Source organism: Paracoccus sp. JM45, assembly GCF_003590715.1.
GTDB lineage: Bacteria > Pseudomonadota > Alphaproteobacteria > Rhodobacterales > Rhodobacteraceae > Paracoccus.
Genome location: NZ_QQVY01000001.1, coordinates 393,964 through 449,876, shown reverse-complemented (window position 1 = coordinate 449,876; position 55,913 = coordinate 393,964). Strand labels below are relative to the sequence as shown.

Here is a 55,913-nt window from a genome sequence, read left to right as displayed (position 1 = left end):
GTGACGCCGGTGGTCGGCGATGCGTTCGATCCGGTCATGTGGAAACAGATCGCGACCGAAAACGGTCCGGTCAAGGTTCTGGCATGCGACAGCACCAATATCTTCTCGACCCATCCGGGCCGGTCCGAGGCTGTTCTGGCCACGCCCATTCTGGAATGGGTGATGGCGCAGAAGAATATGGTCGTTGCAACCACCTTCGCCAGCAACATCGCGCGTCTTAAAACGCTGGCCGATGCTGCCATCGCGTCTGGTCGCAAGGTCTGCCTGTTGGGTCGTGCGATGCGTCGCATGGTCAGCGTCGGTTTCGACAGTGGCATCCTGACGGATTTCCCCGCGACCATTGGTCCGGAAGAGGCGTCAAAGCTGCCGCGTGACAAGGTTATGCTGATGGTAACGGGCAGTCAGGGCGAACGCCGCGCTGCCAGCGCCCAGCTGTCGCGGGGCCGCTATCTGGGTCTGTCCTTAAAAGAGGGCGACAGCTTCCTTTTCAGCTCGAAAACCATTCCGGGCAATGAAAAGTCGGTTGGCCGTATCATGAACGCGCTGTCGGAATCCGGCGTCGAGGTTTATGACGCCGATGACGGACTGTTCCACGTTTCGGGTCACGCGAACCGCCCCGACATCGAGGTGATGCACGACATCCTGAAGCCGCAGACCGTGATCCCGATGCATGGCGAACACCTGCATCTGCGCGAACATATGATGCTGGCGCGGTCCAAGGGCATGACCTCCGAGGTGGTGACCAACGGGTCGATGATGGATCTGACCGGCAAGATGCCGCGCGTGGTCGACCAGATCCAGACCGGACGTCTGTATCTGGACGGCAATATCCTGATCGGCGCGATGGATGGTGTCGTGCGCGACCGTATCCGGATGGCCCTGAACGGTCATGCCATGGTCAGCGTCATTGTGGATGAGGATGAAAAAGCCCTTCCCGATGCATGGGTCGAACTGATGGGCCTGAACCAGACCACCCGCAACGGTGCCGATCTGGCCCGCCATATCGAAGGCGAAATCGCCGAGTTTCTGGAACGTGCCGATGCACGCACCGTGAAAAACGACGACAAGATGGACGAGGCGATCCGCAAGATCGCGCGTCAGGTCTCGATGGAGGAAATCGGCAAGAAGCCCGAGGTCACCGTCATCATCAGCCGCCTGATGGCCGACTGATCAAAAGACAGGGCGCGCGGGTAACTGCGCGCCTTTTTCCGCAAGGTCCCATCGCGGCGGGGCTTGACCGGAACGCAGGCTTGCGGCACTTGCCCCTGCATGAGCGATAAACCCACATCCGATTTTGATCCGAATCCGCCGCGCCGCAACTTCTATGGTCGCCGGAACGGTAAGACGTTGCGCCACAGCCAGAAGGGCTATCTGTCCGAGGATCTGGGCGATCTGCGTCCCCGCAATGTCACGTTCGAGGAAAACCCCGAACGCACGACCATCGACCCCAAGGCGATTTTCGGCGACGCCCGCCCGATCTGGCTGGAGGTCGGCTTTGGCGGTGGCGAACATATGGTCCATATGGCCAAGACCTATCCCGATATCGGGGTGATTGGCTGTGAACCTTATATTAACGGCGTTGCGATGCTGCTGGGCAAAATCCGCGCGGCGGGCGTGGAAAACGTCAGTGTCCATCCCGGTGATGCGCGCGATCTGATGGATGTGCTGCCCGACGCCTGCATCGATCGTGCTTTCCTGATGTATCCCGACCCGTGGCCCAAATTGCGCCACCATCGCCGCCGCTTTGTGACGCCGGAACATATGCAGCCCCTGGCCCGCGTCATGCGTCAGGGCGCGATTTTCCGCGTGGCCAGCGATATACCCGATTATATCCGCCAGACCCGCGAGGAAGTGCCGCCCGCAGGGTTCGAGATGATCGCCGATACCGATCAGGCGTGGGATGACTGGATCAGCACGCGGTATGAACAAAAGGCGCTGCGCGAGGGCCGTCCCCCGCATTACGTCACCTTCCGCCGGACATAAAAAAAGGCCCGCCAATCCGGCGGGCCTTTCGTATTACCGGATAAGGTTCAGGCCTTATCAGCGGGCTTCCAGTCGAATTTCTGGAAGGGCTTGTCCACGGGTGTTTTTGCCAAGTGGTTGGTATAGTTCGACATAATCTTCTGGCTATAGCCCAGAACCACTTCAAGGATCTGGCGCTTGGTAAAGCCTGCGTCCAGAAATGCCTGCGTATCTTCATCCGACACAAAGCCACGGTCGCGGACCAGTTTCAGCGTGAAATCGCGCAAAGCTTCCAGATGGTCATTCGGCAGCGGCGTTTCATTCCGCAGCGCATCGGTGATCGCGTCATCGACGCCCATGCTTTTCGCGATGCCGGTATGGGCGGGGACGCAGTAATGGCACTGGTTTTCAACGTTGATGGTCTGCCAGACGACGGTCAATTCGTCCTTATCAAAGCTGGAATTCACGAACAGCTCGTGCACGCGCTGATAGGCGTCCAGCAGGCCGGGGGCTTCGGCCATGACGGCGTGCAGGCCCGGCAGCATGCCAAAACCGGCTTTCGATTTTTCGATCAGCGGCTGCGATTCAGCGGGGGCGGTGGTTTCGTCGTGGAATGTAAAATCAACCATGTCAGGCTCCTTCAAGGATATTGCGTCTGTCTGGTATGAAGATAGGTGCTTTGAGCTATCACTCAATAGGTAATTTGAACGATCACTCAAACGTGAGGATGGTCGTAAAACTGGGGCAAGACAAACCGGCAGCGACTTCCTATATCTGGGTTATGACACGCGCAGCCCCATATAACCGTGACGTCGCTTTGGATGCGGCGCTATCCCTGTTCTGGCAGAAGGGATATCACGCCACTTCTCTCAAGGATCTTGAGGGGGCGTTGCAGATGAAGCCCGGCAGCATCTATGCCGCCTTCAAAAGCAAAGAGGCGCTCTATCTGGCCGCCCTCGACCGCTATTTCGATCGCAACCTGTCGGTCTTGGCGCATCTGCAGGACAATGCCGCATCGCCGCTGACCGCGCTGGCCGATTTCCTGCGCGGTTTTGCGGGGCAAGCGGTGGATGATCCGAACCGACAGGCCTGCATGCTGGTGCGGACCATGCTGGACATGTCACAGGAAGAAGGCGTGATCGGTGCCCGTGCGCGCGACCATCTGGACGTGATGCTGGATAAAATCACGCAGATCTTCGCAACGGCGCAGCAGGCGGGCGAACTGCCAGCCAATGCCGACCTGCCGCGTCTTGCCCGCCGGTTTCAGGCAGAAGTCACCGCCCTGCGGATCGAGGCGCATCGCGGCGGCAATCCGGAAAATCTTGTCGATCTGGCCGAGGATATGGCGCAGGACGTCGAGGCCCTGCGCGTTTGACAAAGCCCACCCCGACGGGACGGGCTGATCCGGTTATTCGACCGTGACCGATTTCGCCAGATTGCGCGGCTGGTCCACATCGGTGCCTTTGGCGACCGCCGTGTGATAGGCCAGATATTGCATCGGCACCGCATAGAGAATGGGCTGGAAGATACCACCGCCTGACGGCAGGGTCAGCGATGCCGTGACACCTTCGCCCGCCGCCTCGATCCCTTTGGCATCCGACACCAGCAGGATCTGGCCGTGGCGGGCCATGACTTCCTGCATGTTGGAAATGGTCTTGTCGAACAGCGCGTCATATGGTGCCAGAACCACCACCGGCACATCGCCGTCGATCAGCGCGATCGGGCCATGCTTTAATTCGCCCGAGGCATAGCCTTCGGCGTGGATATAGCTAAGCTCCTTTAGCTTCAGCGCGCCTTCCAGCGCCACGGGATACAGCGACCCGCGCCCCAGATACAGGACGTCACGGGCCTGCGACAGCCATTCCGATTGCAGCCGACAGTCATCGGAAATCTGCAAAGCCTGACTCAGCAGACCCGGAATGGCCCGCAGGTCACGCAGATGGACCGCCAGTTCCGCATCATTGATGCGGCCACGGTCATGGGCCGCCTTCAGGGCCAGCACGCCCAGAACGGCCAGCTGGCAGGTAAAGGCTTTGGAGGAAGCGACACTGACCTCGATCCCTGCAAGGGTGGGCAGGGCGACGTCGCTGTCGCGGGCAATGGCTGATGTGCCGACATTCACCAGACCGATGGTCTTGGCGACATGCTGCTTGGCGTAATGCAGCGCGGCCAGCGTATCGGCGGTTTCACCCGACTGGCTGACAGCAATGAACCAGCTTCTGGAGGAAAGGGGCGGTTCACGATAGCGGAATTCCGAGGCGACATCGATATCGACAGGCAGGCCCGCCAGCTGTTCGAACCAGTATTTCGCCACATGACCCGCCAGATGCGCTGTACCGCAGCCGACCAGCGAAATGCGGTCGATGTCGCTGAAATCCAGACCCTCGGGCAGGATAATGTGGTCGCCATGGATATAGTAGTTCAGCACATCACCGATGACGACGGGCTGTTCGGCGACCTCTTTGGCCATAAAGTGGCGATAGCCGCCCTTGTCGATGGCCGTTGCACCCACGTCGATCCGCGACTGCTGGCGCTGTGTCTGGTTGCCGTCCAGATCGAAGATCTGCACACCGGCGCGTGTCAGGATCGCATGGTCGCCATCCTCAAGATAGGTGATGCGGTCGGTATAGGGGGCAAGCGCAACGGCATCGGACCCGACAAACATCTGGCCGTCACCGTGGCCGATGGCCAAGGGGCTGCCCTTGCGGGCGGCGACCATCAGATCACCTTCGCCTTGAAACAGGAATGCCAGCGCAAAGGCGCCCTGCAAGCGATCCAGCGTCGCACGGGCGGCATTCACCGGCGACATGCCCTGATCCATGCAATGTGCCGTCCACAGCGCGACGGTTTCCGTATCGGTCTGCGATTGCGGCTGGATGCCATGTTTGGCCAGTTCGGCCCGCAGATCACGAAAGTTTTCGATGATGCCGTTATGGACAACGGCCACGCGGCCCGACTGATGGGGGTGGGCGTTTTCTTCGGTGGCGGCACCATGGGTGGCCCAACGGGTGTGGCCGATGCCGGAATGGCCGGTCAGCGGTTCATGCACCAGCTTGTCGGACAGGTTCACCAGTTTGCCAACCGCCCGACGCCGCGCCAAGCGTCCTTGGGCATCGACAGTCGCCACGCCCGCACTGTCATAGCCGCGATATTCCAGACGGCGCAGACCGTCGACCAGCTGGGGCGAAACCTCGTTCAGGCCAAGGATACCGATGATGCCGCACATCTTATTTCGCCTCTTTCTTCAGCCGCAGGGCCGCCATCAGGCGGGTTGCAAGGCCGGGTTTGGTGGCTTGGCGGGCGCGACCGATAGCCAGCGCGCCGTCGGGCACGTCTTCGGTAATCACCGACCCCGAACCTGTCATGGCGTCATCACCGATGCGAACGGGGGCGACCAGCATCGTGTCGCTGCCGATAAAGGCCCGCGCACCGATTTCGGTGCGATGCTTCATCACGCCGTCATAGTTGCAGGTGATGGTGCCCGCGCCGATATTCGTCGCTTCACCGATATGGGCGTCGCCAAGATAGGTCAGATGGCCGACCTTGACGCCTTCGTCCAAGACCGCGTTCTTGATTTCGACAAAATTGCCGACATGCACATCGCCGCCCAGTTCCGCACCCGGACGCAGGCGGGCAAAGGGGCCGACGGTGGCACCCGATGAGACATGACAGCCCTCAAGGTGGCAGAAGGGCAGGATTTCAGCTTCGGATTCGACGGTCACACCGGGGCCGAAGACAACGTTCGGGCCGATAATCGCATCGCGCCCGATAAAGGTGTCCAGCGCGAACCAGACGCTGTCAGGGTCGGTCAGGGTGACGCCGTCTTCCAACGCGCAGGCGCGGGCGTTGGTCTGGAAGCTGCGTTCGGCATGTGCCAGTTCCGCGCGGGTGTTGATGCCAAGGGTTTCGTCTTCGTCGCAGATGACGACATCGGCGCGACGGCCAGCGGCGCGGGCCAGTTCCACCAGATCGGTCAGGTAATATTCGCCCGAGGCGTTCTCATTCGACAGCTGACCGATCAATTCGCGCAGCAAACCGGCATCCAGCGCCATGACGCCGGAATTGCAAAGGGTGATCTGGCGGGTGGCATCATCGGCATCCTTGAATTCGACAATGCGCTCCAGACCCTGATCGGTGACGACCAAGCGGCCATATCGGCCCGGATCGGCCGCGTTAAAGCCCAGCACCACAAGATCGCTGGTGTGGCTGGTGATGGCGGCCAAGGTGTCTTCGCCGATAAAGGGGGTGTCGCCGTAAAGAATGACGATTTTACCCTCGAACCCTTCCAGTTCCGGCAGGGCCTGACGGACGGCGTGGCCGGTGCCTAGCTGTTCCGCCTGCAACACTGTGCGGGCATCGGGGTCCAGCTTGGCCAGCGCTTTGGTAACCTGCGCGCTGCCATGTCCGGTGACAACGATGACCTGTTCGGGTTCCAGACTGCGCGCTGCTGCCAATGCATGCCCGAACAGGGGAACGCCGCCCAGACGGTGCAAGACTTTGGGCAGATCCGATTGCATACGGCTGCCCTGACCTGCTGCCAGAATCACCACCGCAACTGCATTTTCCGCCATACCGCCCTCATCAACCTGTTTGCATTTATTCACTGGCGTTCTAATCGGGTGGGGGCGCGCTGGAAAGGGCTGGCGCATTCACCTTTGTTTTCGGAACGTTTCGTAAGGGATAGGCATGACAGGCACAGTGGTCTTCGATCTGGACGGGACTTTGGCGGATACCTCGGGGGATTTGATTGCGGCGGCGAATGCGTGTTTTCGCGCGCGCGGGCTTGCGGATCTGCTGGATCCGGTCGGTGATGCGCTGATCGCCTTTCACGGTGGCAAGGCGATGCTGCGGGCGGGCTATGCGCGGATGCCTGCGGACACGCTGCTGCCACCAGGGGCCGAGGATGAGGATTACCACAGCCTGCTGGGCCATTACGGCGACAGTATCGCGGTGCATACCAAACTGTATCCCGGTGTGCTGGATGCACTGGACCGGCTGGACGATCTTGGTTTCCGGCTGGCGATCTGCACCAATAAACCGGGTGCATTGGCTGAAACACTGCTGCGGGAATTGGGCATCCGCGACCGCTTTGCATCGATGGTTGCCGCTGACACGCTGCCGGTCAGGAAGCCCGATCCGCGTCCCTATCAGGCGGCGGTTGAGCGGGCAGGGGGAACGGTCGCCGCATCATTCCTGATTGGCGACACGGAAACGGACCGCAAAACGGCGGCGGCAGCAGGCGTCAAAGTGGCATTGGTGTCCTTCGGACCCGAGGGCGAGGCGATTTCCCGTCTGGCCCCCGAGGCGTTGCTGCACCATTTCGACGATCTGCCCGATCTGGCGCGCGACTGGCTGGCATGAAAAGGGGGGCTTCGCGCCCCCCGATCAATTATTCCGCCTCGGATGCGGGCAGGGCGTTCAGATGGCCGAAGTTTTGTGCGCCGATGGTGTCGTAAAGCGCCAGCTGGGTTTCAAGGAAGTCGATATGGCCTTCCTCATCCGCGATCAGTTCTTCGAACAGCACCTTGCTGACGTAATCGCCGACGCTGTCGCAATGGTCGCGGGCCTCGATATACAGATTGCGGGCATCATGTTCGCCGGCAAGATCCGCTTCCATCGTTTCTTTCAGGTTCTGGCCGATCCGCAGCGAATCAAGTTTTTGCAGATTCGGATGGCCTTCAAGGAAGATGATGCGCTGGATCAGACGATCGGCGTGGTTCATTTCCTCGATTGATTCGGCGCGCGATTTTGCCGCGATGCGGCCAAAGCCCCAGTCTTCCTGCAAGCGATAGTGCAACCAGTACTGGCTAACCGCCGTCAGTTCAGACCGCAGCGCGGCGTTCAGAAATTCGATGACCTTGGCGTCGCCCTTCATGGGGGGAATCCTTCTTGCTATCTGTTCTGGCCCGCAAAATTGGCGGTGCGACCCCTACCTTATCGCAGGCGCGCATGGTGTCCAGAAACAGTGGCATACAGCCGCCGCAATCAGCACGTTTTCCAAGGGCATGATAGATCTTGCCGGGGGTGATAATCGTTTGCGGATCAGAAGTGCGCATCCAGTCGATGGCCGCCGTGATGTCGCGATCTGAGATTCCGGTGCAATGACAAACGATCATAGGGCCTCCTGACTGCGGATAATCTGACCGAATTGGTTGGTTATGTAAAGTCCGACATTTTTACTTGGACATCACGGGTGCTTGACGGATTGCAACCGACGGCGCAGAAGCCGCTTCATGAAACTCTCTGATTTCGATTTCGACCTGCCCGAAACGCTGATTGCCACGCGTCCTGCCAAGCCGCGCAGCTCGGCCCGACTGTTGCTGGCGCAGGGGGATGACATTGCCGACCGCCATGTCAGTGACCTGCCCGATATCCTGAAGGCGGGGGATGTTCTGGTGTTGAATGACACCAAGGTCATCCCTGCGCGCCTGACAGGACAGCGGCATCGTGCCTCGGCGCAGGGGGATGTCACCGCCAAGATCGAGGTGACCTTGCTGGAACCCGCAGCCGAGGGCTGGCGTGCACTTGCCAAACCCCTGCGTAAACTGCGCGAGGGCGAGGTGATCCATTTCGGTGATGCCCTGTCCGCCACGGTGGCCGAAATTGCCGACGGCGGTTTGCGGCTGGTCTTCGACGCGACGGGCGATGCCTTTGACGAGGCGCTGGCGCAGGTCGGTGCGATGCCCTTGCCGCCCTATATTGCCACGCTGCGGGCCCCTGACGAGCAGGATCATCAGGATTACCAGACGGTCTGGGCCGCCAACAGCGGCGCAGTTGCCGCCCCGACCGCCAGTCTGCATTTCGACGCGCCGCTGTTGCAGGCATTGAAAGACAAGGGTGTGGAATTCGTCCATGTGACCCTGCACGTCGGTGCAGGCACCTTCCTGCCCGTCAAGGTCGAGGATGTCACAACCCACCGCATGCATGCCGAATGGGGCGAGGTCTGCGCCGATGCCGCCGCTGCAATCACCCGCGCCAAATCGGAAGGCCGCCGCGTGATTCCCGTCGGCACCACGGCGCTGCGCCTGATCGAATCAGCTGCGACCGAGGACGGAATTGTCGCGCCGTTTCAGGGAACGACAGATATCTTCATCTATCCGGGCCATCACTTCCGGGTGACCGATGCCCTGATGACGAATTTCCACCTGCCCAAATCCACCCTGATGATGCTGGTTTCAGCCGTCATGGGGCAGGAAAAAATCAAATCGATCTATGCACATGCGCTGGCAAGGCAGTATCGCTTCTTCAGTTACGGCGATGCGTCGCTGCTGATCCCTTAAGGTCGTTTTCCGACTGGCATCGCGGGCTTTGGGCGAATAGGGCAGCACGATAGCCCTATTTATAACCTCTGACGAAACGAGACCCGCGATGATTTCGGTGTTGCGCACAACTTGGCCATTGCTGCTTGGCATTATGCTGCTGATGGTCGGCAACGGTATGCAAGGGACATTGCTGGGTATCCGCGGCGGGATCGAGGATATCCCGACCTTCCTGATGTCGGTGGTTATGGCCGGTTACTATGGCGGCTTCCTGTTCGGTAGCCTGACCGTGCCGGGGCTGATCAAGAATGTGGGTCACGTCCGGGTCTTTGCGGCGCTGGGCTCTTTGATTTCGGCGGCATTGATCCTGTTTGCGGTTGAGCCGCACTGGATCGCTTGGACCCTGCTGCGCGTCCTGTTGGGCTATTGTTTCTGCGGTGTGTATATTACGGCAGAAAGCTGGCTGAACGCGGGTTCGACCAACGCCAATCGCGGGACGTCGCTGTCGCTGTATATGATTGTCCAGCTGTTGGGCATTGTTGTGGCGCAGGCTTTGCTGAACGTCGGCGACCCTGCGGGTTACCTGCTGTTCGTCATTCCGTCAGTGCTGGTGTCGCTGGCCTTTACGCCCATTCTGCTGTCTGCCACGCCTGCACCCCCGTTCGAGACGATCAAGCGGATGTCATTCGGTGATCTCTACCGCGCGTCGCCGCTGGGCTGCGTGGGGATTTTCCTGATGGGGGGCGTGCTGGCCTCGCTGTCGGGGATGTCGTCGGTCTGGGGCGCGGTGATCGGGCTGTCGGTGGCGCAAATTTCGATCTTTGTGGCGGCAATCTATGCGGGCGGGTTGATCCTACAATATCCGATCGGCTGGATTTCCGACCGTTACGACCGTCGTCGCCTTGTGCTGTTTCTGGCAGCCGGTGGTGGTATCCTGTCGCTGGTGGTGGTGGCGTTGCAGCCCGGAACCCTTGGTCTGATCATCGCAGGCGGGATCATGGGCGGCATGGCCAACCCGATCTACGCGCTGCTGCTGGCCTATACCAACGACTATCTGGACCAGTCGGATATGGCCTCTGCCTCGGCAGGGTTGATGTTCATCTATGGTCTGGGGTCGATGGGCGGTCCGATCATCACCGGTTGGCTGATGGGGCTGCTGGGGCCGGATGGTTACTGGATCTATATGGGCGTGCTGTTGCTGGCCCTGACGGTCTATGCCGGATGGCGTTCGACACAGCGTCGTGCCCTGACGCCCGACGAACAGGGCAGTTATGCCGTCATCAACCCGACCGCGACACCCATCGCGGTCGAGGCTGTGCTGGACGAGGCGCAATCCGATGATCCCGAACCCGAAGCACTGGCCAGCTGACGCATCTGTCCCTCGACTTGCCGCCCTGCGGCAAATCGTTTAACGCTGAACTATTCTTTGTCAGCGGGGGACATGATGGCCCAGAATTTCGACATGGTGGTGATTGGTGCCGGACCTGGCGGTTACGTCGCCGCGATCCGGGGCGCGCAGCTTGGCCTGAAAGTGGCCTGCATCGAGCGTGAGCATCTGGGGGGCATTTGCCTCAACTGGGGCTGTATTCCCACGAAAGCATTGCTACGCAGCGCCGAGGTGTTTCACCTGATGGAGCGTGCGAAAGATTTTGGTCTGTCTGCGGATAAGATCGGCTATGACCTGCCAGCCGTCGTTGCGCGGTCGCGCGGCGTGGCCAAACAACTGTCCGGTGGCATCGGGCACCTGTTCAAAAAGAACAAGGTGACGACCATCATGGGCGAGGCGACGCTTGCCGGTAAAGGCAAGGTCACCGTCAAAACCGACAAAGGCACCGAGGAAATCACCGCCAAGTCGATCATTCTGGCCACCGGCGCGCGCGCCCGCGAACTGCCCGGGCTGGAACCGGATGGCAAGCTGGTCTGGAACTACAAGCACGCGCTGAACCCGCCACATATGCCCAAGAAGCTGTTGGTGATCGGTTCGGGTGCAATCGGCATCGAATTCGCTAGCTTCTTCAATACGCTGGGTGCAGATACCACCGTGGTCGAGGTTATGGACCGCGTGCTGCCGGTCGAAGATGCCGAAATCAGCGCCTTCGCCAAGAAGCAATTCGTCAAACAAGGCATGACGATCCGCGAAAAGGCGACCGTCAAGAAGCTGGACCGCAAGGGTGACAAGGTCACCGCCCATATCGAGGCAGGCGGCAAGACCGAAACGATGGAATTCGACACCGTCATCTCGGCTGTCGGCATCGTCGGCAATACCGAAGGTCTGGGTCTGGAAGCGGCTGGCATCAAGGTCGACCGCACCCATGTCGTCACCGACGAATATTGCCGCACCGGCGTCGAGGGCGTCTATGCCATCGGCGATCTGGCAGGCGCGCCTTGGTTGGCCCATAAAGCCAGCCACGAAGGCATGATGGTGGCCGAACTGGTCGCGGGCGGCAAACCGCATCCGATCAAGCCAGGCAGCATCGCCGGTTGCACCTATTGCAACCCGCAGGTCGCATCCGTCGGCATGACCGAGGCGAAGGCCAAGGAAGCCGGTCTGGACATCAAGGTCGGCAAATTCCCCTTTGTCGGCAACGGCAAGGCCATTGCGCTTGGCGAACCCGAAGGCATGGTAAAAACCATCTTTGACGCAAAAACCGGCGAATTGCTGGGCGCACATATGGTCGGTGCCGAGGTGACGGAACTGATTCAGGGCTATGTCATCGGACGCCAGCTGGAAACGACCGAAGCAGACCTGATGGAAACTGTTTTCCCGCACCCGACCCTGTCAGAAATGATGCATGAATCGGTGCTGGACGCTTATGGGCGCGCCATCCACTTCTGATCCTTTACGGATTGCGGAATTGAAAACGGGGGCCAAAGGCCCCCGTTTTTGCATTCAGGGGATCGGGTTCAGATGAGTGATCCCCGCCGCCGCCGCCCGCGCAAGGTCGGGGTCCAGCGACATGCCGACATATTCACCGCGACGCCACAGCCCCGCCATATCGTCATAATGACGCGACAGCGGGTGCCCCGACTGACCGGTCGAGACGATAAAGACCGAGCTGTCGGGATCGGCCAAATCATAGACCCCCCGATACCCCGCACCGGACAGCGCACGGAGGGGGTCCGGATCTGTGCCCAGCAGACCGCTGGCCGCGACAGTGAAATCTCCGCCCGAGATGTTCTGCGTGATATTTGTGATCCAGCCCAAGGCGCGCGTATCGCCCAGGCCCGGATGCTGATGGGTGGCGGAATGCAGATCGCCCCACCGCCAGCTTGTCACATCGGGTCCGAATTCCGCCGTCAGATCAAGGATGGCGCGGTCCAGCGCCTGACGGGCGATGGTGGTGCAATCCTCGGTCGCGGCGCTCTGGACGATATCGCACCAGCGGCCAGCACCGTTGCGGTTACGGAACACCGATTCGATGAACTGCGGCTGAAGGCGGGTGATGTCATCGGACAACGGGCCGATCTCGTCGCGGATCAAACGGTCCTGAAGGGCCGCCATCCATGCGGTGTAGATGACGGGTTCGGGCAGATGCTCGCTCATGGCGCCATCCCATTCGGCCAGCAGGGACAGGGCGTCCTGACGCTGGCGTTGGGTGGTGCCGGGGGCTGCGGGTTCGCCGGTGAACCACAGATCGGCCCCCACCAGTGGCAACAGACTGCGTGCGGCAGGGCTGACAATATCCAACTGTGCGGCAATAAAGCTGTCGCGGGAATGGACCTCTCGGTCGTCCAGCAGGCGTTTCAGGCGTCCGATCCGGACCGCGCTGGCCTGCGGTTCCTCGGTCGTGAAGGACACGCCGCTTTCGGGTTCCTGCGCGGTGCTGGTCAGCGATGTCGCGCCCTGCCATGCGGTTTCTGCCAGCCATCCGGGGCTGGGCAAAAGGCCCTTGGTCGGATGGTCGGGGCTGCGTGTCGGCAACGCCCCCGCCATCACGTGCGAGACATTCTTCTGGTCGGCCAGTGTGACATTGATGGCAGGTGCCACGACACCGGACAGGGCGCGGGTGGCCTCTTGCGGGTCTTGGGACCGCATCATCGACATCAGCGCCGACATGGTGCCGTCCTGACGTGACAATCCGGTCCAGCGCAGGGCCGCCACATGGCCGATGGGGGTCACATCGCGCAGACCTTCGTCCAGCGCCGGCACCACAGGGCCGTTCAATGTGTCGCGCAGCGTGATTGTGCGGGGCGGGGCATCAAGAACGCGGATCACCTCTTTGCGGGTTTGGAACGCCGTCCAGCCCTGAGGGCCACGATAGCGGTCGGGGTTGCCCGGCTGCACTTCCTCGATTGCGATATCGGCGTCGTCGATGGCCGTGGGGGTCATCGCCCATGACAGGCTGGCCGACCGTCCCGACAGCACCAGCGGAATGCCCGGAATGGTCGCGCCGATCACGCCGCCCGTGCCCAGTTCCAGCCGCGCCAGATAATAAAGCGACGGTGCCGTCAGACCCGCATGCAGGTCGTTGGCCACCAAGGTGCCACCCGCGGCAGTGCGTTCGGGGGCCGCGGCAAAGGCATTCCCGCCCAGGAGCATTCCGGGCCGCAAAAACCCGAGCGGCTGATCCGCGCCGTCATTGCGCTGGCGGCGTTCGGGCGTGCCCAAGCGCGCACCCGGAAAAAGCGAGGCATAGGTGGGGGTATTGGAACCCGATACCACCTCGGGGCCGTGTTCGGGCCATGCCAGCGACAGGCGGGCGCGCAATATTTCGGATTTGGCGGCATCGGAACTGGCCGCCGCGATCAGTTTCAGGATGGCCAGCGAATCGGCGGGCTGCCAATAGGCGATGACATCGGGAAACAGGAAGAACTCGGGCGCACCACGGCCCTTGGCGCCTTCGTTGACGATGCTGATCCATTGGTTCACGCCCGCCGCATAGGCGGTCAGCGCGGCACGGGTCTGCGGGTTCTGCACCTGAAGCGAGGCTTGGGCATTGCGGTACAGTCCCAGCCTGCGGACCAGATCATCGGCCGGCAGGGCGCGGGTGCCGTGCACCTCGGCCAGACGGCCTTGGGCGGCACGACGCAGCAGCGTCATCTGGAACAGTCTGTCCTGCGCATGCGCAAGGCCAAGGGCGAAGAAGACATCCTCATCCGACTGGCCGAAGATATGGGGCACATCCTCGGTCGAGCGGACAATCTCGACGGGGGCGGTGATCCCTTTGACGTCATAGGTGGCATCGTAATCGGGCAGCGACCGGACCGCGAAATACCAGATCAACACGACGGTCAGAACCAGCAGGACGATCAGCGCGACGGTCAGACGAAGAAGCCAGCGGAACATAGTCAGCATGCGGGGGCAGTTCCTTGGGCAGAGGGCGCGGCACGGGTTGACCCGAATGCGCGCGGGTGATGGTGTTGCATAAGACAGGTCTGCGGCCAGTTCAACGCGCCGGGGACATCTGACAGATCAAGCATGCAGGAGAAGAGCGTGGCGAAGACGGCGTTTCTGGGGTTGGGCGTGATGGGTTTTCCGATGGCGGGGCATCTTGTCCAGGCCGGACATGAGGTGACAGTCTTTAACCGCACCGACACAAAAGCACAGGCTTGGGTCGACCGGTATCAGGGCAACCACATGCCGACACCACGTCAGGCAGCGCAAGGTATGGATTTCGTGATGGCCTGCGTGGGCAATGACGACGATCTGCGCGAAATCTGTCTTGGCCCTGATGGAGCATTCGCCGGAATGTCCCAAGGCGCGGTTTTTGTCGATCACACCACCGTTTCCGCGCAGGTAACGCGCGAATTGGCGCAGGCAGCGGCGAAGGCGGGCATCGGCTATGTCGATGCGCCGGTCTCGGGCGGGCAGGCGGGGGCCGAAAACGGCCAGCTGTCGGTGATGTGCGGCGGGGCGCAGGCAGATTTCGACCGCGCGGCCCCGGTAATTGATGCCTATGCCAAGATATGCCGGCTGATGGGCGATGTCGGCGCGGGCCAGATGACGAAGATGTGCAACCAGATCGCCATTGCCGGATTGGTGCAGGGGTTGTCGGAATCGCTGGCCTTTGCGGAAAAGGCCGGATTGGACATCGCCGATGTGGTCGAGGTGATCAGTCAGGGTGCCGCAGGCAGCTGGCAGATGGTCAACCGCCATAAAACCATGGCTCAGGGACATTTCGAGCATGGGTTCGCCGTTGACTGGATGCGTAAGGATCTGGCCATCTGTCTGGCCACCGGTGACCAGATCAATGCGGCCCTGCCGGTCACGGCACTGGTCGATCAATTCTACAAGGATGTGCAGAAAATGGGCGGGGGGCGCTGGGACACCTCGGCGCTGATTGCACGTTTGACGTAAGTTACACCGAATTCGCGTGATGCGGGTGGACCGGATGCCGGTCTGCCTGCGTTACTGTCCTGAATTTACAAAGATGAAAAGGGGGCCTTCTTATGGCAGAACGCAGCCTTTCGGGACAGATCGCGTTCGATATCACCGGCGTCAGCGAGGCCGAGGCCGAAGGAGAGATGCAGGTCGATGCAGGCGTGGTGAATCCTTTCGGTGCAATCCATGCGGGTGCGCTTGTCTGGTTTGCCGATGTGGTGGCCGCAAATCTGGTCCTTGGCGGTGAACAGATCAGGGAAGGCAAGGACAGCTTTCCCGTCGCAATTACCCTGAACGGGCAGATGCTGGCCAACCGGTGCACAGGTCCGCTGACCGCGGTTGCCCGCTGGGTCCAGCGTGGCCACCCTGTGGCCACAACCCGCACCGAAGTCCGTGATCAGGATGGTACCTTGCTGCTGGAGCTGACCTCGACCCATACCAGCACGATCTAACCTTGCGGCACGGGCGATCCCTCTTTTCGTTGGCGGGTTGTATCCCGCCACGTTCCGGCCATCATGCGCCGAGGATTGAAGGAGGAGATACCCATGGATGGCCTGATGATGAATCGCCCGCTGCTGCAAAGCGGAGTGCTGGATTTCGCTGCTGAAAGCTTTCCAGCCGCTGAAATCGTGTCGCGTCGGGTCGAGGGGGATCTGCATCGTCAAAGCTGGGCACAGACGCGCGAACGTGCCGTGCAACTGTCTTTTGCCCTGCAGGATATGGGTGTCGGCATGGGCGACCGTGTGGCAACGCTGGCGTGGAACGGCCACCGCCATCTGGAAATTTATCACGCGGTTCCGGGCATCGGCGCTATTTGTCATACGATCAACCCGCGCCTGTCGCCTGAACAGATGGCCTTTATCACCCATCACGCCGGTGACGGTCTGCTGTTCACCGATCTGACATTCGTGCCCTTGCTGGAAAAACTGAAAGACCAGCTGCCGCCGATGCGCTTTGTCATTCTGACCGATCGCGCACATATGCCCGAAAACACCCTTGATGCCCTTTGTTATGAGGAGCTGCTGCAAGGCCGCGCCACGGACCGCGACTGGCCCGAGTTTCCGGAGACCACCGCCTCGGGGTTGTGCTATACTTCGGGGACGACGGGTGATCCCAAGGGGACGCTTTATACCCATCGTTCGAACATGCTGCATTCGCTGGCCACGGCTGCGGTGCTGGGGGCCGATCTGGGGGTGCAGCCGCGTATTCTACCTGTGGTGCCGTTGTTCCATGTCAACGCATGGGGGCTGCCTTTCACCTGTCCGTTGATCGGTGCCAGCATGGTGATGCCCGGCCCGCATCTGGACGGTGCCAGCCTGTGGGATCTGTGCCAGACGGAAGGCGTGCAAAGTGCATGGGGCGTGCCGACCATCTGGCAGGGGCTGCACAGTGAAATGCTGGCCCGCGGTGGCAAACCCGAGGCCCTGCGCCATATCGTTGTCGGTGGCAGCGCCATGCCGCGCAGCCTGATCGAGGGGTTCGAGAAACTGGGCATCGACGTCAATCACGCATGGGGTATGACCGAAACCTCGCCCTTGGGCAGTCAGGGGTCGTTGACGGCAGACAAGCGTGCATTGCCGTTAGATCAGCGCATGGCGTTGAAGCAGACCCAAGGCCGCCGCGTTTTCGGCGTCGATATGAAGATCATCGGTGATGACGGCCAGCGGCAGTCGCATGATGGCGTGGCGATGGGCGAATTATTCGTGCGCGGCAATACCGTTGCCAGCGGCTATTACAATAACGCTGACGCCAGCGCCAAGGCCGTTGATAAGGAGGGCTGGTTCGGGACAGGCGATATCGCCTCGATCAGTCCTGACAGCACGCTGACCCTGCGTGATCGGGCCAAGGATCTGATCAAATCGGGCGGCGAATGGATCAGTTCGATCGATGTGGAAAATCTGGCGGTGTCGCATCCCGATGTCGCGCAATGTGCGGTGATCGCGATGCCGCATCCGAAATGGGACGAACGTCCGTTGCTGGTTGTCAAATGCGCGGGCACGGCGCGTCCGACACTGGAAGATATCTGCACCACGATGGACCAGCATCTGGCGAAATGGCAGTTCCCCGATGATGTTGTCTATGTCGATGAAATGCCGATGACCGCGACCGGCAAGATCAGCAAATTGCGCCTGCGCGAACAGTTCAAGGACCATGTCCTGCCCGATCTGCGCTAAAGGTCAGACGTCTTGCGTCACCTGATGCAGGACGAACAACCGCAGGGCCGTCGCCAGCCCGACATCGGGCGGGCGGCCATGGTCGATCTGGCCGATCAGTGCTGCGCGGGTAATATCACGCGCGGCGGCATGGGCACCCAGCAATTTCCAGAATGCATCCTCCAGCGATACCGAGGTGCGGTGACCGTCGATCGTGACTGACCGCTTGGCCGGTTGCGACATGGGGGGCAGGTCAATCATCTTTGCGATGCCCGTCCAGCTTGCGGGCGTCCTGTTCGGCCTGTGCTTTTCGCTGGTCGCGCAGGGGCTTTGCCTCGCCATGTTTGGCGGCGCTGACATCGCCAGCGGCGCGCTTGGTGTCGCGGTCGCGTTGTTTGCGGGCCGTGCGCAGATTGACGATCTGAACCATGATGGACCTTCGTGACAAGGGCAGGGCGCTGACGCCCCGCCCGACGGTTACAATCAGCCTTTTGGGCTGATCATGTCTTCGGGGCGCACAACGCGGTCGAAGGTTTCACCATCGACAAAGCCAAGGGCGATGGCTTCCTCGCGCAGGGTGGTGCCGTTCTTATGCGCGGTCTTGGCGACCTTGGTGGCGTTGTCATAACCGATGGTCGGGGCCAATGCCGTCACCAGCATCAGCGATTCCTTCATCAGCTTTTCAATACGCGGCAGGTTGGCCTGCGTGCCGACAACCATGTTATCGGTAAAGCTGCCCGCAGCATCGCCCAACAGCTGCATCGACTGCATCAGATTATACGACATCATCGGGTTATAGACGTTAAGTTCGAAATGACCCTGCGAACCGGCAAAGCCGATGGCCGCATCATTGCCCATCACATGCGCGCAAACCATGGTCAGCGCCTCGGCCTGTGTCGGGTTCACCTTGCCCGGCATGATCGACGATCCGGGTTCGTTCTCCGGCAGGATCAATTCGCCCAGACCCGAACGCGGGCCGGATCCCAGCAAACGCATGTCATTGGCAATCTTGAACAGCGATGCCGCAACCGTTTTCAGCGCACCCGAGAACATGACCATGGCATCATGGGCAGCCAACGCCTCGAACTTGTTAGGGGCGGTGACGAAGGGCAGGTCGGTGATTTTGGCGATTTCTGCCGCGATCGAGGTATCCCAGCCCTTTTTCGTGTTCAGACCGGTGCCGACAGCCGTGCCGCCCTGCGCCAGTTCATAGATGTCGGGCAGGCAGGCTTTGACGCGCTGGATGCCTTTGGCGACCTGATGGGCATAGCCACCGAATTCCTGACCAAGCGTCAGTGGCGTCGCATCCTGCGTATGGGTGCGGCCGATTTTGATAATATCCTTGAATTCTTCGGATTTGGCGACCAGTGCTGCATGCAGCTTTTCCAGACCGGGCAGCAGCACGTCGCGGGCCATCATGCCGATGCCGACATGCATCGCCGTCGGGAAGGTATCGTTCGAGGATTGACCCATGTTGCAATGGTCATTGGGGTGGACGGGCTTCTTCGATCCCATCTCTCCGCCCATGATCTCGATTGCGCGGTTGCTGATGACTTCATTGGCGTTCATGTTCGACTGGGTGCCGGAACCGGTCTGCCAGACGACCAGCGGGAAGTTGTCGTCGAACTTGCCCTGAAACACCTCGGTCGCGGCCTGTTCCATCGCCTCGGCCAGATCGGCAGGCAGATCGCCATTGGCGCGGTTCACGCGGGCGGCGGCCAGCTTGATGGCACCAAGCGCGCGGATGATGGCGACGGGCTGGCGTTCCCAGCCGATGGGGAAGTTGATGATGGAACGCTGGGTTTGCGCGCCCCAATATTTGGATGCGTCAACATCCAGCGGGCCAAAGCTGTCAGTCTCGATACGGGTGGTGGTCATCGGGTCGCTCCCTCACGGTTTTCAGGCGTGTTCTAGCCGCGATGGGCCGGATTCGCAATTCGTATACAACGGTATGCTAACGCCAACATGGTGGTTTCACGCCGTCAGTGCGTCAATCGCGGCCTTGATGCGCGGGGTCAGCGCGTCAGGCAGCGGCATCACGGGGCGGGGCGGTTGTGCGCGGGTCAGCCCCATCAGATGCGCTGCGGCATAGATCACGCGCAGGCTGCCGTAGGTTTTGAACAGATCCCACAGGGGTTGGAACCGCGCCTGCCATTGCGTCGCATCACCGGCTTGCGCGGCGTGGGCCAGTTCTGATGATTGTTCAGGCCACAGTCCTGCCGCGACGCTGAACCAGCTGTCGGCCCCGTTTTGCAATGCAGCGGCACAGCCCCAGTCGCCGCTGTATCCGATGGTAAAGCCTTTCGGCAGATCGGCCCGCAATCGGGCAATCTCTGTGGCAAAATCGTTATCAGCGGGCAGGGGCATTTTGATCGCCGTCACCTGCGGCAGCGCTGCAAGCCGTGCCAACAATGCGATGCTAAAGGTGAAATGCGTGGTCGAGGGGTTGTTATAGACGCAGATCGGCAGGTCCGATGCCCCCGCAACGGTCTGGAAGTGGTAGAACACTTCATCCTCGGTCAGTGGGGTGTATGAGACGGGCGCCAGCAGCAGGCCGGCAGCGCCGCTGTCGGCGGCATGACGGGCAAGGCTGGCCGAGACATCGCTGCGCAGCGCGCCGACCCCGATGATGACCGGCAGGCTGGTGGCCGCAATGGCCACCAGCGCCACATGACGGCGCTGGTCCGGCGTCAGATAGGCATAACCGCCGGTTGATCCCAGCACGCCGATGCTGTCGACGCCCGTGATCCGGCTGACCAGACGGGTCATATCATCGGCACGCAATGTGCCGTCATCTTCGGTGGGGGTGATCGGAAAGGCGGATAATCCTTGCATGACAGTCATGATCCGTCCTTTCCAGATGTGTCTTACTTGCGCCAGCGATCAAGGCTGACAACTTCGCCGCCGCCTGACGGGGGCTTGTCATCACCATCATCCTTGGCGTCCAGATCGAATTCCGCATCGACGGGTTCGTCGTCGTCACCCTCGTCATCCTCATCGCCGTCCTGCGTGTCGAATCGCAGGCCGAATTCCACCGAAGGGTCCACGAAGGTCCGCAGCGCGTCGAAGGGGATCACCAGCGGTTCGGGCTGGTTGCCGAAGTTCAGCGTGATGGTGAAATGATCGTCGGTGACAGTCAGATTGTCGAACCAGTGCTGGACGACGATCGTCATTTCTTCGGGATAGCGTTCGCGCAGCCAATCGGCCATTTCGACGCCATCATCGCGCGTATCGAAGGTAATGAAAAAATGGTGGTCTTCGGGCAGGCCGTCGCGACCCACTTTGCGCAGCACCTCGGCAATCAGACCCTGCATCGCACGATGCATCAGTTTGCCATAATCAAGTTCGGATCGCGCCATGGGGACACCTTTCATCTTGCGCGCCAAGCATAGGGATATGGGCGTCGATGAAAAGGGGGCACTGCGGAAATGATGGGGGATAAGGTGCAGGATTCTGTTGCCAGGCTCCTGCGGGCCCCGCCTTACGCTGCTAGGCGCAAGGGCTTAGGTTTCGGTCTTTCGGACTGCTTACGCAGCCAGAGCGACCGGAGCACGGTTGTCATTTGCAACTGTACGTTTTGCACCGATAACGGTAGTGGCTCACCGAGACAAAGCTTACCCCTTTAGACGTTCGTCGATCCTGTTTCGGCCCCAATCGTCCCCAAATGAGGGAGGTGTTGGTGGAGCCGCCGGGTACCGCCCCCGGGTCCGATCCGCGTATTACGAGCGCGTTTATGTCCATAGTCCGAATTGCTTCGAACAGAACCGATATAGGCGGTCGATCCGTGATCCGCAAGGGACAGCACGACCAGTTTTTCCGAAGGTAGGCATGCAAAAAGGCGACCCTTTCACGGGCCGCCTTTTTCATTTCAGTCAGCTGCCTTTCAGGCGGCCTTGCGAAGCGACTGCGCCTGATCTTCGACCAATGCGCCATGCAGGGCCTTGATAACACCAGACAATGCATCGCGTTCGACAATGAACTGCACATCGACAGCGCGTGGACCTTGGGTGGCACCGATGGCTTCCAGACCGGCAGCTGCCAAAGCGTTCAGGCCACGGCTAAGGACGGCCAGACCGTCCAGATCACGGCCAACTGCTGCGGCCATCGCCACCGCGCGGGACGAGACATCCGCCGAAGGATAGCGTTCCGTAAGGTCTTTTTCGACGCGGCGCAGAACCTTCAGGCTGCTGTCGACGTAATGCGTGATCGTATTGGCATTCGACACTTTGGACACGATGCGGACCCTATGACGGGTCAGCACTTCCAGAAGGAAGGCGTCATAGCCCTTTGCGCCGACCATATCCTGTTCGAACAGCTCCAGCGCGAAGACATCCAGACCGGTGACAATCTCGACCGCCGGTTCGGTGGCGGGTTGATCGTCGATCAGGGTGCCGGGGTCATGGGGCTCGAACGCGTTGGTCACGCGCAGGGGCACGCCCGACTGGCGCAGGGTCTTTGCGGCTTTCGGGTGGATCGCCTCCATCCCCAGATTCGACAGCTGGTCGGCCACGTCGTAATTGGTGCGGCCCAGCTTGCGGACTGCATCTGCGCCGACAAGGTTCGGGTCCGCCGAGGACAGGTGGAATTCCTTATGGATGATCGCTTCGCGGGCACCCGTCAGGGCCGCCAGACGCGAGAATGTCACCTCGGAATAGCCACGGTCGAATTCGCGCATCAGACCTTCGCGGCACTGGGCATAGCCCGTGACGATCGGGATTTCCGTCTGCGGATCGACGCCCTGCATCGCACCGGTGATGCGTTCGTCAAGGCTGACTTCGCCTTCGTCGCGCCAACCCGACAGGTCGACGAAACGTGCCTGAACGCCTGCGCGCTGAATCATCAGCGTGGTAACAAAGGCGGAATGCGCCTCGCCCAGACCGGACAGCAGTTCGCGGGTTTGCAGCATATGTTCGGACAGGCGGAAGTGGCCATAGGAACACAGGCGCTGCAGGTCGATCAGGCAGTTGCGTGCGCCCAGAACGCGGTCACGCACAAAGGAATCGGCGCGTTCCAGATCACCGGGGTGTTCCAGAATGCTGCGATGTGCCTCGATCATGGCGTCAGAGACACGGTCCAGCGCCTCTAGCCATCCGTGATCGCTGTCGCCGTTGGCAAAGGCTGCATAGACGCCAGGCTTGCCCGATTTCTTGTGTTCCAGCAGCAGGTTGGTAATGCCGCCGAAGGCCGAGACTACGAAGATCCGACCGTAAAGGTCGGTCCCCGTGCGGTCACCGATCAACAGCGTGTCGCGCAATTCATGGACCCGCGACATCGAAGTGCCACCGATTTTTTCGACGGTGTGACTATGGGTCGGGTCTGCCATGATTTACGCCGTTTCTTCCGCGGGGGCATAGCTGCCGTCTTCGCGGTGAACTTCGGTTCCGGTCACGGGCGGGTTAAAGCAGCAGGCCATGACCAGCGTTTCTTCCGCGCGCAGGATGTGCTTGTCGTGCAGGTTCAATGCATACATCACACCGGGCGTGATTTCATGCGTTTCACCGGTGGCCAGATCGGTGATCGAGCCTTTGCCCTGCATGCAGAACACACTCTCAAAGTGATGCTTGTAATGGAACTGATGTTCCGAACCGGCATGCAGCGTCGTGATGTGGAACGAGAAACCCATTCCGTCATCAGCCAGCAACATACGGACCGAATTCCACTGGGCGTCCGAAACGGAACGGTCGGTGTCTTTGAGCTTGTTGAAATCGCGTACAATCATAATATTACTCCGCTGCAATTTTGGTGGTAGACAGGACGTCGCGGGCGGCGTCCATCAGAATGTCGAAGCCTTTGTTAAAGAGGGAAACCGGCGTTGTCAGAGGCGCCAGCACCTTGACCACCTGATCCTCGTTCCCCGAGGTTTCAATGATCAGGCCGTTTTCGAAGGCACGCGCACAGATCGCACCAGCCAGTTCACCGGTGCCGACATCAACGCCGCGCATCAGGCCACGGCCTTTCAGATATGCACCGGGCACCATATCGGCCAGTTCGGTCAGGCGGGTTTCGATCAGCGTGGCTTTTTCGGCCAACTCTGCCTCGAACGCCTTATCCGACCAGAATTTCCCGATGGCGACACGGGCGGTCACAAAGGCATGGGTGTTGCCGCGGAACGTGCCGTTATGTTCGGCGGGGCCGAAAATGTCATACTGCGGACGCACCAGAACCATCGCCAGCGGTAAACCGAAGCCCGAAATGGATTTCGCCATCGGCACCAGATCAGGCATCACGCCCATATCCTCGAACGAGAAGAACTTGCCCGTCCGGCCACAACCGGCTTGAATGTCATCCAAGATCAGCAAGGCACCGTGACGCTTGGCAATATCCGCCAGCTTTTGAACAAATTCGGTCGATGCGGCGTTCAGGCCACCTTCGCCCTGAATCGTTTCCAGCATGATGGCGGCAGGGGCGTCGATACCACCCGAGGCGTCCGACAGCATCTGGTCCAGCAGGGCTGCGCTGTCCAGACCTTCGGCATAGCCGTCATAGGGCATACGCGTCACGCCGCTCGCATCCATGCCTGCGCCACCGCGGTGATATCCGTTACCGGTCGCTGCCAGCGCACCCATGGTCACGCCATGAAAACCGTTGGTGAAGGCGATGATATTGGTGCGACCCGTCGATTTCCGCGCCATTTTCATGGCCGCTTCAACAGCATTCGCACCCGTCGGGCCCATGAACATGACGCGGTGGTCCATCTTGCGCGGCTTCAGGATGTGCTGTTCGAACGCCGCAAGGAATTCACCTTTGGCCGTCGTGTGCAGATCCAGACCATGCGCGATGCCGTCATTGGTGATGTGATCCACCAGTGCAGCCTTCATGTCGGGGTCGTTGTGGCCATAATTTAGCGACGAACAGCCGGCCAGAAAATCGATATACTCGCGACCGTCCTCGCCACGCATGTACGAGCCGCTGGCCGAGGTGAACACAGTCGGGATGCCACGGCAATAAGAGCGCGCTTCGCTTTCACGACGGGTGAAAATAGTCGTGTCGGTGTCGGTTGTCATCATGTCCTTGGGCATAGGGTATCCTTTCGCACAGAGGTGCGTTCTGAAAATTGCTTCGATAGACGAATAAGTTCAGGCGGCTTTTGCCTGCGGTGCATTCTGGGGCAACGTGACCGTCACCATATGCTCGGTCGCGTGGCGACCTCCGAAATGCCGGTGGCGCATGAAGTGGGGGTCATCGCTAAGCTGGCCGCCCGAATGGCGGGCAAAGCTGCGGAACAGTCCCCATGATGCGTCATTGTCCAGCGTGATCGTGGTATTCATACGGGTCGCTTGGGCGCATTCGTCGCGCTGGACCAGATGGTTCAGCATTTTACGGCCAAGACCCAAACCACGGGCTTTCGGGCTGACAGCAACCTGCCAGACGAAAAGGGCGTCTTCATTGGGGATCATATGTCCCGAAATCCAGCCGACGACAGCACCGTCAAGTTCCGCCAGCACGCATGTGTCGCGGAAATGTTCGGCCTGCACCAGATTGCAATACATTGAATTCTCATCCAGTGGCTTGCAGCTACGCACCAGCTCCCAGATGGCTTCGCCATCGGTTGCGTCGGGCTTGCGCAGCGTCAACTGCTGGGGGCGTTCAATGTCTTGCACGTCTTTGGGCATGGACTCCTGATCCTCAATTGCTTCGGGTATCTAACTAGTAAAGAAGCCCCTAGGTTGCAACTGATTCAGAAATTTTAGGGCGATTTCAGCTAAGTAACTATAAAATAGGGGCTTATCGGGGTTATTTCGCACGCATCCGTGATGAAACCTGTTAGTCAAGTAAATTATTTAGCCCTCGAACCTTCCGGCATTGATCTGCCGACCCTGTCAATGGCATGATGAAACATGACTCAAATCGCCCCATACCCCCGCACAGATGACGCCCTGATCGCGCTCCGGCGTATTCTTCGGGCGACGGAACAATATGAACGTGATCTGGCGCAGGCCGCCGGACTGACGCCGGCCAAGCTGCGCGTCTTGCAGATTTTAGGGGGGCGAGAGGATCGACGCGCCTCACCGACATTGCTGGCGGGCCGGATGGGTGTCAGTCAGGCCACTGTAACAGCCTTGGTCGATCAGCTGAACAAGCTGGGCCTGACACAGCGCGAACGTTCAGTCACGGACCGTCGCCAGTTGCACGTCATCCTGACCGAGGCAGGGGCCGAGGCGATGCGGAATGCCCCCGACGCGCTGCAACAGCATTTTGTCAAAGGCTTCCAGTCTTTGCAGGATTGGGAACAATCGATGCTGGTGGCATCGCTGGAACGCGTGGCCGCCATGCTGAATGCACAAGAAATGGACGCATCCCCCGTGCTGACATTGGGAGAGATCAGCCGCCCGCGCGGCTGATCCCTAATCCATTGGTTCAGGCTTTGCTGCCCCAAGGGCCATGTGCATCCTGAATGCCGTCAAGGCGTTCAAAGCCATGTGCGCCGAAGAAGTCGCGCTGTGCCTGCAGCATGTTCGCCGTGCCGCGCGATGTGCGCATCATATCGAACCACATCAGGCCCGAGGCCAGCGCAGGCAGAGCGTGACCGGCGGCGATGCCTTGCGACACGACCTGACGCAATCCGGGCAGGCCCTTTTCGATCAGATCGGCAAAGAAGGGTGCCATGATCAGGTTGCGGTCGGGGTCTTCGCCAAGTGCATCGGCCATATCGTTCAGCATCGAGGACCGGATGATGCAGCCCGCGCGCCAGACCTTGGCAATTTCCGGCAGGTTCAGCGTCCAGCCGAAGCGGTCGGATGCCCCCGAGATCATCGTGAAGCCCTGCGCATAGCACAGGATCTTGCCCGCGATCAGTGCCTGTTCCAGTGCCGATGCGTCCATGTCGCAGGGCTGGGGGGCGGCGCCAAAGCGGGCCTCGCCTGCCTTGCGTTCGTCCAGACGGGCCGAGACGTTGCGCGCCATCACAGCAGCCTCGATCACGGGGATGGGGGCGGACAGGTGCTGCGCCTCGATCGCGGTCCAACGGCCTGTGCCCTTCTGGCCTGCGCGGTCCAGAATGACGTCGGGCATCGCTTTGCCGGTGTGCTTGTCGGTAGCAGCGGTGACCTTGGCCGAAATCTCGATCAGATAGGACGACAGAACGCCTTCGTTCCAGCCGCTGAAGACGTCCGAGATAGCGCCCGCGTCCATGCCCATGCCATCGCGCATCAGGCCGTATACCTCGGCGATCATCTGCATATCGGCATATTCGATGCCGTTATGGACCATTTTGACAAAATGGCCCGCGCCTGCGTCACCCATACGGGCCGCGCAGGGTTCGCCATCATCCGCCTTGGCGGAAATCGCGTTCATCACGTTCGACACGCGGTCCCAATCGGCCGCATCGCCGCCGCCCATGATGGCCGGACCGTGACGCGCGCCTTCTTCACCACCCGAGACACCCATTCCAAGGAAGTGGAACGGCAGGCCCGCGTCGTTGCGGCGGTTGGTGTCGTGGAAATCGGCGTTGCCTGCGTCGATAACCAGATCATCAGCGCCCAGCAGCGGGGTCAGCGCCTCTAGCTGGGCATCGACGGCGGGGCCTGCCGGAACCATCAGGATGATCGCACGGGGCGGAGTAATGGCGGCGACGAAATCGGCCAGCGTTTCGGTCGGGATCACGCTGTCGGCCAGATCGCCGGCATCCGCGTGGAATTTATGGGTCACCTCGGTGGTGCGGTTCCAGACTGCGATGGGAAAGCCCTTTTCAGCGATATTCATCGCTAGCGCGGCACCCATGGTTCCCAGTCCGATCAACCCGATATTTGCTTGTGCCATCAATCCACCCTTTGCGGTTCACAACAATTTTGCCGCTATCTACGCCATGTGCGGGGTGGTGTCACGAGGGAGGGGCAAAGCGGATCAATCGCCCTGCATGCAGATTAGCGTTTGCAGGCCTGTCGCAACATGGGTGCGGCTGTCACCGTCGATGCCGAAGACATCCAGCTGGCAGATGGTCAGCGTGCGTCCGTGTTTGATGACCCGCCCGACCGCTTCCAGATGGTCGCCGTTTGCGGGGGCCAGCAGGTTCATCTTGAATTCCGTAGTCAGAACCGTGCTGCCTTCCGGAAACAGGGTAAAGCCCGCAAAGCCACCTGCGGTATCGGCCAGTGCGGATGTCGCGCCTGCATGGAAGAAGCCATGGTGCTGGGTCAGTTCGGGGCGGAAGGGCAGGCGCAATGTGACCTCTCCGGGGCGGATGCAGGCGATCTCGACGCCCAGATGCCGCATCAGGCCTTGGGCCTTTAAGCTGTCTTCAACACGTCTGATGATATCAAGATGCAGGGCATCGGGTTCGGACATGGGGCAGGTCTTTCCTTGGTCACGGCAAAGCCGAGTTTGCAGAGAATGCAATGGCTATGAAAGCTGCTTTGGCAAAAGGTGACGTGGGGTCCATATGCAAAACGGGGCCACAAAGGGCTCCGTTCACAGCGTTATGATGCCAAAGCTGTCAGCCGCGCAAGCGCTGGGCTGCCTGCAGCAGCATAGTGCCCAGGACGATCTTGACCATATCACCCAGAATGAAGGGGGCCACGCCCACAGTCAGCAACTGGTCCGCAGGCACAAAAGCCGACAGCCACATCAGGCCGGGGACATAGATTGCGACGGTACCGGCCACCAGTGCCACGGCTGTCATGGCCCAACCCTGCGCGCGCGCCAGAACACCCGTCACAACCATCGCCAGCGCCATACCGATCAGAAAGCCGGTGGTCGGACCGGCAAGATAGGCAAGACCCATGCCGCGTGCAGGCGATCCTGCAAAGACCGGCAGCCCGGCCATGCCCGCAGCGACATAGGCGCCCATGGCGGCCAGACCCAGACGCGGTCCCAAGGCTGCGGCAATCAACAGCGTGGCGAGTGTTTGCAGGGTCATCGGCACGGGCCAGAACGGCACCTGGATTTTTGCACCCAATGTGATCAGCGCCGCGGCGGCCAGCGTCAGACCGATCTGCACTGCAGGGTTACGGTTGTCGATAAGCGCCTTGGCGTGCTGCATGGGATGTCCTTTTTATATCTTTCGAATCACGGACGGCAGGCCGTCCCGATTGCGCGCCATAGTGAAACCATGTCTGCCCCTACGACAAGTCTTAGGTGCGGTCGGGTGTCGCAGATGGTCGCTGCCCGTCGAAAGGTTGGGATTGTTTTTCGTCTCGATTGGTTCGATTCCGTTCCGCATGCGACTGTTTCCCACCAGAAAAGGGTGCTAGACCCACCTGCAACCTGCATGCCGCGACAGAGGTTCGAGACATGGCTGAAGACTATACCAAGGTACCCCGCTTCATGGGCGGGCCGGCTGGCTGGATTTCGATTGTGTTTCCGGCGGTGCTATTCGTTTATTTCATGGGGCTGCTTCCCGAAGTGGCCGAGGTGCCGATCCTGCGCGGCATGGACTGGGTTCCCTCACTGGGGATCCGGCTTTCGGTGTTGCTGGACGGGCTTAGCATGACATTCGCGCTGCTGATCACCGGTATCGGTACGGCGGTGACGTTGTATTCGTCGCGCTATCTGGGCGATCATCCGCATTATCCGCGCTTTGTCTGCTATCTGCTGGCCTTTATGGTCGGGATGCTGGGGCTGGTGCTGTCCGATAACCTGCTGTCGATCTTTGTTTTTTGGGAAGTGACGACAATTTCTTCCTATCTGCTGATCGGGTTCAACGCCGATAAAGCGGTGTCGCGTCGTTCGGCGTTGCAGGCGTTGCTGGTGACAGGCGCGGGCGGTCTGACCCTGTTGGCGGGGATCATCGTTCTGGGGAATGTCGCGGGAACCTATGAGGTGTCCGGAATTGTTGCCCAAGGCGATCTGATCCGGAACCATCCGATGTATCTGGCGATCCTGCTGATGTTCCTTGCGGGGGCCTTCACCAAATCGGCGCAAGTGCCGTTCCACTTCTGGCTGCCCAATGCCATGGCCGCCCCGACGCCGGTTTCGGCCTATCTGCACAGCGCAACGATGGTCAAGGCGGGCATTTTTTTGATGGCGCGCATGAACCCTGTGCTGGGCGATACGCCTGTCTGGTTCTGGGTGCTGACAATCTTTGGCGGCGTGACGGCGGTGTTTGCATCGGTCATGGCCATCCGTCAGACCGACATCAAGCAGGTGCTGGCCTATACCACCCTGATGGCGCTGGGCACGCTGACCATGCTGATCGGCGCGGGCACGCATTATGCCATTTCCGCCGCGATGCTGTTTCTGGTCGTCCATTCGCTCTATAAGGCTGCGCTGTTCCTGATGATCGGCATTGTCGACCATTCGACCGGAACACGTGATGCCAATACCCTCAGCGGGCTGGGCAGGGCGATGCCTTTGACGGCGATTGCTGCCGCCTTAGCCGCGCTAAGCATGGCGGGCATTCCGCCGCTGGTCGGCTTTGTTGGCAAGGAATACATGTATAAAGCGGGTCTGGGGCTGGAAGGCGGGGCGATGTATTGGGTCATTGCGATGACCTTTGCCGCCTCGGCGCTGATGTTTGTCGCGGGCGGCATCGTCGCGTGGAAACCCTTCACCGGAAAAATGGGACAGACTCCGCATAAAGCGCATGAGGGGCCATGGCAGATGCTGGCCGGACCGCTGGTTCTGGGGGCGCTGTCGCTGACCTTCGGTCTGCTGCCGGATCTGCTGGGCGAATATATCGTCGGGCCCGCCGCCCGCGCCGTTTATGGCCCGCACGAGGATCTGCACCTGCATCTGTGGGGCGGCTTTAACGCGGCGCTCTATCTGTCGCTGGCAACCTTTGCAGCGGGTTGGCTGCTGTATCTGTGCCACCAGAAACTGCGCGGTTTCCTTGCACGGTTCGAGGCAAGCAATCCTGTCGATTTCGATGCCGGTTGGGACCGCCTTCTGGATGGCTTCAAGGCTTTTGCCGCATGGCAGACGGCACTGATCCAGAACGGCAGTCTTCAGCGCTATATGGCGGTGATTTTTGCCACCTTTATTGTGCTGGTCGGCGGCACCTATCTGTTCAAGGGGGCGTTTGACGGGGCCATCGGCCTGTCCGCCGCCGAGGTACATCCGGTGCAATGGACAGTGCTGGCGCTGATCATTGTCGGCGCGATCCTTGTGACATGGACCCACAGCCGGATGACGGCGGTGGCGGGCATGGGCGTGGTCGGCATCGGCGTTTCGCTGATTTTCATCACCTTCAGCGCCCCCGATGTTGCCATTACCCAGCTGCTGGTCGAAGTGTTGGTTGTTGTGCTGGTCAGCCTTGTCATGCTGCGTCTGCCGTATCTGCCGCGCCGATCCACAAAAACGTTCCGCGCCGGTCATGCGGTTATCGCGGGCGGTGTCGGGGCTGTGATAACTTTCCTGATGCTGTCGGTGTTGGGCAGTGATTTCGATCCGCGCCTGACCGAGTTCTTCGAAAAATCCTCCTATCCCGACGCACATGGCCGCAATATCGTGAACGTCATTCTGGTTGACTTCCGCGCATTGGATACATTCGGAGAAATCACCGTTGTCACTATGGCGGCCATCGCCGCTTATGCCCTGCTGCGCGGGATCAAGAAATCCACCCCCGACGAGAAGGAGACCTGAGCGATGCAGTCACTGATCCTGACAACAACCACGCGTCTTCTGGTCGCTTTGCTTCTGGTCTTTTCGGTCTATGCCCTGCTGCGCGGTCACAACCTTCCGGGGGGCGGCTTTATCGGCGGGCTGATCGGGGCAACTGCGTTTATCCTCTATACCATTGCTGCATCTGTAGATGAGGCACAGCGGGCCCTGCGCGTCGATCCGGCGAATATGGCGATGCTGGGTGTGGGGGTTGCGGGGCTTGCGGGGCTGTCCGCAGGTCTGGCGGGCCAGCCTTTCTTTACCGGCCAATGGTTTTTTCTGTTTGCCAGCGAAGGCAACGAGGGCATCCCCATCTCATCGGTGCTGTTCTTTGATATTGGCGTCTATATGGCTGTTTTCGGCGGAATCCTGACGCTGGTCTTTGCCTTGGAACAGGAGATCTAAGCGTGGAGTTGCTGCTTGCAGTTACCATCGGCATTCTTGTCGCGACCTCGGTCTATATGATGCTGGATCGCAATGTCCTGCGTTTTCTGTTCGGACTGGTCCTGCTGTCGAATGCCGTGAACCTTGTCATTTTTGCCGCCGGCCGTCTGACTGTTGGTGCGCCGCCGCTGATCGCCGACGGGGCCTATGCCCCTGATGGCCCGATTGCGAATGCCCTGCCGCAGGCGCTGGTGCTGACCGCCATTGTGATCGGCTTTGGTCTGTTGGCCTTTGCGCTGGCGCTGGTCTATCGCACCTATATGTCGCTTGGCACCGTCAACAGCGATGAAATGCGCATTGCCGAGCCCGAGGAGGCCAAGAAATGAGCTGGCTTCTGGTCTATCCCATCGTCATCCCGATGATGACGGCTGTCGCATCCTATCTGTTCCGTAAATCACCCGCAGGCCGCTGGATATCGCTGGCCGGCACGACGCTGTTGTTGTTCGCCAGCTGCTTGTTGATGTCGGATGTGCTGGATCAGGGCGTGATTGCCGCCCAGATGTCGAACTGGGATGCCCCGTTCGGTATCACGCTGGTCGCGGATCTTCTTAGCGGCGTCATGGTGGTCATCACCGCCATCACCGGTCTTGCCACTGTGGTTTATTCCTTTGGCGAAATCCCCAAGCGGCTTGAACAGCTGGGCTTTCATGCGCTGTTGCAGGTTCTGCTGGTGGGTGTGTGCGGCGCCTTTCTGACTGGCGATCTGTTCAACCTCTATGTCTGGTTCGAGGTGATGCTGATTGCCAGCTTCGGCTTGCTGGTTCTGGGCGGATCGCGCGAACAGCTGGATGGCGGCATCAAATATGTAACGCTGAACCTGATTTCGACAATCATGTTCCTGACCGGCATCGGCCTGCTTTACGGCATCACCGGAACCCTGAATATGGCCGACCTGCATCTGGCCGTGCGCGAGGTTGAAAACACCGGCCTGCTGACTGCGATTGCCGTGATGTTCATGGTGGCCTTCGGGGTCAAGGCGGCGATGTTCCCGCTGTTCTTCTGGCTGCCTGCATCCTATCACACGCCGCCGGTTGCGGTTTCGGCGATCTTTGCGGGGCTGTTGACCAAGGTCGGGGTCTATTCCCTGATGCGGACCTTCACGCTGATTTTTGATCAGGATATTGCGTTCACCCATTCGATCTTGCTGTGGCTGGCGGTGATTACCATGATCACCGGTGTGCTGGGGGCCGCTGCGATGAATGATTTCCGCCGCATCCTGTCGTTCCATATCATCAGCCAGATCGGTTATATGATCCTTGGTCTGGCGCTTTATACGCCGCTTGGACTGATGGGCGCGGTCTTCTATCTGGTCCACCATATCATCGTAAAGGCCAACCTGTTCTTTGTCGCAGGGGTCGCCAAACGCATCGCTGGATCGACCGAACTGTCGCGCATCGGCGGTCTTTATGCCCATGCGCCGGTACTTGCTTTCCTGTTCCTGATCCCGGCGTTTTCACTAGCGGGCTTTCCGCCGCTGTCTGGCTTCTGGGCGAAGTTCATCGTGGTAAAAGCGGCGCTGGATCTGGATATGTGGGTGGTGGCCGGCATCGGTCTGGCGGTTGGTCTGCTGACCATCTTCTCGATGACGAAAATCTGGGGGGCGGCGTTCTGGCCGGACCACCCTGATGGGATCAAGCCACGGCTGTCGGATATTCCGATGGGTCACCGCATGGCGCTGATGCTGCCCATCGTGGCACTGGCCGCGCTGACCTGCATCATCGGTCTGTTCCCTGAACCCTTCGTGCAATTTGCCGAACGCGCAGCGGGCCAGCTTCTGGACCCCAGCGTCTATATCCAGACCGTTTTGGGGGTGCAGCCGTGAACCTCTTTGCCATCAATATGTTTCTGGCCTTTGCATGGGTTGCCCTGACGGGTGGGGTCACGCTGACCGGACTGATCACCGGCTTTGTCATCGGTCTGGCGGCGATGTATCTGGTCAAGCCGTTGTTTCCCGCGTCACAGGGGTATTTCATCCGGTTGTATTACTGGGTGCGTCTGGTTGTGATGTTCATCTATGAACTGGTCGTCAGCTCGTTTTCCGTGGTCAGCGATGTCTTTACGCCGGGGCAGGATTCAAAGCCCGCACTGATTGCCGTGCCGATCAATGTCACCACCGATCTGCAGATCACGATGCTGGCCAATTTCATCTCGCTGACGCCGGGGACTTTGACCCTTGATGTGTCCGACGATCGCAAAACATTGTATATCCATGCGATGTTCGGTGATGATCCCGATGCGATCCGCGCGCAGATCCGTGACCGTTTCGAGGTCTGGGTCCGCGAAGCAACGGAGTAGATAACCATGAGCTTTTACGACGAAGCAATTCTGGCCGGTTTCGCCCTGGTCATCCTTGGTGTGACATTGGCGGCCATCCGTCTGGTCAAAGGGCCGACACTGGCCGACCGGATCGTGGCGCTGGACCTGATGACCATCCAGCTGGTGGCCTTTGGCGGACTGGCGGCGCTGCAGGCTGACAGCGCGGCGTTTCTGGATGTCGCAGTGGTGCTGGCATTGGTCGGCTTTCTGGCGACCGTCTGCCTTGCCCGTTATCTGGAACGGCGGGTTCTGTTGAAATCCATAGATCTGCAGAAAGAAAAGGAAAGCCAATGATCCTTGATCTGATCATCGCGGCGCTTGCCGTTGGCGGCGGCTTCTTTTGTCTTGGGGCGGGTCTGGGCGTTCTGCGTTTGCCGGATCTGCTGAACCGGATGCATGCCTCGACCAAGGCGGGGACGCTGGGGGTCGGGATGATCCTGCTGGCTGTCGGGCTGGCCTTTGATGAAGCGACGGTCTTTGCCCGCGCGATGGCGGCCTTCCTGTTCGTTCTGCTGACCGCACCGGTCGCGGCGCATCTGATCGGCCGCGCGGCGTTCCGGTCCGGCGTGCCCATGACACCGGGCACCACCAGCGAACCGGGCGTGACCGAAGCGTTGCGCACAGGCCCCCCGAAAAAGCAGGACTGACGGGCCGGGACAAACGGGGCTTTCCAATTGTTTTTCTTGGGCGTAAATCTTTGCCATTGGCGGACGAACCGCCCGAAGTGAAAGAGCCGTATGAGCCACGACATCCCCACGATTACCCGCACAGAAGACCTTGCGATCTTCTGCGAGGCTGCGAAATCAGCCCCCTATGTCACCGTAGACACCGAGTTTCTGCGCGAACGGACCTATTGGTCCAAACTGTGCCTGATCCAGCTGGCCATTCCCCCTGCGGGCACGTCCAAAACCGCGGGCGGCGATGCCGTTCTGGTTGATCCGCTGGCCGAGGGGCTGTCGCTGGAACCGCTTTACGACCTGTTCCGCCATACCGGTACGGTCAAAGTCTTCCATGCCGCGCGTCAGGATCTGGAGATTTTCTTCCACGACGCCCAGCTGTTCCCGACACCGCTGTTTGACACGCAGGTCGCCGCGATGGTTTGCGGCTTTGGCGAACAGGTCGGATACGAAACCTTGGTGCGCAAGATTGCCAAGGCCAATCTGGACAAATCCTCGCGGTTTACCGATTGGTCGCTGCGTCCCTTGTCGGATGCCCAAAGCGCCTATGCGCTGGCCGATGTGACGCATCTTCGGGTCATCTATGAATATCTGTCGGCCGAGCTGGCAAAATCAGGCCGTGATGCCTGGGTCGCCGAGGAAGTGGCGGTGCTTGAAAATCCCGAAACCTATATCACCCGCCCCGAAGAGGCTTGGCTGAAGGTCCGCACCCGCACGAATTCACCGCGTTTTCTGGCGATCCTGCGCGAATTGGCGCAGTTCCGCGAAGCCTATGCCCAAGCCCGCGATATCCCGCGCAGTCGTGTTTACAAAGACGACGCGATGATCGAGATCGCCTCGACCAAGCCACAATCCGAGGCTGATCTGGGCCGGTCACGTCTGTTGCTGCGCGAGGCCCGCAAGGGTGATATTGCGGCCGGTATTATTGCAGCGGTCAAAGCCGGTCTGGAATCGAAGGACCTTCCCCAGCCCAAAGGCGACGAACCGGGAAAGCCGGGCAATGCCGCGCTGTCGGATCTGTTGCGGGTTCTGTTGAAAGCCAAGGCCGATGCGGCAGGCGTTGCACCCAAGCTGATCGCATCCTCGGCTGATCTGGATGCGATTGCGACGGGGGAACGTGATTTGTCCGCGCTCAGCGGATGGCGTGCCAAGGTCTTTGGTCAGGATGCCTTGCGTCTGGCCTCGGGCGAGATTGCCCTTTCCGCCCATAACGGTGCGGTCAAGGTCGTCACCCTTTAAGAAAATTCCCCTTAGGCGTCGTCGGGCGTCTTGGGGGTGATTATTTTAAAACCCGCGCGCCTTTGTTCGGGTGTCTGGGCCGATGCCTGCCTTGGCGGCGCGGGGGTAAAGTTTTCCTTGCTTTCGGCAAATCCGATCATGGATGGCGATGGCGCAAGTGTCGCCCCGCCTTCGATCACGGGCATCACCTCATCCCCGACCAGATCGAACCGGCGCGGTGCTATGCCGGTTTCACCCGCGGCCACCAGACAGCCAAGCGCCCGTGTCACATCGCCCAGATCCGATCGCAGCGGCAACAGTAACATCTGCGCCTCAAGTTGCGGGCGGCCATATTCGGGTTTTGCTGCCAGCGTCAGATGCGCGATCTGCGGGGCCTTGAATACGCTTTCCAGCACATCGGAAAACCGCCCGCGTGAGCTGGTGTTAAGGAAGGCGCAGACGGGCATGCCCCGCACCTCCATGCCCATCAGGTCGATCAGATGGCGACCGGCAAGGCGCAGACGCCCCGCACCGGGGGCAATACGTTCCAGAACAAAGGCATAATCCAGTGATCGTGCAATTCCGCGCGGGTCCACATCGCTTCGCGCAGGCACTGCACGTCCGTACCGAAGGCCATTCCAATAATCGCGTAATTCGCGAATGATCCGGTCGGGATTGCAGGCGTCATAGTCGCGCATCTGCAGAACCTGACCGTTGCCGATCTGGTGGATTTGCCCGGCGGGCTTTTTCACTGTGTCGTCGCGATACGGCACCGATTACCTCTGACCAGTTTGCCGGGCATTTGCTATTTTGCCCGCTGCCCTGTCTCTCAATACCCCGAAGAAAGGTCAGAGCACAGCTGTTTCATGAACAAATGGTTAAGAATACTGCCCAGAGTTGCGCTAAACCTGTGCAGAATTCTGTGGGGTTGACCGATCCGCGCTGTCGGGGCATCCCATCGAAAACCGTGCTGACATGAATAAAGGGCTTAGCAAATGATGAACCGAACGGGCCTGATGGTCATCCTGTCCTCGCCCTCGGGGGCTGGCAAGTCGACATTGGCGCGACGGTTGATGGATTGGGACCCGACGCTCAGCTTTTCGGTATCGGCCACCACCCGCGCCCCGCGCGAAGGGGAAATCAACGGGGTGCATTACTATTTCACCAGCCGCATGGAATTTGCCGATCTGGTCGCCAAGGAACAAATGCTGGAACATGCCGAGGTTTTTGGCAATTTCTATGGCAGCCCGCGCGCACCGGTCGAAAAGGCAATGCATGACGGACGCGACACGCTGTTCGACGTCGATTGGCAGGGCGGCCAGCAGATCCGCGCCTCGGCGCTTGGGGGGCATGTGGTGTCCATCTTCGTGCTGCCGCCGTCCTTGCCCGAACTGGAGCGTCGTTTGCGCGGCCGCGGTCAGGACAGCGAAGAGGTGATCGCCGGTCGTATGTTGAAAAGCCGCGATGAAATCAGCCATTGGGCCGAATACGACTATGTGCTGGTCAATGACGATCTGGACCAGACCGAGGCACATCTGCGTGCTATCCTGACCGCCGAACGCATCCGCCGCGACCGCCAGTCGGGCTTGGGCGCTTTCGTCAAGAACCTGATGGAGGAGGATATGTCATGATCTGGTCCCTAGGGGGTGTGACCCCTGACATTGCCGATACCGCATGGGTCGCCCCTGACGCGCAGGTGATGGGGCGGGTGGTGCTGGAAGATCAGTCCTCGGTCTGGTTCGGGGCGGTGCTGCGCGGGGATAATGCGGAAATCCGCGTCGGACGTGGCAGCAATGTGCAGGACCTGTGCTGCCTGCATACCGATCCCGATTTTCCGCTGACCATCGGGGCCGATTGCACTATCGGCCACCGCGCCATCCTTCATGGTTGCACCATCGGGGATGGGGCGCTGATCGGCATGGGGGCGACCATCCTGAACGGTGCCCTTATCGGCGAAGGTGCCTTGATCGGGGCAGGGGCCTTGGTGACCGAGGGCAAGCAGATCCCTGCGGGGGCCTTGGTCATGGGTGCACCGGCCAAAGTGGTGCGAATGCTGGATGATGCAGCAATTGCCGAACTGCGCGCCTCGGCGGCACGGTATCGCGACAATGCTGCGCGGTTCCGGTCGGGCCTTGGGGCCGTCACATGACGCGGCGCGTGTCGGGTTTTCTGAACGGCGTGCCGGTGCCGATGCTGGCGGTTGACCAGAATTCCCGCGTGGTTGCGGTGAACCCCGCGGCCATTTCCCTGTTCGGGCAGGATCCGGTGGGGCGGCCTTTTATCACGGTGCTGCGCCAGCCGGCGATTGTTTCAGCGCTTGATTGGGTGTTGAATCCCGATGCATCCCCTGCGCCCGTGCCCGATCCGGCCCTGCCGACGCCCGCTGACGGCGTGGTGACCTTACGGGCGCAATTCGGGGCAGATGGTCGTGATATCATCGCCGAAGTTACAGTTGCGCCCTTGCCGTCCCCCTTGGGGCGCGGGGCGACCATTGCGGTCATCGACCGGTCTGTTGCCGAAGAAGCCGAACAGATGCGTCGGGATTTTGTGGCCAACGTCAGCCATGAACTGAAAACCCCCCTGACCGCGATGATCGGTTTTATCGACACCCTGCGCGGACCGGCCCGCGACGACGCCCGCGCCCGCGACCGCTTTCTGAACATCATGGAGCGCGAGGCCGGTCGGATGAACCGCCTGATCAGCGATCTGCTGTCGCTTAGCCGCGTGCAGGCCGAAGAACGCCGCCGCCCTTCGGGCAAGGTGGATCTGGCGGCTTTGGTGCGTAATGTCGTGCCGATGATGATGCCCGTAGCCGAGGCGGCAGACGTCCGCATCCTGACCGAAGGGTTGGACACCAAGATCCGTCTGCCCGGCGATCCCGATCAGCTGACGCAGGTGTTCCAGAACCTGATCGAGAATGCGATCAAATATGGCGGCACCGGCGGCGAGGTGCGCGTCAGCATCACCCGCCTGACCTATGAACCCCTGTTGCGCGGGCCGGGCTGGGCGGTGGCCGTTCAGGACAGCGGCGAAGGGATCGAGGAACAGCATCTGCCGCGCCTGACCGAACGTTTTTATCGCGTCGATACCCATCGGGCGCGGACCCAAGGCGGGACGGGGCTGGGCTTGTCGATCGTCAAGCATATCATCAACCGCCATCGGGGGCGTCTGCGGATCGAAAGCACACGCGGGCAAGGCAGCCGGTTTACTGTGATTTTGCCTGAAGGGATGTCGCGGGGTTAGGGTCAAAGGGTCACGGCCCTCTCGCGCTTCGGGCGGGCATGGCCTATAAGAATGCCATATCATCCAAGGGGAACCGTCATGTCGCAATCCTTGCAGGTCGATCCTGCCAAACTGGCTGCATCCAAGGTGGCCATTGCCCTTGTGCAGGACGGCATGCGTCTGGGGCTGGGCACGGGGTCCACGGCCAGCATCATGGTCCGCGAACTGGCCGCCCGCGTTCAGGCCGAAGGGCTGTCGTTGCGCTGTGCCGCGACGTCCAAGGCCACGGCGGATCTGGCGGTCGAACTGGGCCTTCGGGTCGAAACGCTGGACCAGATCGGCTGGCTGGACATGACCATCGACGGCGCGGATGAGGTTGATCCCGATCTGCATCTGATCAAGGGCGGCGGTGCCGCGCATCTGCGTGAAAAGGTCGTGGCAGCGGCAAGCGACCGCATGGTGGTCATTGCCGATCCGGGCAAAGTGGTCGAAACGCTTGGGGCTTTCCCCTTGCCGGTCGAGGTTCTGGCCTTCGGTTTTGAAACCACCCGCACGTTGATCCGGCGCGCGCTGGACCATCTGGACCTTGGCGGGCGCGACATCCTGCAGCGCTTGAAAGGCAGCGATCCCCTGATCACAGATGAAGGGAACTATATTCTGGACCTGCACATGCAGGATATCCCAGACCCTGCCGCATTGGCACGCGCCTTGTCGTCCATTCCGGGTGTCGTCGAACACGGATTGTTCCTTGGCATGTGCGACCTTGCGATTATAGGCCGCAGCGACGGAAGCGTTGTGGAACTGGCCCGCGATGCCGATATCGACGCCGATATGCTGGCCCATGAAGGAGAATGAGCGCGTGAATTTCGACTATGATCTGTTCGTCATCGGTGGCGGTTCGGGGGGCGTTCGTGCGGCCCGTATCGCGGCTGGGGACCATGGCGCCAAAGTCGGTCTTGCCGAGGAAAGCCGTCTTGGCGGCACTTGTGTGATCCGGGGCTGTGTTCCTAAAAAACTGATGATCTTCGCGTCGCAGGCCGGTTTGATGAATGCCGAAATGCAGGGCTATGGCTGGCCAGACGCCACCACCGGCGATTTCAGCTGGGAAATTTTCCGCGAAAAGCTGGATGCCGAACTGACGCGTCTGGAACTGATTTATCGTGCCGGTCTGGAACGCGCCGGGGTCGAGGTTCATGACCAGCACGCCAAACTGGCCGATCATCACACGGTCGAACTGGCCGATGGCACCCGCAAGACCGCCAAGCATATCCTGATTGCCACCGGCGGGCGTCCCGCCAAGATCGGCATTCCGGGCGAAGATCTTGCCATGATCTCGGACGATCTGTTCCTGCTGGACAAGCTGCCCAAGCGTGCCTTGCTGGTTGGCGGGGGCTTCATCGCCTGCGAATTCGCGACCATCATGGCGGGTCTGGGCATTGAAACCGTGCAGGCCTATCGCGGCGATGCGGTGCTGCGCGGTTTTGACCGCGAAGGCCGCGATCTGGCGACCTTGCAGCTAAGCCATGTCGGCGTCGATCTGCGTTTAGGCATGACACCCACGCGGTTGGACAAGGATGGCGACGGCGTCATGGTGTCGTTCGACAATGACACGACCGAGCGTTTTGACATCGTGATGTTTGCCACAGGCCGCGATCCTTACAGCTGGGGTCTGGGGCTGGAAAATACCGAGGTGAAAACCAAGCCTAATGGCACAATTATTGTGGACGAATGGTCGCAGACCAGCGTGCCTTCGGTCTATGCCGTGGGGGATGTGACCAACCGCGTCAACCTGACGCCGGTGGCCATCCGCGAAGGTCATGCCTTTGCCGATACGGTCTTTGGCAACGCGCCGCGCACCGTCGATCACAGCATTGTCGCAAGCGCGGTCTATCTGCGCCCGCATGAACTGGCCAGCGTCGGCCTGACCGAGGAAGAGGCTGTCCTGCGCGGCCCCGTCGATGTCTATTCGACGGTGTTCCGGCCCATGCGGTCCATGTTTGCAGGCAGCGATGCCCGTATGATGATGAAATTGCTGGTGGATCCGGAAACCGACAAGGTTCTGGGCTGCCATATCTTCGGCCCCGAGGCGGGTGAGATGATCCAGCTGGCGGCCATTCCCATCGGTATGGGTGCGACCAAGTCGCAATTCGACGCCACCATCGCTGTCCATCCCACCGCAGCCGAAGAACTGGTCACCATGCGCAATCCGTCACGCAAACATGACGGTGTGCCGGGCTGATATTCCCGTCGGGGGCGCGGCCCTCTGCCGCAGTGGCAGAGGGCTGGCGGGGTTGACATTTCCCGCCTGAACCCCAGTTTTTAACTTACGGAAATTAAAACGAAAGAAGGTCGATCGGATGGCTAATCAGGGCCCCTGGGGCGGAGGCGGCGGAGGAAACGGCGGCGGAGATGACGGGGATCGCGACAAGCGGCCCTCGGATCGTCCATGGGGCGACAAACAGCCACCGAACGGATCGCGCCGTCCAGGTCAGGGCGGTGATCCCCAACGTCCCGAGATCGACGAGTTGATGAAAAAAGGTCAGGAACGCCTGCGCGTGCTGATCGGTGGCCGCAACAATGGCGGTGGCACCGGTGGTAACGGTCGCGGCCCTTCCGGCCCGAGTTTCAATATGAACCGTTCGACCGTGGCGATTGCCGGTCTGGCTGTGGTGGCGCTTTGGGCGTTCTCCAGCTTTTACCGCGTGCAGACCAACGAACAAAGCGTCGAATTCCTGTTTGGTCGTTCCGTTGCCGTCGGCACCGAGGGTCTAAACTTTGCCCCATGGCCATTTGTCACCGCCGAGGTTGTGCCGGTCACCAACGAACGCACCACGGAAATCGGCACCGGTCGTGCCGGACCGACGGACACGGGCCTGATGCTGACCCGTGACCAGAACATCGTGGATATGGAATATCAGGTCGTCTGGAACATCCGCGACCCCGAGATGTATCTGTTCAACCTTGCAGATCCATCGGACACCATCCGCGCCGTGGCTGAATCCGCCATGCGCGATATTATCGCCCGCAGCGAACTGGCACCGATTCTGAACCGCGACCGTGGTTCCATCGCGACAGATCTGCGCGAAGCTGTGCAATCGACGCTGGACGAATACCAGTCGGGCATCAATGTCATCCGTGTCAACCTTGACCGCGCCGACCCCCCCGAGGAAGTCATCGACGCCTTCCGCGAGGTTCAGGCAGCCCAGCAGGAACGCGACCGTCTGGAAAAAGAAGCCGACGCCTATGCCAACCGCGTTCTGGCCCAAGCCCGTGGTGACGCGGCGCAGACGCTGGAACAGGCCGAAGGTTACCGCGCGCAGGCTGTTAACACAGCTGCGGGTGAGGCTGCACGTTTCAATTCGATCTACGAAGAATATGTGAATGCCCCCGAAGTGACCCGTCGCCGGATGTATCTGGAAACGATGGAAGAAGTCTTGGGTGGCGTGAACAAGATCATCCTTGGCGAAGGTCTGAACGAAGGTTCGGGCGTGGTGCCATATCTGCCGCTGGACCAGTTGCGTAACAATAACAGCGGAGGGACGAACTGATGACACCTCGTACCAAGACCCTGTCCGTATTGGCCATTCCCGCATTGGTGGTCGTGGCTGTTCTGGCAGCATCGTCGCTGTTCATCGTGGATGAACGCGAAAAGGCGCTGGTTCTTCGCCTTGGCCGAGTGGTCGATGTGCAGGAAAGCCCCGGTCTGGGGTTCAAATTGCCATTCATCGACAATGTCGTGAAATATGACGGCCGTATCCTTGGCCTGCCGACCAGCCCGTTGGAAGTCACGCCTTTAGATGACCGTCGTCTGGTGGTCGATGCCTTTGCTCGCTGGCGCATCACTGATCCGGTCCGCTTCCGTCAGGCCGTAGGTGCCGCCGGTGTGCAGGCCGCACAGCAGCGTTTGCAGCCGATTGTCGTCGATGCGATCCGTGGCGTTCTGGGTACCGTGCCGTCGACGACGGTGCTGTCGGATGACCGCACGACGCTGATGAACCAGATCCGCGACGAGGCGCGCGACAATTCGGGCGGTTTGGGGGTCGAAATTATCGACGTCCGCTTGACCCGCACCGATTTGCCGGAACAGAACCTGAATGCCACCTATGGCCGGATGCGTGCCGAACGTCAGCGTGAAGCCGCAGATGAAATTGCCCGTGGTGGTGAAGCAGCGCAGCGTGTTCGTGCTGCCGCAGACCGGACCGTGGTCGAGCTGACGTCCGAAGCCAGCCGTCGTGCCGAAATCGCGCGTGGTGAGGCTGATGCACAGCGCAACGCCATCTATGCCGATGCCTATGGCCGCGATCCGGAATTCTTTGCCTTTACCCGTTCGCTGACATCCTATCAGCGTGCGCTTGGTGGTGAAAACAGCTCTATGGTGATCCAGCCGGACAGTGAATTCTTCACCTATCTGTCGGATGATGGTGGCAGCCGTGCCAACCCCGCCTCGACGCCGGTTCCAAAGGGCAATTCGGCCGAAAACGTGTCGGCCCCCAATCCTGAGGCCGAAGCCGAGGAAGAGGATCTGGTCACCCCCGAAGTGACCGACCGTGAAGGCAACCGTTTGGGCGAAGCGGCAGGCGTGCGTCTTACGCCGGTTCCCGAAAGCCTTGCGACCCCACCACAGACGCAATCGGAAATCGTTGCACCCGAAGCGCCGATCGCGGATCAACCCGCAGAAACCGAAACAGCGCCGGAACCTGAGGCAACAACGCAGGAACCGGCCCCCGCCAACTAGGGCAGGACATCACGGGCGGGGGGCAACCTCCGCCCGTTTTGTAACAAAAGTCACGATCAGTTCACAAAGCGAGAGCGTGGTTTATTTGCAACCTGTCACCAGTTTGCGTTCAACTCCAGTCGCAGCTTCGCGGTTACGCGCTGCCCTGCTGCATTCGAAACCACGAGGACGTTCAGCATGAAATCGCTATTTCCGCGCCATCTGATGACCGCATCGGCTTTGTCCCTTGCCGTGGGCCTTGGTTATGCAGGCGCGCAACAGGTTGCAGACCCCGCCACTGACGACGTATCGCCGCAGGTCAGCCAGCAGGCGCAGGATGCCGCCAATAATAACCAACCCTTGGGGATGGATGCCGCAAAAGCCGAACCCGCGCAGGTCATGCCGGGCAGCTTTGCCGATCTGACCGAACAAGTTTCCCCCGCCGTCGTAAACATCACGACGACATCTGTTGTGTCCCAGCCGACAGGCGGCGGCCCGTCCTTTCCCGAAGGCAGCCCGTTTTCGGACCTGTTCCGCGAATTCGGCTTTCCCGGTGTGCCCGGCAGCCCGGACAGCGGCCCTTCGCAGCGCACACCCCAGCGGTCGAACGCTTTGGGGTCGGGGTTTGTCATCTCGGCCGATGGGTATATCGTGACCAACAACCACGTCATCGACGGCGCGGATGAGATCGAGATCGAATTCTATTCCGGTGAAACGCTGCCTGCCAAAGTTGTCGGTACAGATCCCAATACCGATGTCGCCCTGTTGAAGGTCGAAGGCGAAAAAGCCATTCCCTTCGTCGGCTTCGGTGACAGCGATGACGCCCGTGTGGGTGATTGGGTGCTGGCGCTTGGCAACCCGTTGGGACAGGGCTTTTCGGCCAGTTCGGGGATTGTTTCGGCGCGGAACCGTGAATTATCCGGCACTTATGACGATTATCTGCAGACCGATGCTGCCATCAATCGCGGCAACTCGGGCGGGCCTTTGTTCAATATGTCGGGCGAGGTTATCGGCGTGAATACGGCGATCCTGTCGCCGAACGGCGGTTCGATCGGGATCGGCTTCTCGATGGCGTCTAATGTCGTTTCCGAGGTGGTCGACCAGCTGCGCGAATTCGGGGAAACCCGCCGTGGCTGGCTGGGCGTGATGATTCAGGATGTGACGCCGGAAATGGCCGAGGCGCTTGGGCTGGATGCCAAGGGCGGTGCAATGATCACCGATGTTCCCGAAGGTCCGGCACGTGAAGCAGGCCTGAAGACCGGTGATGTGATTACCGGTTTCGACGGTCAGACAGTCGAAGACACGCGCGGTCTGGTCCGCCGCGTCGCCGAGGCGCCCTCGGGGGATACTGTTTCCGTGGATATTTTGCGCGACGGCAAGGCGGAAAAGCTTGACGTGACGCTTGGACGCCGCGAAACGGCACAGGGTGAGGAAACCACCCCGCAGCCAGCAGACGAACCGACCGAGACCGATATTCTGGGCATGTCACTGACCGCTTTGACGCCGGATATGGCGGCAGAACTGGGTGCATCGCGCGATGCAAAAGGCGTGGCCATCACCGGCGTCGCCCCCGAAGGTCCGGCGGCTGACAAGGGTCTGGCGGCTGGTGACATCATCACCGACGTCAACCAGCAGGCCATCACCTCGGTCGTGGAACTTCAGGACCGCATTTCCGAGGCGCGCGAGGCGGGCCGCAAGTCCGTGCTGATGCTGATCCGTCGCGGAGGTGAACCGCTGTTCGTTGCACTGACCCTGCCGGAGGAGGAAAGCGACGCGGAATAAAGCACCGCGCCACCATGTGACCTGAATGGGGCAGTCCTGCGGGGCTGCCCCTTTTCAAAGCGGCCCTGATTGTCTAATTCGACGTAAGAACAAGGGAACGAGCGACATGGCGAAGATTACCTACATCGAACACAATGGCACCCGTCACGACGTCGAGGTCCGTCCGGGCATGACAGTCATGGAGGGTGCGCGCGACAACGGCATTCCGGGCATTGATGCCGATTGCGGCGGCGCATGTGCCTGTTCCACCTGCCATGTCTATGTCGATCCGGCATGGCTGGACAAACTGCCCGCCCGCGACGCGATGGAGGAGGATATGCTTGATTTCGCCTATCAGCCCGATCCCGCACGGTCGCGTCTGACCTGCCAGATCAAGGTCACCGACGATCTGGACGGGTTGGTGGTGCAACTGCCCGAACGCCAGATCTGATCCTGACCCGATAAGATGCCGCAAGCCGCGCCCTTGATGGAAGGGTGCGGCTTTTTCATGGCCGGTACCAATTAACCCCCGCATCAGAAGATTTTTCCAGCCGCGTGCAATATTCGCCCCGCGCGGGTTGTGCCTGCCCGACACGCGCAGTAAGGGCTTTGCCCCAGATGACGGCGCATCTTTCATGCGCTACAGGAGGGTGTCTTGAAGGCTTTGGCGCGTTTTTCACAGTTTGTCGGCAATAGTTTTGCGCTTTGGGTGCTGCTGTTCGCAGTCTTGGGCTTCTTGCTGCCGGAGCAGTTCCGTCAACTGACCCCGTGGATCGTTCCCCTGCTGGGGATCATTATGTTCGGAATGGGTCTGACCATCTCGACCCGCGACTTTGCCGAGGTTTTCCGCCGTCCGGTCGAGGTTGGCGTTGGCGTTGTATCGCAATTCCTGATCATGCCGCTGTTGGCCGTGCTGTTGACCCGCATCATCCCCATGGACCCGCAGGTTGCGGCGGGGGTCATTCTGGTCGGCTGTTGCCCCGGTGGAACGTCGTCCAACGTCATGACCTATCTGGCCAAGGGCGATACGGCGCTTTCCGTGGCCTGCACCAGCGTGACGACCTTGGCCGCGCCGATTGTGACCCCTTTCCTGATGTTGATGCTGGCCAGTGAATATCTGCCGGTGGACGCATGGGCGATGTTCATCTCGATCCTGAAGCTGATGCTGCTGCCGCTGGCGCTTGGATTTCTGGCGCAGAAACTGGTGCCGACATTGGTTCGTGCCGCGGTGCCTGCATTGCCTTTGGTCAGCGTCACGGGAATCGTGCTGATCGTTGCGGCGGTTGTCGCGGCATCAAAAGGGGCGATTGCGGAATCCGGTCTGATGATCTTTGTCGTCGTCGTTCTGCACAACGGCTTGGGCTATCTGGTCGGCTTTCTGGCCGCGCGCGCTGCGGGTCTTGGCCTTGCACGCCGCAAAGCCATCGCGATCGAGGTGGGGATGCAGAATTCAGGTCTGGCTGCCGCCTTGGCGACGGCCTATTTTTCGCCTCTTGCTGCCGTGCCAGCCGCGATCTTCAGTGTCTGGCACAATATCTCGGGCGCGATTGTGGCCAGTGTGCTGTCGCGGATGAAATAATGCCTAGCAGGCCGCCGATACCAGCGGCGGTCGATGCATCGGGGTATTAGCACTGACGGCCATATCCCCGAAGGCACAGTCAAAGACAATATCGCTGCCCAGACCAAAGACCCGCGTTTCCGGACGCAAAGCCTGTGACAGGGTCTGGACCGGTGTCATCGTTGTCAGACCCTGCGGGCCAGCGCCGATAATCAGTGGCGCGATAGAGACCTGAAGCCGGTCCAGCAACCCCGCCTCCAGAAAGCCGGTGATCGTCAGGCCGCCACCCTCGACCAGCAGGCTGTTCAGGCCCATGCCATGCAGGCCGGTCAGGATCTGTTGCGGATCAAGGCGACCATTGGCGGCGGTTAGGCGCAGAACTTCGACCCCTGCAGAGCGTTCGCGGTCGACCGCCTGAATAATGATCCGGCGCGCGCCGCAAGGTTTCAGCACGGGGGCATCATCGGGCAACCGCCCGCGTGGATCGATCACGATACGTGCCGGATTGTCGCCGCTGCACAACCGCACGGTCAGGCGCGGATTGTCATGCAGGGCGGTTTTGACGCCGATGATCACACCATCAACCAGGGCCCGCAGACGGTGCAGATGCGCCAGCCCCTCGGGGCCGGACACGTCACGGGCGTCACCCGATGCGGTGGCCACCCGCCCATCCAGCGACTGGCCGATCTGGGCAATGGTCAGCGGACCCAGATCGCGCCTTGCGACGGGGCCGTATATTTGCAGGGCGGCGCGTTCTGCCGTGGTGAACTGACCGCAGCAAAAACAGGCACCGTCACGACGCACCGATTGGAGGCGGTCCCAGACTTTCGGGGTGACATCAATGGCGTGCATGGTGATCCCTCTATCAGCTGTGTGTCGGCGGCAGGGCCAGAATATCCTGATGCCCGATCAGGCACAGGCTGTCGCTGGCCATGCCGATCCGCGTGCGTGCCCAGTCTTCCGTCATCGAGGCGCCTGCCTCGGATGCCGCTTGGGCGATGCCTTGGACCAATTCGCGGTGCATATCGGTATGGTCGGCATCGATGCGCCACGGCGTGCTGGCATGGGTGACGGTAAAGCCGGCCCGCGCAAAAGCATCCATAGCCACAGTTGCGGCATCAGGACCAAGCGCGGGGCCAAGCCCCTTGTCATTGCGCTGGTGCTGGTTGAATGCTTCGGTCACAGGGTGGTCGCGGGGCAGGGCCGGGTCCCATTGCATCACGCCGTCATAGGACAGCGCCGCATAGAACCCGATGCCCTTATCGGCCAGCAAAGCCACCAAGCTGTCCACCCAATCCGCCGACATCAGATCCAGCAAGGCCGAGGCTGTCACCAGCGTCACCCCTTGCAAGGGCAGCGCCTGCAAATCGGCAAGGTCCAGCACATGCGTGTCGCAATTGCCAAGATTTTTGGCAATCTGCAGCAGGTCGGGATCGTTGTCGACCAGATGCCAGCGGGCGTGATCAGGCAGATGGCCCGCAAAGGCCCGCAGCGTCGATCCCGTTCCGCAACCCAGATCCAGAATAACAGGATCGGGGCCAGCGGCCTTGACCGCCTGTGCCAGCAGATCCGCATCACGCGCCTGCCGGTCGACAGGTTCACGCAAGGACAGCCATTCCGGTGAAAAGCCCATGTTACAGGTTCGCCTCGTACCACGCGCGGGCGACATGACTTTCATGCAGGGTGATCCGCAGCTTTTTCAGGCGCGAGGCATCCCCCAGACCACCGTCGCGGGCAGTTTGTGCAAGGCTGTCGAAAATCTCTTTGCACAGGAATTCGGTGGTGGTGAATTTCCCCTTGAAGGCCGGAACATCGTCAAGGTTCTGATACCGCAGGGGTGCAAGTGCGGCACCCAAAGCATCGGTGGCCAAACCCATATCGATCACCAGACCTTCGTCATCAATACTGTCGGTAAAAAAGGCGGCATCGACGGTAAAGGTTGCACCATGCACGCCTTGGGCCGGACCGAAGGTGGGCGAGGGGAAGGAATGGGCGATCATGATATGGTCACGGACTTCGACAGCAAACATAGGGTCTTCCTTTGACGGTCAATAAGTAATGCGGTGGCACAGTGTTTCCGGATCGGCCAGAATACGTGGATAAGCGGCTGCTATATCGGCAAAAGCGGTTTGTCCGGAAATCAACGCATCCAGCCGGTCATCGACCAACAGATCCAGCGCTTTGGTCAGGCGGCGACGGTAATTCCAGCGCGGCGCACGGTCTGGCGGGATTGACCCGACCTGAGAGCTGATGATCCGCAGGCGTTGGCTGTGGAAGGCCGCCCCCAAGGGCAGCGCGACGTTGTTCGCACCATGCCAGCTTGCCTCGACCACGGTTGCTTGGGGGCCGGTAATCTGTAGGGCCTGGACCAGTCCGGCTTGGCTGGCACTGGTATGGATCACAACGTCCTGTTCGGCGGGGGCAGCATCGGGTGCCGCGAAATCACAGCCAAACGAACGCGCCAGTGAGGCCCGCGCGGGAAGGGTGTCGATCACTGTCACCTCGGCCCCCGGAAGGCGGGCGGCAAGGGATGCGACCAGCAGGCCGACCAGACCCGCCCCGATGATGGTGATCCGGTCACCGGCCCCTGCGTGGCTATCCCACAGGATGTTCAGCGCGGTTTCCATATTCGCCGCCAGAACCGCGCGTTCGGGGGGCAGGTTCTGTGGCAAGGGAATCAGGGCATCATCGGGAAGGCGGAAGCTGTCCTGATGCGGGAACAGCGCAAAAACGTTCCGACCGGAATAGGCCCCCTCGGTCGCCAATCCTACGTTGGAATATCCGTATTTGACCGGAAAGGGAAAATCGCCCTGCTGGAAGGGCGCGCGCATACGGTCATATTCGCTGTCGGGGATGCAACCGGACAGGACCAGACGCTCGGTCCCGCGGCTGATGCCTGTGAACAGGGTTTTGACGTGACTGCCCGTGCCGATGGCGGCAGGGCGGATTTCGGTCCGGTCAGGCCCTGTGACCCAAAGTGCAGATGCCATCATCACATCATATGTCCCGATTTGCTGGCCTTTGTGTCCAGATAGCGGGTATTTTCCGGCCCGCGACCGACATGCAGGGCAACCCGTTCCACCACCTTGATGCCTTCGCTGTCCAGACGGGCAATCTTGGCGGGGTTATTGGTCATCAGGCGCACCTGTCCAATGCCCATCTGGCGCAGCAATGCGGCACCCGTGCGGAAATCGCGTTCGTCATCTTCGAAGCCAAGGGTATGGTTCGCCTCAACCGTGTCCAGCCCCTGATCCTGCAGGCTATAGGCGCGCATCTTATTGGCCAGACCTATACCGCGACCTTCCTGGTTCAGGTACAGCAGGACGCCGGATCCGGCGTCGTTCATGGCGGCCAATGCGGCGCGAAGCTGGGGACCGCAATCGCATTTCAGGCTGCCCAGCACATCACCGGTAAAACAGGCGGAATGCAGGCGCACCAGAACCGGTTGCGACGGGTCGGGGTCGCCGACCTGAATGGCGTAATGTTCCGCCCCGCCGTCGTTGTTGCGAAACACATGCAGGCGTCCTGCATGGGCGGCGAACATCGGCACGCGGGCGTTCGAAACCGGCTGCGGGTCGCGGGGGGCGCCGGTTTGTTCCAGCGCTTGGGATGCATGAAGAACGCCAAGGTTATGGCGAATGGCCGTCTCCATCACGTTCGGCCCGCGGACGACCAGTGCCGCCGGTACCAGTTCGGCCTTTTTGACCAAACGGATGGCGGCGTGATGCAGGTCGGCGGGTGTCTGATCCGATGACAATGGCATGGCCGAGGCGACAGGAATTTGCCGCGACGGATCGGCCAATGCCTTCAGCCAGTCCAGCCGCGCGGCTGCCGGAACAGGCATCAATGTCACGTCACCTTCTGAAGGGTGCTGGCCCAAGGCAGCAGCGCGACGTGATGTCATGACCAGTTCGGCGGCGCCTTCCAATGCGTGATAGCGGTCTTGCGACAGCGTTTCGACCGGCAGGATCATCGCCGCGCCTTCGCTATCCGTCAGCACCACAGGCAAACCAAGTCGCAAATCCGAAACCATGCGGGCGACGCGCTCGGACAGCGCGGGTGCGAAAGGGTCTTCGGTTTGCGCAGAAGGAGCTGCGAAGCTGAGCGGGGAAAAAGCACGCATGATCAACCGTCTGTCCAAGGAAAATGAAAGGGCACGGGAAAGGGAACATGACAACAGATGCTTCGGTTCCGCAATCTTCCCTGGACGTGTCAGTTTGTCGCGAGGCTTTCGGCCCTAACCGCTTTGGCGCAGCGCGGCTGCAAAGCGGTCGAAATGGACAGGTCGCGCGGTAATGACCGTGCCGGTGTCTTCGGGGCGTTCATTAGCGCTCCACCCCTCGACATGGCAGCCTGCCGCGCGCAGCAGCACCAATCCCCCTGCAATGTCCCAAGGACGCAGACGGCGTTCCCAGAAACCGTCCAGCCGACCCGCAGCGACATAAGCCAGATCCAACGCTGCGGCCCCCATGCGGCGCACCCCTGATGAATTCGGCAGGATGCGGCACAGATCTGCGGCGTAATCTTCGATATGCGGCATGTTGCCAAAGGGAAGGCCGGTGCCGAACAGGCAGGCGTGGAATTCGGGATCAGGCATCCGTGGAACCGGCTGGCCGTTCAGCAGGAACAGCCCCCCTGACACCGCAGTAAATGTTTCGGATTTGACCGGATCATGCACAACGCCCAGCACCAGTTCGCCATCCTGTTCCAGCCCGATAGAGACAGCCCAATGCCCGATCCCGCGCAGGAAATTCGTGGTCCCGTCCAGCGGATCGACGATCCAGCGGCGGTTGGTGCCTGTGGTTTCGCCTGTTTCCTCGCCCAGCCAGCCGTCATCAAGGTTTGGCCCCAGCAGGTGGTCGCGCAACAGATCCTCGGCCTTGTGGTCGGCTTGCGATACAAAATCACCGGGGCGCTTTTCGCTGATCACCAGCTTGGCCCGATCGCGCCAATAGGTCATCAGCAGATCGCCAGCCTTATGGGCAGCGTCAACGGCAAGTGTCAGGTCGCGGTTCAGGGACAAATCGGCACCTTTATCATTTGGCGGGTGTCAGGGCGTAACGCCGCGGGACGGCGGCGGGTTGCCCGTTGTTTCGCGCGGTGCGATCATCGCCAGGACAACCGCCAGTGATCCTGCCATATGATCGCGCATCAGGGCAGCCGCCTTGTCACCATCCTGCGCGATAATCGCCTGCAGGATCGCATGATGTTCCTGCCTTGAACTGTCCATCCGTCCGTTACTGGTGTGAAACTGGGCATTGCGCCAAGGCAGGGTGCGGCGGTTCAGATCGGCCAGTAAATCTGACAGGACCTGATTACCTGCCCCCAGTCGCAATGCTTCGTGGAAGCGCCGGTTCAGGGCGGCGTAATCGTCATGGGTACGGCATTCGACGGCAAGAATTTCGGTCAGCTGGGCCCGTGCGATCGGGGTCATGCGCTGTGCGGCCAGACGGGCGCATAGTGCCTCGATTTCGCCCAAAGCCTCGAACATATGGCCCAGATCGGTCGGGGTCATGCGGCGAACGATAAAGGCACGGCGGGGCCCGCGTTCGACCAGTCCTTCGGCGGCCATCCTTTGCAATGCTTCACGCACGGGGGTGCGGGACATGTTGAAGCGGTCTGCCAAGGCGGCCTCGGCCAAGGGATCGCCGGGCCGCAGTTGCCCTGCAACGATCTGCGCCGACAAACTGGCATGTATCTGGTCGGCAGAACGGGGCGCGGACATAATTTGCAACCTTAATTGTATTTTTTATATTATGATATGTATACAATTCAAAAGGCAAACGCCAAGTGATTCCGGCAGGAGGTGACAGATGACAGGCTTTGATTTTCTTTCAGGCCGCAGGCCCCCGACCTATGCGGGCAAGGCAATGGTGGCGACATCACATCCACTGGCGACGGCGGCAGGGTTGGGAATGCTGGCCAAGGGTGGCAATGCGGTCGATGCGGCGATTGCGGCAAGCGCGGTGCAGGCAGTGGTCGATCCCTTGATGACGGGGATCGGCGGCGATTGCTTTGCGCTTTATGCGCCCAAGGGTGGCAAGGTCATGGCGCTGAACGGATCTGGCCGTGCGCCTGCTGCTGCCACGATCGACGCGCTGAAGGATGCCGGACTGGAGGATCATATTCCCCAGACCAGCCCTCATGCTGTCACTGTCCCCGGCGCGATTGCCGCATGGTGCCGCTTGCATGCCGATCATGGGACTTTGCCGCTGGCCGATCTGTTTGCGCCAGCCATCGCCTATGCCCGCAACGGGTTTCCGGTCACGCCACGCGTCGCGCAGGACTGGGCCGAGGCTGCGGAGTTGATCGCGGGCGATGAACATGCCGCCACCGTGTTTTTGCCGGATGGCAAGCCGCCCGTCGCAGGTGCCCGCCATGCCCAACCCCTGCTGGCCGACCGGTTACAGGAAATTGCCACAAAGGGTCCTGCAGCTTTCTATCAGGGTCCGACTGCAGCCAAGATGGTCGCGCATCTGCGCAGTCTTGGCGGCTTGCACACAGAACAGGATTTTGCGGATGCCACCGACGGGGCTGATTGGGTCGATCCGATCAGCGCATCCTATCGCGGGTATGATATCCATGAATGCCCGCCGAACGGGCAGGGGCTGGCCGCGCTGTTGATTCTGAAGATCATCGAAGGGTTCGACATCGCCGCCATGCCCCCTGCCGACCGTGTCCATTTGCAGGCCGAGGCGACCAAGCTGGCCTATCACCACCGCGACGAATTGCTGGGTGACCCTGCCGGTTGCCCCGATGTGGTGGAAACCTTGCTGTCGGACCCTGCCATTGCCGCGCTGCGGGCGCGGATCGATATGACGCGCGCCATGCCGCCTGCCTTGTGGGACGAACCGGAACATAAGGATACGATCTATCTGTGCGTCGTGGATGGTCAGGGGAATGCGATTTCCTTCATCAACTCGATCTTTCACGGGTTCGGGTCGACGCGACTGGACCCTGCGACGGGGGTGCTGTTCCAAAGCCGTGGCGCGTCGTTCCGGCTGATCCCCGGTCATCCGAATGCCATCGCGCCGGGCAAGCGTCCCATGCATACGATCATTCCGGGCATGGTCACCCAAGGCGACCGCGTGGTGATGCCTTTCGGCGTCATGGGCGGGCAATATCAGGCAGCGGGTCATGCGGCCTTTTTGTCGGCGCTGATTGATCAGGGCATGGACCTGCAACAGGCCATGGACCAGCCGCGCAGCTTTGCCACCGAAGGCCGTCTGGACGTCGAGGCATCCATGCCTGCCGATATCCGCGACGATCTGGCGGCACGGGGGCATGCAATCAACGTGCTGGCCACACCGATGGGCGGGTCGCAGGCCATCCGGATCCATGCAGATACCGGCCTGCTAGAGGGTGGATCGGACAGCCGTAAAGACGGCATGGCACTGGGCTATTAGGACAAGGACGGCGGATATGTTAAGATTTCTGAAACGCATCGGCATCGACACCTATATGCTGTTGCTTCTGGGCACAGTGTTGCTGGGGCTGGTGCTGCCCGCACGCGGCGTGGCGGCTGTAGGGCTGTCGCAAGTCACCTATTGGGCGGTGGCGCTGCTGTTCTTTATCTATGGCGCCAAGCTGGATCCGTCCTCGGTCAAGGCGGGGATGATGAACTGGCGGCTGCAAGGGCTGTCATTCATCGCGACCTATGTGGTCTTTCCGTTGCTGGGACTTGGGGTTGCAGCGATCTTTGGTGATCTTCTTGGTCCCGAGGTGACGATGGGCCTGTTGTTTCTTTCCGTGCTGCCATCGACCGTGCAATCCTCGATTGCCTTTGTCAGCATGGCGGGGGGCAATGTGCCGGCGGCAATCTGTTCGGCGTCACTGTCGAATATGCTGGGTGTTGTGCTGACCCCGACGCTGGCGGCGCTGGTGCTGCATGCAGGTGATGGCAGTGTCAGTCTAGATGCGATGGTCCGCATCGGATCGCAAATCCTGTTGCCTTTCATCCTTGGCCAGTTGCTGCGCCCTTGGGTTGGCGGGTTTGTCAAAGCGCATAAGATGCTGACGCTGGTTGTCGATCGCGGTGCGATCCTGCTGATCGTCTATTCAGCATTCGGCGCAGGCACCGTATCGGGCCTTTGGGCATCGATTCCGCCTGCCAGCCTGATCGCGTTGATCGGCGTGATGCTGGCGTTCCTTGCGCTGGTTTTCGGGGTGATTTCAGGCATCGGTCGCGCGTTCCGCCTGCCCGGACCGGATCGTTCGGTCCTGTTCTTTTGCGGCTCGACCAAAAGTCTGGCGTCGGGCCTGCCGATTGCAGCGGCGCTGTTTCCGGCGGAAACGGTGGGGGCGGTGGTCCTGCCGGTCATGGTCTATCACATGTCCCAGTTGCTGGTCTGTGCGATGATTGCCCAGCACAGCGCACGCAAGGTGCAGGCGCAGATGCTGGCTGCATAGAACCGGATTGCAAACCTGACATTCCGGAATTGCATGACGTGCAATTTTTCAGAGTGTCAGGTGTTGACCCGCGCGGGGAAACTTCTTAGCTGGCTAATGAATCAGCGAAAGCATGTCCCATGACGCAATCACATGTCATCATCGAGGCGATCCTGCATCTGATGCGCGATCTGCGCCGTTGCTATGACCATCAGGCCCAGGCGATGGGGCTGACCCTGTCGCGCGCCCGTGCCCTGACCACGCTGGCCCGCAACGAAGGCATTACCCAAACCCAGCTGGCCACCGATCTGGGGATCGAGGCACCGACCCTCAAGCGTCAGATCGATGCGCTGGTTACGGATGATTTTATTGAACGCCGCCCT

At 60.6% G+C, this 55,913-nt stretch carries 58 protein-coding genes and 1 other RNA gene (2 of these 59 only partly in view); 32 read left to right on the top strand and 27 right to left on the bottom strand.

Features of this window, described 5'->3' with window-relative positions; translation table 11 throughout:
* Together DWB67_RS02280 and DWB67_RS02275 are read left to right on the top strand one after the other, a co-directional pair.
* Positions 1 to 1,170 carry the 3' portion of a ribonuclease J gene (locus tag DWB67_RS02280; RefSeq protein ID WP_119805869.1) on the top strand. 510 nt of this gene lie to the left of the window's left edge, so 1,170 of the gene's 1,680 nt are visible here — the last part of the coding sequence; the start codon falls outside the window, past its left edge; it ends in the stop codon at positions 1,168 to 1,170.
* 99 nt (positions 1,171 to 1,269) lie between these two features.
* The gene (locus DWB67_RS02275) at positions 1,270 to 1,983 is read left to right on the top strand and encodes a tRNA (guanosine(46)-N(7))-methyltransferase TrmB (RefSeq protein ID WP_119805868.1); all 714 of its coding nucleotides are present in this window, start codon (positions 1,270 to 1,272) and stop codon (positions 1,981 to 1,983) included.
* 47 nt (positions 1,984 to 2,030) lie between these two features.
* Here DWB67_RS02275 and DWB67_RS02270 read toward each other — a convergent pair whose 3' ends face one another.
* Positions 2,031 to 2,591 carry a carboxymuconolactone decarboxylase family protein gene (locus tag DWB67_RS02270; RefSeq protein WP_119805867.1) on the bottom strand — a complete coding sequence of 187 codons (561 nt, stop codon included), beginning with the start codon at positions 2,589 to 2,591 and terminating at the stop codon, positions 2,031 to 2,033.
* A 152-nt stretch (positions 2,592 to 2,743) separates the two neighbouring features.
* Between DWB67_RS02270 and DWB67_RS02265 the strand changes: the two genes are divergently transcribed.
* Complete coding sequence (locus DWB67_RS02265) at positions 2,744 to 3,337, top strand: TetR/AcrR family transcriptional regulator (protein WP_119805866.1); 594 nt, start codon at positions 2,744 to 2,746, stop codon at positions 3,335 to 3,337.
* A gap of 33 nt (positions 3,338 to 3,370) precedes the next feature.
* Here the strand turns inward: DWB67_RS02265 and glmS are convergent, their stop codons facing one another.
* Together glmS and glmU are read right to left on the bottom strand one after the other, a co-directional pair.
* The gene (glmS, locus tag DWB67_RS02260) at positions 3,371 to 5,188 is read right to left on the bottom strand and encodes a glutamine--fructose-6-phosphate transaminase (isomerizing) (protein WP_119805865.1); all 1,818 of its coding nucleotides are present in this window, start codon (positions 5,186 to 5,188) and stop codon (positions 3,371 to 3,373) included.
* Between the two features lies 1 nt (position 5,189).
* Entirely contained in the window at positions 5,190 to 6,533 is a 1,344-nt protein-coding gene (gene glmU / locus DWB67_RS02255; protein WP_119805864.1) for a bifunctional UDP-N-acetylglucosamine diphosphorylase/glucosamine-1-phosphate N-acetyltransferase GlmU, read from the bottom strand.
* A gap of 115 nt (positions 6,534 to 6,648) precedes the next feature.
* Here glmU and DWB67_RS02250 point away from each other — a divergent pair, with 115 nt between their 5' ends.
* Complete coding sequence (locus DWB67_RS02250) at positions 6,649 to 7,323, top strand: HAD-IA family hydrolase (protein WP_119805863.1); 675 nt, start codon at positions 6,649 to 6,651, stop codon at positions 7,321 to 7,323.
* Positions 7,324 to 7,351: 28 nt separating this feature from the next.
* Here DWB67_RS02250 and bfr read toward each other — a convergent pair whose 3' ends face one another.
* The gene (gene bfr, locus DWB67_RS02245; protein WP_119805862.1) at positions 7,352 to 7,837 is read right to left on the bottom strand and encodes a bacterioferritin; all 486 of its coding nucleotides are present in this window, start codon (positions 7,835 to 7,837) and stop codon (positions 7,352 to 7,354) included.
* Entirely contained in the window at positions 7,785 to 8,078 is a 294-nt protein-coding gene (locus DWB67_RS02240) for a bacterioferritin-associated ferredoxin (protein ID WP_119805861.1), read from the bottom strand. The genes bfr and DWB67_RS02240 overlap by 53 nt, the downstream gene beginning before the upstream one ends.
* 117 nt (positions 8,079 to 8,195) lie before the next feature.
* Here DWB67_RS02240 and queA point away from each other — a divergent pair, with 117 nt between their 5' ends.
* The 3 genes from queA to lpdA all read left to right on the top strand — a co-directional run bounded on the left by queA (position 8,196) and on the right by lpdA (position 12,057).
* On the top strand, positions 8,196 to 9,242 hold the full coding sequence (gene queA, locus DWB67_RS02235) for a tRNA preQ1(34) S-adenosylmethionine ribosyltransferase-isomerase QueA (protein ID WP_119805860.1): 1,047 nt from the start codon (positions 8,196 to 8,198) through the stop codon (positions 9,240 to 9,242).
* Between the two features lie 88 nt (positions 9,243 to 9,330).
* Positions 9,331 to 10,590 carry an MFS transporter gene (locus DWB67_RS02230; protein ID WP_119805859.1) on the top strand — a complete coding sequence of 420 codons (1,260 nt, stop codon included), beginning with the start codon at positions 9,331 to 9,333 and terminating at the stop codon, positions 10,588 to 10,590.
* A gap of 72 nt (positions 10,591 to 10,662) precedes the next feature.
* Entirely contained in the window at positions 10,663 to 12,057 is a 1,395-nt protein-coding gene (gene lpdA / locus DWB67_RS02225; protein ID WP_119805858.1) for a dihydrolipoyl dehydrogenase, read from the top strand.
* Positions 12,058 to 12,111: 54 nt separating this feature from the next.
* Here the strand turns inward: lpdA and DWB67_RS02220 are convergent, their stop codons facing one another.
* A complete protein-coding gene (locus tag DWB67_RS02220) occupies positions 12,112 to 14,517 on the bottom strand; it encodes a penicillin acylase family protein (protein ID WP_119805857.1) in 2,406 nt (801 codons plus the stop codon).
* A 138-nt stretch (positions 14,518 to 14,655) separates the two neighbouring features.
* Here DWB67_RS02220 and DWB67_RS02215 point away from each other — a divergent pair, with 138 nt between their 5' ends.
* The 3 genes from DWB67_RS02215 to DWB67_RS02205 all read left to right on the top strand — a co-directional run bounded on the left by DWB67_RS02215 (position 14,656) and on the right by DWB67_RS02205 (position 17,717).
* Positions 14,656 to 15,519 (top strand): NAD(P)-dependent oxidoreductase, encoded by an 864-nt coding sequence (locus DWB67_RS02215; RefSeq protein WP_119806161.1) that lies wholly within the window; start codon positions 14,656 to 14,658, stop codon positions 15,517 to 15,519.
* Positions 15,520 to 15,611: 92 nt separating this feature from the next.
* On the top strand, positions 15,612 to 15,995 hold the full coding sequence (locus tag DWB67_RS02210; RefSeq protein ID WP_119805856.1) for a PaaI family thioesterase: 384 nt from the start codon (positions 15,612 to 15,614) through the stop codon (positions 15,993 to 15,995).
* A gap of 93 nt (positions 15,996 to 16,088) precedes the next feature.
* Entirely contained in the window at positions 16,089 to 17,717 is a 1,629-nt protein-coding gene (locus DWB67_RS02205) for a long-chain fatty acid--CoA ligase (RefSeq protein ID WP_119805855.1), read from the top strand.
* A 3-nt stretch (positions 17,718 to 17,720) separates the two neighbouring features.
* On the opposite strand, the gene DWB67_RS02200 is transcribed toward DWB67_RS02205, so the two are convergent.
* The 10 genes from DWB67_RS02200 to ectA form a co-directional block, all read right to left on the bottom strand.
* On the bottom strand, positions 17,721 to 17,957 hold the full coding sequence (locus DWB67_RS02200) for a ribbon-helix-helix domain-containing protein (protein WP_119805854.1): 237 nt from the start codon (positions 17,955 to 17,957) through the stop codon (positions 17,721 to 17,723).
* Positions 17,950 to 18,126, bottom strand: a complete 177-nt coding sequence (locus DWB67_RS02195; protein ID WP_119805853.1) for a DUF4169 family protein — start codon at positions 18,124 to 18,126, stop codon at positions 17,950 to 17,952. Before DWB67_RS02195 ends, DWB67_RS02200 begins: the two co-directional genes overlap by 8 nt.
* 53 nt (positions 18,127 to 18,179) lie before the next feature.
* Entirely contained in the window at positions 18,180 to 19,574 is a 1,395-nt protein-coding gene (gene fumC / locus DWB67_RS02190) for a class II fumarate hydratase (protein WP_119805852.1), read from the bottom strand.
* Between the two features lie 96 nt (positions 19,575 to 19,670).
* Positions 19,671 to 20,540 (bottom strand): dihydrodipicolinate synthase family protein, encoded by an 870-nt coding sequence (locus tag DWB67_RS02185; protein WP_119805851.1) that lies wholly within the window; start codon positions 20,538 to 20,540, stop codon positions 19,671 to 19,673.
* 23 nt (positions 20,541 to 20,563) lie between these two features.
* Complete coding sequence (locus DWB67_RS02180) at positions 20,564 to 21,055, bottom strand: SspB family protein (protein ID WP_119805850.1); 492 nt, start codon at positions 21,053 to 21,055, stop codon at positions 20,564 to 20,566.
* A gap of 83 nt (positions 21,056 to 21,138) precedes the next feature.
* Positions 21,139 to 21,495: a transfer-messenger RNA gene (ssrA, locus tag DWB67_RS02175) on the bottom strand.
* Between the two features lie 84 nt (positions 21,496 to 21,579).
* Entirely contained in the window at positions 21,580 to 23,019 is a 1,440-nt protein-coding gene (locus DWB67_RS02170; protein ID WP_119805849.1) for an aspartate kinase, read from the bottom strand.
* A 3-nt stretch (positions 23,020 to 23,022) separates the two neighbouring features.
* A complete protein-coding gene (locus DWB67_RS02165; protein WP_119805848.1) occupies positions 23,023 to 23,415 on the bottom strand; it encodes an ectoine synthase in 393 nt (130 codons plus the stop codon).
* Positions 23,416 to 23,419: 4 nt separating this feature from the next.
* Positions 23,420 to 24,715: a diaminobutyrate--2-oxoglutarate transaminase gene (gene ectB / locus DWB67_RS02160; protein WP_182911461.1), complete on the bottom strand. Its 1,296-nt coding sequence runs from the start codon at positions 24,713 to 24,715 to the stop codon at positions 23,420 to 23,422.
* A 57-nt stretch (positions 24,716 to 24,772) separates the two neighbouring features.
* The gene (ectA, locus tag DWB67_RS02155) at positions 24,773 to 25,309 is read right to left on the bottom strand and encodes a diaminobutyrate acetyltransferase (RefSeq protein ID WP_119805847.1); all 537 of its coding nucleotides are present in this window, start codon (positions 25,307 to 25,309) and stop codon (positions 24,773 to 24,775) included.
* Between the two features lie 225 nt (positions 25,310 to 25,534).
* On the opposite strand from ectA, the gene DWB67_RS02150 reads away from it, so the two are divergent.
* Positions 25,535 to 26,038, top strand: coding sequence for a MarR family winged helix-turn-helix transcriptional regulator (locus DWB67_RS02150; protein ID WP_119805846.1), 504 nt, complete (start codon positions 25,535 to 25,537; stop codon positions 26,036 to 26,038).
* Between the two features lie 16 nt (positions 26,039 to 26,054).
* On the opposite strand, the gene gndA is transcribed toward DWB67_RS02150, so the two are convergent.
* From gndA to DWB67_RS02135, 3 genes are all read right to left on the bottom strand, one after another.
* Positions 26,055 to 27,455 (bottom strand): NADP-dependent phosphogluconate dehydrogenase, encoded by a 1,401-nt coding sequence (gndA, locus tag DWB67_RS02145; RefSeq protein WP_119805845.1) that lies wholly within the window; start codon positions 27,453 to 27,455, stop codon positions 26,055 to 26,057.
* Positions 27,456 to 27,539: 84 nt separating this feature from the next.
* Entirely contained in the window at positions 27,540 to 27,980 is a 441-nt protein-coding gene (locus DWB67_RS02140) for a PaaI family thioesterase (protein WP_255418509.1), read from the bottom strand.
* 148 nt (positions 27,981 to 28,128) lie between these two features.
* On the bottom strand, positions 28,129 to 28,674 hold the full coding sequence (locus DWB67_RS02135; RefSeq protein WP_119805844.1) for a biotin transporter BioY: 546 nt from the start codon (positions 28,672 to 28,674) through the stop codon (positions 28,129 to 28,131).
* Between the two features lie 251 nt (positions 28,675 to 28,925).
* Here DWB67_RS02135 and DWB67_RS02130 point away from each other — a divergent pair, with 251 nt between their 5' ends.
* From DWB67_RS02130 to rnd, 8 genes are all read left to right on the top strand, one after another.
* Positions 28,926 to 31,214: a putative monovalent cation/H+ antiporter subunit A gene (locus DWB67_RS02130; RefSeq protein ID WP_119805843.1), complete on the top strand. Its 2,289-nt coding sequence runs from the start codon at positions 28,926 to 28,928 to the stop codon at positions 31,212 to 31,214.
* Positions 31,215 to 31,217: 3 nt separating this feature from the next.
* A complete protein-coding gene (locus DWB67_RS02125; protein ID WP_119805842.1) occupies positions 31,218 to 31,637 on the top strand; it encodes an MnhB domain-containing protein in 420 nt (139 codons plus the stop codon).
* 2 nt (positions 31,638 to 31,639) lie between these two features.
* On the top strand, positions 31,640 to 32,002 hold the full coding sequence (locus DWB67_RS02120; protein ID WP_119805841.1) for a Na+/H+ antiporter subunit C: 363 nt from the start codon (positions 31,640 to 31,642) through the stop codon (positions 32,000 to 32,002).
* Positions 31,999 to 33,498 carry a Na+/H+ antiporter subunit D gene (locus DWB67_RS02115; RefSeq protein ID WP_119805840.1) on the top strand — a complete coding sequence of 500 codons (1,500 nt, stop codon included), beginning with the start codon at positions 31,999 to 32,001 and terminating at the stop codon, positions 33,496 to 33,498. Before DWB67_RS02120 ends, DWB67_RS02115 begins: the two co-directional genes overlap by 4 nt.
* Positions 33,495 to 33,971 carry a Na+/H+ antiporter subunit E gene (locus tag DWB67_RS02110; RefSeq protein WP_119805839.1) on the top strand — a complete coding sequence of 159 codons (477 nt, stop codon included), beginning with the start codon at positions 33,495 to 33,497 and terminating at the stop codon, positions 33,969 to 33,971. The genes DWB67_RS02115 and DWB67_RS02110 overlap by 4 nt, the downstream gene beginning before the upstream one ends.
* Positions 33,972 to 33,977: 6 nt before the next feature.
* Entirely contained in the window at positions 33,978 to 34,286 is a 309-nt protein-coding gene (locus DWB67_RS02105; RefSeq protein ID WP_119805838.1) for a monovalent cation/H+ antiporter complex subunit F, read from the top strand.
* Positions 34,283 to 34,639, top strand: a complete 357-nt coding sequence (mnhG, locus tag DWB67_RS02100; protein WP_119805837.1) for a monovalent cation/H(+) antiporter subunit G — start codon at positions 34,283 to 34,285, stop codon at positions 34,637 to 34,639. The genes DWB67_RS02105 and mnhG overlap by 4 nt, the downstream gene beginning before the upstream one ends.
* 102 nt (positions 34,640 to 34,741) lie before the next feature.
* A complete protein-coding gene (rnd, locus tag DWB67_RS02095) occupies positions 34,742 to 35,908 on the top strand; it encodes a ribonuclease D (protein WP_119806158.1) in 1,167 nt (388 codons plus the stop codon).
* An 11-nt stretch (positions 35,909 to 35,919) separates the two neighbouring features.
* Here the strand turns inward: rnd and DWB67_RS02090 are convergent, their stop codons facing one another.
* Positions 35,920 to 36,639, bottom strand: a complete 720-nt coding sequence (locus DWB67_RS02090) for a PAS domain-containing protein (RefSeq protein ID WP_255418508.1) — start codon at positions 36,637 to 36,639, stop codon at positions 35,920 to 35,922.
* Between the two features lie 246 nt (positions 36,640 to 36,885).
* Between DWB67_RS02090 and gmk the strand changes: the two genes are divergently transcribed.
* The 10 genes from gmk (at position 36,886) to DWB67_RS02040 (ending at position 47,163) form a co-directional block, all read left to right on the top strand.
* Entirely contained in the window at positions 36,886 to 37,518 is a 633-nt protein-coding gene (gmk, locus tag DWB67_RS02085) for a guanylate kinase (protein ID WP_119806156.1), read from the top strand.
* Positions 37,515 to 38,036, top strand: a complete 522-nt coding sequence (locus DWB67_RS02080; protein ID WP_119805836.1) for a gamma carbonic anhydrase family protein — start codon at positions 37,515 to 37,517, stop codon at positions 38,034 to 38,036. The genes gmk and DWB67_RS02080 overlap by 4 nt, the downstream gene beginning before the upstream one ends.
* Positions 38,033 to 39,130: a cell wall metabolism sensor histidine kinase WalK gene (locus DWB67_RS02075; RefSeq protein WP_119805835.1), complete on the top strand. Its 1,098-nt coding sequence runs from the start codon at positions 38,033 to 38,035 to the stop codon at positions 39,128 to 39,130. Before DWB67_RS02080 ends, DWB67_RS02075 begins: the two co-directional genes overlap by 4 nt.
* A 78-nt stretch (positions 39,131 to 39,208) precedes the next feature.
* The gene (gene rpiA / locus DWB67_RS02070) at positions 39,209 to 39,964 is read left to right on the top strand and encodes a ribose-5-phosphate isomerase RpiA (protein ID WP_119805834.1); all 756 of its coding nucleotides are present in this window, start codon (positions 39,209 to 39,211) and stop codon (positions 39,962 to 39,964) included.
* A gap of 4 nt (positions 39,965 to 39,968) precedes the next feature.
* The gene (gene gorA / locus DWB67_RS02065) at positions 39,969 to 41,348 is read left to right on the top strand and encodes a glutathione-disulfide reductase (RefSeq protein ID WP_119805833.1); all 1,380 of its coding nucleotides are present in this window, start codon (positions 39,969 to 39,971) and stop codon (positions 41,346 to 41,348) included.
* 118 nt (positions 41,349 to 41,466) lie between these two features.
* On the top strand, positions 41,467 to 42,657 hold the full coding sequence (hflK, locus tag DWB67_RS02060) for an FtsH protease activity modulator HflK (RefSeq protein ID WP_119805832.1): 1,191 nt from the start codon (positions 41,467 to 41,469) through the stop codon (positions 42,655 to 42,657).
* On the top strand, positions 42,657 to 43,844 hold the full coding sequence (gene hflC / locus DWB67_RS02055) for a protease modulator HflC (RefSeq protein ID WP_119805831.1): 1,188 nt from the start codon (positions 42,657 to 42,659) through the stop codon (positions 43,842 to 43,844). Before hflK ends, hflC begins: the two co-directional genes overlap by 1 nt.
* 345 nt (positions 43,845 to 44,189) lie before the next feature.
* A complete protein-coding gene (locus DWB67_RS02050; protein WP_255418532.1) occupies positions 44,190 to 45,605 on the top strand; it encodes a DegQ family serine endoprotease in 1,416 nt (471 codons plus the stop codon).
* Positions 45,606 to 45,711: 106 nt separating this feature from the next.
* The gene (locus DWB67_RS02045) at positions 45,712 to 46,035 is read left to right on the top strand and encodes a 2Fe-2S iron-sulfur cluster-binding protein (RefSeq protein WP_119805830.1); all 324 of its coding nucleotides are present in this window, start codon (positions 45,712 to 45,714) and stop codon (positions 46,033 to 46,035) included.
* Between the two features lie 204 nt (positions 46,036 to 46,239).
* Positions 46,240 to 47,163 (top strand): bile acid:sodium symporter family protein, encoded by a 924-nt coding sequence (locus DWB67_RS02040; RefSeq protein WP_119805829.1) that lies wholly within the window; start codon positions 46,240 to 46,242, stop codon positions 47,161 to 47,163.
* Between the two features lie 3 nt (positions 47,164 to 47,166).
* Here the strand turns inward: DWB67_RS02040 and DWB67_RS02035 are convergent, their stop codons facing one another.
* From DWB67_RS02035 to DWB67_RS02005, 7 genes are all read right to left on the bottom strand, one after another.
* Positions 47,167 to 47,994, bottom strand: coding sequence for a RibD family protein (locus tag DWB67_RS02035; protein ID WP_119805828.1), 828 nt, complete (start codon positions 47,992 to 47,994; stop codon positions 47,167 to 47,169).
* Between the two features lie 13 nt (positions 47,995 to 48,007).
* Positions 48,008 to 48,775, bottom strand: coding sequence for a trans-aconitate 2-methyltransferase (locus tag DWB67_RS02030; protein WP_119805827.1), 768 nt, complete (start codon positions 48,773 to 48,775; stop codon positions 48,008 to 48,010).
* Position 48,776: 1 nt separating this feature from the next.
* Positions 48,777 to 49,172 (bottom strand): 6-carboxytetrahydropterin synthase, encoded by a 396-nt coding sequence (locus DWB67_RS02025; protein WP_119805826.1) that lies wholly within the window; start codon positions 49,170 to 49,172, stop codon positions 48,777 to 48,779.
* 18 nt (positions 49,173 to 49,190) lie between these two features.
* Complete coding sequence (locus DWB67_RS02020; RefSeq protein WP_119805825.1) at positions 49,191 to 50,135, bottom strand: zinc-binding alcohol dehydrogenase; 945 nt, start codon at positions 50,133 to 50,135, stop codon at positions 49,191 to 49,193.
* On the bottom strand, positions 50,135 to 51,175 hold the full coding sequence (gene ribA / locus DWB67_RS02015; RefSeq protein WP_255418531.1) for a GTP cyclohydrolase II: 1,041 nt from the start codon (positions 51,173 to 51,175) through the stop codon (positions 50,135 to 50,137). Before ribA ends, DWB67_RS02020 begins: the two co-directional genes overlap by 1 nt.
* 204 nt (positions 51,176 to 51,379) lie before the next feature.
* Positions 51,380 to 52,165, bottom strand: coding sequence for an inositol monophosphatase family protein (locus tag DWB67_RS02010; RefSeq protein WP_255418507.1), 786 nt, complete (start codon positions 52,163 to 52,165; stop codon positions 51,380 to 51,382).
* A 27-nt stretch (positions 52,166 to 52,192) separates the two neighbouring features.
* Positions 52,193 to 52,867 carry a GntR family transcriptional regulator gene (locus tag DWB67_RS02005; protein ID WP_119805823.1) on the bottom strand — a complete coding sequence of 225 codons (675 nt, stop codon included), beginning with the start codon at positions 52,865 to 52,867 and terminating at the stop codon, positions 52,193 to 52,195.
* Between the two features lie 88 nt (positions 52,868 to 52,955).
* Here DWB67_RS02005 and ggt point away from each other — a divergent pair, with 88 nt between their 5' ends.
* From ggt to DWB67_RS01990, 3 genes are all read left to right on the top strand, one after another.
* Positions 52,956 to 54,548 (top strand): gamma-glutamyltransferase, encoded by a 1,593-nt coding sequence (ggt, locus tag DWB67_RS02000; RefSeq protein WP_119805822.1) that lies wholly within the window; start codon positions 52,956 to 52,958, stop codon positions 54,546 to 54,548.
* Between the two features lie 16 nt (positions 54,549 to 54,564).
* The gene (locus tag DWB67_RS01995; RefSeq protein ID WP_119805821.1) at positions 54,565 to 55,551 is read left to right on the top strand and encodes a bile acid:sodium symporter family protein; all 987 of its coding nucleotides are present in this window, start codon (positions 54,565 to 54,567) and stop codon (positions 55,549 to 55,551) included.
* A gap of 119 nt (positions 55,552 to 55,670) precedes the next feature.
* Positions 55,671 to 55,913: the 5' portion of a MarR family winged helix-turn-helix transcriptional regulator gene (locus DWB67_RS01990; RefSeq protein ID WP_119805820.1), read on the top strand. The gene runs 186 nt beyond the window's last position; only the first 243 of its 429 coding nucleotides appear in the window; its start codon is at positions 55,671 to 55,673; its stop codon lies beyond the right edge, outside the window.

Bases quoted from the DNA above. Each gene is read 5' to 3' on its own strand.
- DWB67_RS02275 (WP_119805868.1), top strand. From the start codon at position 1,270: ATGAGCGATAAACCCACATCCGATTTTGATCCGAATCCGCCGCGCCGC.
- DWB67_RS02270 (WP_119805867.1), bottom strand. From the start codon at position 2,591: ATGGTTGATTTTACATTCCACGACGAAACCACCGCCCCCGCTGAATCG.
- DWB67_RS02265 (WP_119805866.1), top strand. From the start codon at position 2,744: ATGACACGCGCAGCCCCATATAACCGTGACGTCGCTTTGGATGCGGCG.
- glmS (WP_119805865.1), bottom strand. From the start codon at position 5,188: ATGTGCGGCATCATCGGTATCCTTGGCCTGAACGAGGTTTCGCCCCAG.
- glmU (WP_119805864.1), bottom strand. From the start codon at position 6,533: ATGGCGGAAAATGCAGTTGCGGTGGTGATTCTGGCAGCAGGTCAGGGC.
- DWB67_RS02250 (WP_119805863.1), top strand. From the start codon at position 6,649: ATGACAGGCACAGTGGTCTTCGATCTGGACGGGACTTTGGCGGATACC.
- bfr (WP_119805862.1), bottom strand. From the start codon at position 7,837: ATGAAGGGCGACGCCAAGGTCATCGAATTTCTGAACGCCGCGCTGCGG.
- DWB67_RS02240 (WP_119805861.1), bottom strand. From the start codon at position 8,078: ATGATCGTTTGTCATTGCACCGGAATCTCAGATCGCGACATCACGGCG.
- queA (WP_119805860.1), top strand. From the start codon at position 8,196: ATGAAACTCTCTGATTTCGATTTCGACCTGCCCGAAACGCTGATTGCC.
- DWB67_RS02230 (WP_119805859.1), top strand. From the start codon at position 9,331: ATGATTTCGGTGTTGCGCACAACTTGGCCATTGCTGCTTGGCATTATG.
- lpdA (WP_119805858.1), top strand. From the start codon at position 10,663: ATGATGGCCCAGAATTTCGACATGGTGGTGATTGGTGCCGGACCTGGC.
- DWB67_RS02220 (WP_119805857.1), bottom strand. From the start codon at position 14,517: ATGCTGACTATGTTCCGCTGGCTTCTTCGTCTGACCGTCGCGCTGATC.
- DWB67_RS02210 (WP_119805856.1), top strand. From the start codon at position 15,612: ATGGCAGAACGCAGCCTTTCGGGACAGATCGCGTTCGATATCACCGGC.
- DWB67_RS02205 (WP_119805855.1), top strand. From the start codon at position 16,089: ATGGATGGCCTGATGATGAATCGCCCGCTGCTGCAAAGCGGAGTGCTG.
- DWB67_RS02200 (WP_119805854.1), bottom strand. From the start codon at position 17,957: ATGATTGACCTGCCCCCCATGTCGCAACCGGCCAAGCGGTCAGTCACG.
- DWB67_RS02195 (WP_119805853.1), bottom strand. From the start codon at position 18,126: ATGGTTCAGATCGTCAATCTGCGCACGGCCCGCAAACAACGCGACCGC.
- fumC (WP_119805852.1), bottom strand. From the start codon at position 19,574: ATGACCACCACCCGTATCGAGACTGACAGCTTTGGCCCGCTGGATGTT.
- DWB67_RS02185 (WP_119805851.1), bottom strand. From the start codon at position 20,540: ATGACTGTCATGCAAGGATTATCCGCCTTTCCGATCACCCCCACCGAA.
- DWB67_RS02180 (WP_119805850.1), bottom strand. From the start codon at position 21,055: ATGGCGCGATCCGAACTTGATTATGGCAAACTGATGCATCGTGCGATG.
- DWB67_RS02170 (WP_119805849.1), bottom strand. From the start codon at position 23,019: ATGGCAGACCCGACCCATAGTCACACCGTCGAAAAAATCGGTGGCACT.
- DWB67_RS02165 (WP_119805848.1), bottom strand. From the start codon at position 23,415: ATGATTGTACGCGATTTCAACAAGCTCAAAGACACCGACCGTTCCGTT.
- ectB (WP_182911461.1), bottom strand. From the start codon at position 24,715: ATGCCCAAGGACATGATGACAACCGACACCGACACGACTATTTTCACC.
- ectA (WP_119805847.1), bottom strand. From the start codon at position 25,309: ATGCCCAAAGACGTGCAAGACATTGAACGCCCCCAGCAGTTGACGCTG.
- DWB67_RS02150 (WP_119805846.1), top strand. From the start codon at position 25,535: ATGACTCAAATCGCCCCATACCCCCGCACAGATGACGCCCTGATCGCG.
- gndA (WP_119805845.1), bottom strand. From the start codon at position 27,455: ATGGCACAAGCAAATATCGGGTTGATCGGACTGGGAACCATGGGTGCC.
- DWB67_RS02140 (WP_255418509.1), bottom strand. From the start codon at position 27,980: ATGTCCGAACCCGATGCCCTGCATCTTGATATCATCAGACGTGTTGAA.
- DWB67_RS02135 (WP_119805844.1), bottom strand. From the start codon at position 28,674: ATGCAGCACGCCAAGGCGCTTATCGACAACCGTAACCCTGCAGTGCAG.
- DWB67_RS02130 (WP_119805843.1), top strand. From the start codon at position 28,926: ATGGCTGAAGACTATACCAAGGTACCCCGCTTCATGGGCGGGCCGGCT.
- DWB67_RS02125 (WP_119805842.1), top strand. From the start codon at position 31,218: ATGCAGTCACTGATCCTGACAACAACCACGCGTCTTCTGGTCGCTTTG.
- DWB67_RS02115 (WP_119805840.1), top strand. From the start codon at position 31,999: ATGAGCTGGCTTCTGGTCTATCCCATCGTCATCCCGATGATGACGGCT.
- DWB67_RS02105 (WP_119805838.1), top strand. From the start codon at position 33,978: ATGAGCTTTTACGACGAAGCAATTCTGGCCGGTTTCGCCCTGGTCATC.
- mnhG (WP_119805837.1), top strand. From the start codon at position 34,283: ATGATCCTTGATCTGATCATCGCGGCGCTTGCCGTTGGCGGCGGCTTC.
- gmk (WP_119806156.1), top strand. From the start codon at position 36,886: ATGAACCGAACGGGCCTGATGGTCATCCTGTCCTCGCCCTCGGGGGCT.
- DWB67_RS02080 (WP_119805836.1), top strand. From the start codon at position 37,515: ATGATCTGGTCCCTAGGGGGTGTGACCCCTGACATTGCCGATACCGCA.
- DWB67_RS02075 (WP_119805835.1), top strand. From the start codon at position 38,033: ATGACGCGGCGCGTGTCGGGTTTTCTGAACGGCGTGCCGGTGCCGATG.
- rpiA (WP_119805834.1), top strand. From the start codon at position 39,209: ATGTCGCAATCCTTGCAGGTCGATCCTGCCAAACTGGCTGCATCCAAG.
- hflK (WP_119805832.1), top strand. From the start codon at position 41,467: ATGGCTAATCAGGGCCCCTGGGGCGGAGGCGGCGGAGGAAACGGCGGC.
- hflC (WP_119805831.1), top strand. From the start codon at position 42,657: ATGACACCTCGTACCAAGACCCTGTCCGTATTGGCCATTCCCGCATTG.
- DWB67_RS02050 (WP_255418532.1), top strand. From the start codon at position 44,190: ATGGATGCCGCAAAAGCCGAACCCGCGCAGGTCATGCCGGGCAGCTTT.
- DWB67_RS02045 (WP_119805830.1), top strand. From the start codon at position 45,712: ATGGCGAAGATTACCTACATCGAACACAATGGCACCCGTCACGACGTC.
- DWB67_RS02035 (WP_119805828.1), bottom strand. From the start codon at position 47,994: ATGCACGCCATTGATGTCACCCCGAAAGTCTGGGACCGCCTCCAATCG.
- DWB67_RS02030 (WP_119805827.1), bottom strand. From the start codon at position 48,775: ATGGGCTTTTCACCGGAATGGCTGTCCTTGCGTGAACCTGTCGACCGG.
- DWB67_RS02025 (WP_119805826.1), bottom strand. From the start codon at position 49,172: ATGTTTGCTGTCGAAGTCCGTGACCATATCATGATCGCCCATTCCTTC.
- DWB67_RS02020 (WP_119805825.1), bottom strand. From the start codon at position 50,135: ATGATGGCATCTGCACTTTGGGTCACAGGGCCTGACCGGACCGAAATC.
- ribA (WP_255418531.1), bottom strand. From the start codon at position 51,175: ATGGTTTCGGATTTGCGACTTGGTTTGCCTGTGGTGCTGACGGATAGC.
- DWB67_RS02005 (WP_119805823.1), bottom strand. From the start codon at position 52,867: ATGTCCGCGCCCCGTTCTGCCGACCAGATACATGCCAGTTTGTCGGCG.
- ggt (WP_119805822.1), top strand. From the start codon at position 52,956: ATGACAGGCTTTGATTTTCTTTCAGGCCGCAGGCCCCCGACCTATGCG.
- DWB67_RS01995 (WP_119805821.1), top strand. From the start codon at position 54,565: ATGTTAAGATTTCTGAAACGCATCGGCATCGACACCTATATGCTGTTG.